At 46.4% G+C, this 57,671-nt stretch carries 55 protein-coding genes; 26 read left to right on the top strand and 29 right to left on the bottom strand.

What is annotated here, in order from left to right; all coding sequences use genetic code 11:
• Positions 1-1,180: 1,180 nt before the first annotated feature.
• Positions 1,181-5,062, bottom strand: a complete 3,882-nt coding sequence (gene purL, locus COW15_RS10495) for a phosphoribosylformylglycinamidine synthase (RefSeq protein WP_293632567.1) — start codon at positions 5,060-5,062, stop codon at positions 1,181-1,183.
• A 270-nt stretch (positions 5,063-5,332) separates the two neighbouring features.
• Here purL and mltF point away from each other — a divergent pair, with 270 nt between their 5' ends.
• On the top strand, positions 5,333-6,775 hold the full coding sequence (gene mltF / locus COW15_RS10490; RefSeq protein WP_293632529.1) for a membrane-bound lytic murein transglycosylase MltF: 1,443 nt from the start codon (positions 5,333-5,335) through the stop codon (positions 6,773-6,775).
• Positions 6,776-7,194: 419 nt separating this feature from the next.
• Here mltF and tadA read toward each other — a convergent pair whose 3' ends face one another.
• The 6 genes from tadA to guaB all read right to left on the bottom strand — a co-directional run bounded on the left by tadA (position 7,195) and on the right by guaB (position 15,043).
• Entirely contained in the window at positions 7,195-7,707 is a 513-nt protein-coding gene (gene tadA, locus COW15_RS10485; protein WP_293632528.1) for a tRNA adenosine(34) deaminase TadA, read from the bottom strand.
• Between the two features lie 261 nt (positions 7,708-7,968).
• Positions 7,969-9,093 (bottom strand): DUF1214 domain-containing protein, encoded by a 1,125-nt coding sequence (locus tag COW15_RS10480; RefSeq protein WP_293632527.1) that lies wholly within the window; start codon positions 9,091-9,093, stop codon positions 7,969-7,971.
• Positions 9,094-9,117: 24 nt separating this feature from the next.
• A complete protein-coding gene (locus COW15_RS10475) occupies positions 9,118-10,587 on the bottom strand; it encodes a DUF1254 domain-containing protein (protein WP_293632526.1) in 1,470 nt (489 codons plus the stop codon).
• Positions 10,588-10,617: 30 nt separating this feature from the next.
• Positions 10,618-11,439 (bottom strand): hypothetical protein, encoded by an 822-nt coding sequence (locus COW15_RS10470; protein WP_293632525.1) that lies wholly within the window; start codon positions 11,437-11,439, stop codon positions 10,618-10,620.
• Between the two features lie 443 nt (positions 11,440-11,882).
• On the bottom strand, positions 11,883-13,460 hold the full coding sequence (gene guaA, locus COW15_RS10465) for a glutamine-hydrolyzing GMP synthase (protein WP_293632524.1): 1,578 nt from the start codon (positions 13,458-13,460) through the stop codon (positions 11,883-11,885).
• Between the two features lie 116 nt (positions 13,461-13,576).
• Positions 13,577-15,043: an IMP dehydrogenase gene (gene guaB, locus COW15_RS10460; protein WP_293632523.1), complete on the bottom strand. Its 1,467-nt coding sequence runs from the start codon at positions 15,041-15,043 to the stop codon at positions 13,577-13,579.
• Between the two features lie 121 nt (positions 15,044-15,164).
• Here guaB and xseA point away from each other — a divergent pair, with 121 nt between their 5' ends.
• On the top strand, positions 15,165-16,502 hold the full coding sequence (xseA, locus tag COW15_RS10455) for an exodeoxyribonuclease VII large subunit (protein ID WP_293632522.1): 1,338 nt from the start codon (positions 15,165-15,167) through the stop codon (positions 16,500-16,502).
• Between the two features lie 100 nt (positions 16,503-16,602).
• A complete protein-coding gene (locus tag COW15_RS10450; RefSeq protein WP_293632521.1) occupies positions 16,603-17,028 on the top strand; it encodes a globin domain-containing protein in 426 nt (141 codons plus the stop codon).
• A gap of 93 nt (positions 17,029-17,121) precedes the next feature.
• On the opposite strand, the gene der is transcribed toward COW15_RS10450, so the two are convergent.
• The 8 genes from der to COW15_RS10410 all read right to left on the bottom strand — a co-directional run bounded on the left by der (position 17,122) and on the right by COW15_RS10410 (position 26,127).
• Positions 17,122-18,585, bottom strand: coding sequence for a ribosome biogenesis GTPase Der (gene der / locus COW15_RS10445; RefSeq protein ID WP_293632520.1), 1,464 nt, complete (start codon positions 18,583-18,585; stop codon positions 17,122-17,124).
• Between the two features lie 78 nt (positions 18,586-18,663).
• Complete coding sequence (gene bamB, locus COW15_RS10440; RefSeq protein WP_293632519.1) at positions 18,664-19,851, bottom strand: outer membrane protein assembly factor BamB; 1,188 nt, start codon at positions 19,849-19,851, stop codon at positions 18,664-18,666.
• Between the two features lie 11 nt (positions 19,852-19,862).
• Complete coding sequence (locus COW15_RS10435) at positions 19,863-20,483, bottom strand: tetratricopeptide repeat protein (RefSeq protein WP_293632518.1); 621 nt, start codon at positions 20,481-20,483, stop codon at positions 19,863-19,865.
• 25 nt (positions 20,484-20,508) lie between these two features.
• On the bottom strand, positions 20,509-21,789 hold the full coding sequence (hisS, locus tag COW15_RS10430; protein ID WP_293632517.1) for a histidine--tRNA ligase: 1,281 nt from the start codon (positions 21,787-21,789) through the stop codon (positions 20,509-20,511).
• A gap of 142 nt (positions 21,790-21,931) precedes the next feature.
• Complete coding sequence (gene ispG, locus COW15_RS10425; protein WP_293632516.1) at positions 21,932-23,047, bottom strand: flavodoxin-dependent (E)-4-hydroxy-3-methylbut-2-enyl-diphosphate synthase; 1,116 nt, start codon at positions 23,045-23,047, stop codon at positions 21,932-21,934.
• Positions 23,048-23,102: 55 nt separating this feature from the next.
• On the bottom strand, positions 23,103-24,188 hold the full coding sequence (locus COW15_RS10420; RefSeq protein WP_293632515.1) for a RodZ domain-containing protein: 1,086 nt from the start codon (positions 24,186-24,188) through the stop codon (positions 23,103-23,105).
• On the bottom strand, positions 24,185-24,973 hold the full coding sequence (gene pilW, locus COW15_RS10415) for a type IV pilus biogenesis/stability protein PilW (RefSeq protein ID WP_293632514.1): 789 nt from the start codon (positions 24,971-24,973) through the stop codon (positions 24,185-24,187). Before pilW ends, COW15_RS10420 begins: the two co-directional genes overlap by 4 nt.
• Before the next feature lie 32 nt (positions 24,974-25,005).
• On the bottom strand, positions 25,006-26,127 hold the full coding sequence (locus tag COW15_RS10410; protein ID WP_293632513.1) for a bifunctional tRNA (adenosine(37)-C2)-methyltransferase TrmG/ribosomal RNA large subunit methyltransferase RlmN: 1,122 nt from the start codon (positions 26,125-26,127) through the stop codon (positions 25,006-25,008).
• Between the two features lie 144 nt (positions 26,128-26,271).
• Between COW15_RS10410 and COW15_RS10405 the strand changes: the two genes are divergently transcribed.
• Both COW15_RS10405 and COW15_RS10400 read left to right on the top strand, forming a co-directional pair.
• The gene (locus COW15_RS10405; RefSeq protein ID WP_293632512.1) at positions 26,272-27,363 is read left to right on the top strand and encodes a hemolysin family protein; all 1,092 of its coding nucleotides are present in this window, start codon (positions 26,272-26,274) and stop codon (positions 27,361-27,363) included.
• A gap of 144 nt (positions 27,364-27,507) precedes the next feature.
• Positions 27,508-29,253 carry a bifunctional metallophosphatase/5'-nucleotidase gene (locus COW15_RS10400; protein WP_293632511.1) on the top strand — a complete coding sequence of 582 codons (1,746 nt, stop codon included), beginning with the start codon at positions 27,508-27,510 and terminating at the stop codon, positions 29,251-29,253.
• Positions 29,254-29,324: 71 nt separating this feature from the next.
• Here the strand turns inward: COW15_RS10400 and COW15_RS10395 are convergent, their stop codons facing one another.
• Entirely contained in the window at positions 29,325-30,218 is an 894-nt protein-coding gene (locus COW15_RS10395) for a LysR substrate-binding domain-containing protein (protein ID WP_293632510.1), read from the bottom strand.
• Positions 30,219-30,405: 187 nt separating this feature from the next.
• On the opposite strand from COW15_RS10395, the gene COW15_RS10390 reads away from it, so the two are divergent.
• Positions 30,406-30,849, top strand: coding sequence for a DoxX family protein (locus COW15_RS10390; protein ID WP_293632509.1), 444 nt, complete (start codon positions 30,406-30,408; stop codon positions 30,847-30,849).
• A gap of 10 nt (positions 30,850-30,859) precedes the next feature.
• The gene (locus COW15_RS10385; RefSeq protein ID WP_293632508.1) at positions 30,860-31,570 is read left to right on the top strand and encodes a pirin family protein; all 711 of its coding nucleotides are present in this window, start codon (positions 30,860-30,862) and stop codon (positions 31,568-31,570) included.
• 78 nt (positions 31,571-31,648) lie between these two features.
• Here COW15_RS10385 and COW15_RS10380 read toward each other — a convergent pair whose 3' ends face one another.
• The 5 genes from COW15_RS10380 to COW15_RS10360 all read right to left on the bottom strand — a co-directional run bounded on the left by COW15_RS10380 (position 31,649) and on the right by COW15_RS10360 (position 34,283).
• Positions 31,649-32,173 (bottom strand): GNAT family N-acetyltransferase, encoded by a 525-nt coding sequence (locus COW15_RS10380; protein WP_293632507.1) that lies wholly within the window; start codon positions 32,171-32,173, stop codon positions 31,649-31,651.
• Between the two features lie 165 nt (positions 32,174-32,338).
• Entirely contained in the window at positions 32,339-32,860 is a 522-nt protein-coding gene (locus COW15_RS10375; RefSeq protein WP_293632566.1) for a GNAT family N-acetyltransferase, read from the bottom strand.
• Between the two features lie 180 nt (positions 32,861-33,040).
• Entirely contained in the window at positions 33,041-33,343 is a 303-nt protein-coding gene (locus COW15_RS10370) for an NrfJ (RefSeq protein WP_198780598.1), read from the bottom strand.
• Between the two features lie 126 nt (positions 33,344-33,469).
• On the bottom strand, positions 33,470-33,679 hold the full coding sequence (locus tag COW15_RS10365) for a DUF3820 family protein (protein ID WP_253990556.1): 210 nt from the start codon (positions 33,677-33,679) through the stop codon (positions 33,470-33,472).
• A 145-nt stretch (positions 33,680-33,824) separates the two neighbouring features.
• Positions 33,825-34,283 carry a GNAT family N-acetyltransferase gene (locus COW15_RS10360; protein WP_293632506.1) on the bottom strand — a complete coding sequence of 153 codons (459 nt, stop codon included), beginning with the start codon at positions 34,281-34,283 and terminating at the stop codon, positions 33,825-33,827.
• A gap of 529 nt (positions 34,284-34,812) precedes the next feature.
• Here COW15_RS10360 and COW15_RS10355 point away from each other — a divergent pair.
• From COW15_RS10355 to COW15_RS10330, 6 genes are all read left to right on the top strand, one after another.
• Positions 34,813-35,586, top strand: coding sequence for an AAA family ATPase (locus tag COW15_RS10355; RefSeq protein WP_293632505.1), 774 nt, complete (start codon positions 34,813-34,815; stop codon positions 35,584-35,586).
• Positions 35,546-35,998: a CopG family transcriptional regulator gene (locus COW15_RS10350; protein ID WP_293632504.1), complete on the top strand. Its 453-nt coding sequence runs from the start codon at positions 35,546-35,548 to the stop codon at positions 35,996-35,998. The genes COW15_RS10355 and COW15_RS10350 overlap by 41 nt, the downstream gene beginning before the upstream one ends.
• 246 nt (positions 35,999-36,244) lie before the next feature.
• Positions 36,245-37,642, top strand: a complete 1,398-nt coding sequence (locus COW15_RS10345) for an extracellular solute-binding protein (protein WP_293632565.1) — start codon at positions 36,245-36,247, stop codon at positions 37,640-37,642.
• Positions 37,639-39,375 carry a GGDEF domain-containing protein gene (locus COW15_RS10340; RefSeq protein WP_293632503.1) on the top strand — a complete coding sequence of 579 codons (1,737 nt, stop codon included), beginning with the start codon at positions 37,639-37,641 and terminating at the stop codon, positions 39,373-39,375. Before COW15_RS10345 ends, COW15_RS10340 begins: the two co-directional genes overlap by 4 nt.
• 127 nt (positions 39,376-39,502) lie before the next feature.
• On the top strand, positions 39,503-40,327 hold the full coding sequence (locus COW15_RS10335; RefSeq protein ID WP_293632502.1) for a M90 family metallopeptidase: 825 nt from the start codon (positions 39,503-39,505) through the stop codon (positions 40,325-40,327).
• Positions 40,328-40,374: 47 nt separating this feature from the next.
• A complete protein-coding gene (locus COW15_RS10330; protein ID WP_293632501.1) occupies positions 40,375-40,908 on the top strand; it encodes a nuclear transport factor 2 family protein in 534 nt (177 codons plus the stop codon).
• A gap of 15 nt (positions 40,909-40,923) precedes the next feature.
• On the opposite strand, the gene COW15_RS10325 is transcribed toward COW15_RS10330, so the two are convergent.
• Together COW15_RS10325 and ltaE are read right to left on the bottom strand one after the other, a co-directional pair.
• Positions 40,924-42,393: an HDOD domain-containing protein gene (locus COW15_RS10325; protein ID WP_293632500.1), complete on the bottom strand. Its 1,470-nt coding sequence runs from the start codon at positions 42,391-42,393 to the stop codon at positions 40,924-40,926.
• 184 nt (positions 42,394-42,577) lie between these two features.
• A complete protein-coding gene (gene ltaE / locus COW15_RS10320; RefSeq protein ID WP_293632499.1) occupies positions 42,578-43,591 on the bottom strand; it encodes a low-specificity L-threonine aldolase in 1,014 nt (337 codons plus the stop codon).
• 250 nt (positions 43,592-43,841) lie between these two features.
• On the opposite strand from ltaE, the gene COW15_RS10315 reads away from it, so the two are divergent.
• The 3 genes from COW15_RS10315 to tpx all read left to right on the top strand — a co-directional run bounded on the left by COW15_RS10315 (position 43,842) and on the right by tpx (position 46,013).
• Positions 43,842-44,435, top strand: a complete 594-nt coding sequence (locus COW15_RS10315; protein WP_293632498.1) for an OmpA family protein — start codon at positions 43,842-43,844, stop codon at positions 44,433-44,435.
• Between the two features lie 32 nt (positions 44,436-44,467).
• A complete protein-coding gene (locus COW15_RS10310; RefSeq protein ID WP_293632497.1) occupies positions 44,468-45,295 on the top strand; it encodes a mechanosensitive ion channel domain-containing protein in 828 nt (275 codons plus the stop codon).
• Between the two features lie 124 nt (positions 45,296-45,419).
• On the top strand, positions 45,420-46,013 hold the full coding sequence (gene tpx / locus COW15_RS10305; protein ID WP_293632496.1) for a thiol peroxidase: 594 nt from the start codon (positions 45,420-45,422) through the stop codon (positions 46,011-46,013).
• A gap of 128 nt (positions 46,014-46,141) precedes the next feature.
• Here the strand turns inward: tpx and COW15_RS10300 are convergent, their stop codons facing one another.
• Together COW15_RS10300 and COW15_RS10295 are read right to left on the bottom strand one after the other, a co-directional pair.
• Complete coding sequence (locus tag COW15_RS10300) at positions 46,142-46,783, bottom strand: trimeric intracellular cation channel family protein (RefSeq protein WP_293632495.1); 642 nt, start codon at positions 46,781-46,783, stop codon at positions 46,142-46,144.
• A gap of 264 nt (positions 46,784-47,047) precedes the next feature.
• Positions 47,048-47,608 carry a DUF4136 domain-containing protein gene (locus COW15_RS10295; RefSeq protein WP_293632494.1) on the bottom strand — a complete coding sequence of 187 codons (561 nt, stop codon included), beginning with the start codon at positions 47,606-47,608 and terminating at the stop codon, positions 47,048-47,050.
• Positions 47,609-47,787: 179 nt separating this feature from the next.
• Here COW15_RS10295 and COW15_RS10290 point away from each other — a divergent pair, with 179 nt between their 5' ends.
• From COW15_RS10290 to ruvX, 4 genes are all read left to right on the top strand, one after another.
• Positions 47,788-48,102 (top strand): hypothetical protein, encoded by a 315-nt coding sequence (locus tag COW15_RS10290; RefSeq protein WP_293632493.1) that lies wholly within the window; start codon positions 47,788-47,790, stop codon positions 48,100-48,102.
• 155 nt (positions 48,103-48,257) lie between these two features.
• Positions 48,258-48,587, top strand: coding sequence for a stress response translation initiation inhibitor YciH (gene yciH, locus COW15_RS10285; RefSeq protein ID WP_293632492.1), 330 nt, complete (start codon positions 48,258-48,260; stop codon positions 48,585-48,587).
• Between the two features lie 93 nt (positions 48,588-48,680).
• Positions 48,681-49,244 carry a YqgE/AlgH family protein gene (locus tag COW15_RS10280; RefSeq protein WP_293632491.1) on the top strand — a complete coding sequence of 188 codons (564 nt, stop codon included), beginning with the start codon at positions 48,681-48,683 and terminating at the stop codon, positions 49,242-49,244.
• Between the two features lie 30 nt (positions 49,245-49,274).
• Entirely contained in the window at positions 49,275-49,700 is a 426-nt protein-coding gene (gene ruvX, locus COW15_RS10275; protein ID WP_253990540.1) for a Holliday junction resolvase RuvX, read from the top strand.
• Between the two features lie 73 nt (positions 49,701-49,773).
• On the opposite strand, the gene hemH is transcribed toward ruvX, so the two are convergent.
• The 4 genes from hemH to COW15_RS10255 form a co-directional block, all read right to left on the bottom strand.
• Entirely contained in the window at positions 49,774-50,787 is a 1,014-nt protein-coding gene (gene hemH / locus COW15_RS10270) for a ferrochelatase (protein ID WP_293632490.1), read from the bottom strand.
• Between the two features lie 49 nt (positions 50,788-50,836).
• The gene (locus COW15_RS10265; protein ID WP_293632489.1) at positions 50,837-51,376 is read right to left on the bottom strand and encodes a glutathione peroxidase; all 540 of its coding nucleotides are present in this window, start codon (positions 51,374-51,376) and stop codon (positions 50,837-50,839) included.
• Positions 51,377-51,558: 182 nt separating this feature from the next.
• Positions 51,559-52,671 carry a PilT/PilU family type 4a pilus ATPase gene (locus tag COW15_RS10260; RefSeq protein ID WP_198783580.1) on the bottom strand — a complete coding sequence of 371 codons (1,113 nt, stop codon included), beginning with the start codon at positions 52,669-52,671 and terminating at the stop codon, positions 51,559-51,561.
• 9 nt (positions 52,672-52,680) lie between these two features.
• Positions 52,681-53,718 (bottom strand): type IV pilus twitching motility protein PilT, encoded by a 1,038-nt coding sequence (locus COW15_RS10255; protein WP_011716282.1) that lies wholly within the window; start codon positions 53,716-53,718, stop codon positions 52,681-52,683.
• A gap of 35 nt (positions 53,719-53,753) precedes the next feature.
• Here COW15_RS10255 and COW15_RS10250 point away from each other — a divergent pair, with 35 nt between their 5' ends.
• The 6 genes from COW15_RS10250 to rdgB all read left to right on the top strand — a co-directional run.
• Positions 53,754-54,452: a YggS family pyridoxal phosphate-dependent enzyme gene (locus COW15_RS10250; RefSeq protein ID WP_293632488.1), complete on the top strand. Its 699-nt coding sequence runs from the start codon at positions 53,754-53,756 to the stop codon at positions 54,450-54,452.
• 164 nt (positions 54,453-54,616) lie between these two features.
• Positions 54,617-55,435, top strand: coding sequence for a pyrroline-5-carboxylate reductase (gene proC, locus COW15_RS10245; protein ID WP_293632487.1), 819 nt, complete (start codon positions 54,617-54,619; stop codon positions 55,433-55,435).
• Between the two features lie 43 nt (positions 55,436-55,478).
• A complete protein-coding gene (locus COW15_RS10240) occupies positions 55,479-56,027 on the top strand; it encodes a YggT family protein (RefSeq protein WP_293632486.1) in 549 nt (182 codons plus the stop codon).
• Entirely contained in the window at positions 56,027-56,317 is a 291-nt protein-coding gene (gene yggU / locus COW15_RS10235) for a DUF167 family protein YggU (RefSeq protein WP_293632485.1), read from the top strand. Before COW15_RS10240 ends, yggU begins: the two co-directional genes overlap by 1 nt.
• A 191-nt stretch (positions 56,318-56,508) precedes the next feature.
• Positions 56,509-56,943, top strand: a complete 435-nt coding sequence (locus COW15_RS10230; protein ID WP_293632484.1) for a DUF4426 domain-containing protein — start codon at positions 56,509-56,511, stop codon at positions 56,941-56,943.
• A 121-nt stretch (positions 56,944-57,064) separates the two neighbouring features.
• Positions 57,065-57,671, top strand: a 607-nt coding sequence (rdgB, locus tag COW15_RS10225) for an RdgB/HAM1 family non-canonical purine NTP pyrophosphatase (protein ID WP_293632483.1), incomplete at its 3' end; no start/stop codon positions are given.

Genomic DNA, 57,671 nt, shown 5'->3' with positions numbered 1-57,671 from the left:
CTTTGTAGGATAGTGAGTTTTCATTCTGTGTTTATAGCTGAGGTCAGTATAAACCGTTAAATTTTATCTTTTGCATTACATCGAGGCAGCAAGTCCTAAAAGTCCCTATTTCCATCACATACTGAGACATGAGTCACACTATTATTCGGCATTGAGACAAACACCCACCACCCAATCAATCAAATGATCCCATCGATATAAATATCAGATAGTTAAGATATTTATTCGCTTTCATTTGTAAGTATTTTATACCACCCGCCTTTGATTCAAATCAATCAAACTCAAGGGTTTAGATGGGTTTTGCGGCGGGGCACACACTTCACATCAACTGACGATTGACAGATCGCCAAAAACGGAGTAGAGAGACAAATTTTTTGCACAAAAAACCATACTTTTAATCACTTCAATCAATAATGTGTATCTAACCAACAAAATTAACAGCTTATAATTTTTAAATAACAAATTTACTAAACAATAAAATCAGTTAGAATAATTACAAATAAAATTAAATCAAATAAATACAAAGAATTACATATTTATAAAACCAAAAAACATAAAAGATAAATTTCTTTGGATTAGTTTTTTTAATTTAAAAACGTATTTTTTCTCGTTTGATAACATTCGTCGAACTGCCTAATATATGTCCTGTGTTAAGGAGACGGTTTGACGGTACTGGTGAAGCGCCCCAGGCAAGCCCCACTTCGCGCACATTGGTATTAACTTTGGTGTGGAGATAGAGATATGACAAACTTATTTGAACGTCTGGTTAACAGCTATAAGCGTGTTTTCGTTGAACTTTATACAGCTCGCGAACTATAAGATTTTACCGCTTACTCGGCATAGATTTTGATTCGACTTGAAGTTTTGTTAGCGCAAAACGGGCCTCCATCTCCTAGAGATGGAGGCCTTTTCTTTTACAACTCGACTTTATTTAACCCAATCATTCCTCTCACATTTAATGCATTTCAATAGCACAATTGCGCATTCTACCTATTAAGAGGTAATTACTGTGTTGAATGAACATTTTGACAAATATGTTCATTAGATTATTTGCAATATAGGTAAAGAGATTGAAATATAAATGTTTTCGTAAAAGTGCATTTTAAATATAAAAAAAGGAGCGAAATTTTCGCTCCTTTTTTTATCGTCTTATCGAGCTAACTCACTACATTTTAACAAGTTAGCCTAAGGTCACTCGAGCGTTGCGGAACATACGCATCCAAGGGCTATCTTCACCCCAAGCATCCGGATGCCAAGAGTTAGCGACGGTTCTGAACACACGTTCAGGGTGTGGCATCATCAGCGTCACGCGGCCATCGGTCGTACAAATCCCAGTCAAGCCATTGGGCGAGCCGTTCGGGTTTTGTGGATACTGAGTCGCGATATCCCCCTTGCCGTTAACAAAACGCAGGGCAATAGTGCCTGACGCTTCGGCAATCGCCAGCGCTTCAGGGCTGGCAAACTCAGTCAAACCTTCACCGTGGGATACGGCGATGGGCATACGTGAACCTGCCATGCCTTGGAAGAATAACGACGGGCTCTGTTGCACTTCAACTAAGCTGAAACGCGCTTCGAAACGCTCTGAGCGGTTACGCACAAAACGTGGCCAATGCTCGCTGCCTGGAATGATTTCTTTCAGGTTCGACAGCATTTGACAACCGTTACACACGCCAAGGGCAAAACTTGAGTCACGTTCGAAGAAACGTGAAAACTCATTGCGGGCACGCTCGTTAAACAGAATCGACTTAGCCCAACCTTCACCCGCGCCTAATACGTCACCATAAGAGAAGCCACCACAGGCCACTAGACCTTGGAAATCCTCTAGGCTGATACGGCCAGATAAAATATCCGACATGTGTACGTCGCGGCTTTCAAATCCAGCGCGGTCAAAGGCCGCTGCCATTTCTACGTGGGAGTTAACGCCCTGCTCACGCAAAATCGCCATCTTAGGCGCAGCGCCCTTAAGAATATAAGGCGCGGCAACATCAGCACTTGGATCGAAGCTTAAATTAACGGTTAAGCCTAAATCGGTTTCATCTTGCTTAAGTTTGAACTCTTCAAGCGCGCACGCTGGGTTATCACGCAAAGCTTGCATACGATAGGTGGTTTCTGACCACAGAGTACGCAGCGTCACACGGCTATCACTGAAGATTTCACGCACGCCATCGTTAATGGTGATGCGTTGATCGTCGGCTAGTGTGCCGATCACATGACAAGGTACGCCTGCGATAGCAAACTGAGCGGCAATTTTCGCCGCATTGTCACGGCTCACTTGCAGCACAGCGCCGAGCTCTTCATTAAAGAGTCGCTCTAAATCAGTGCCCTGCAGATCCTCTAAATCGATATTCAGACCTGTATTACCGGCAAAGGCCATTTCTACTAAGGTAGTGAATAAACCACCGTCGCTACGGTCGTGGTAAGCGATAACCGATTTCTTAGCCACTAGATTTTGCATGGTTTCGAAGAAACCGCGCAGCAGTGCAGCATCATCAAGATCCGGCGCAACATCACCCAGCTCACCAAACACTTGGGCTAAACAAGAACCGCCTAAACGATTTTTGCCCGCGCCTAAATCCACTAACAGTAAAGACGTTTCGCCTTTATCGGTACGTAGCTCTGGCGTCACTGTATTGCGAATATCTTGCACCACACCAAAGGCGGTGATGACCAGCGACATAGGTGACGTCACGGTTTTATCCGCGCCATCTTGCTGCCATGCGGTCTTCATCGACATAGAGTCTTTACCGACCGGAATGGTCAGGCTCAGCTCTGGACACAGTTCCTCACCCACGGCTTTCACCGCTTCATAAAGACCCGCATCTTCACCGGGGTGACCCGCGGCCGACATCCAGTTGGCAGAAAGCTTGATACGCTTAAATGAACCGATATCGGCACCGGCGATGTTCATGATGGACTCGGCCACTGCCATACGGGCAGAGGCGCCAAAGTCAAGCAGTGCCAGCGGCGTACGCTCACCCAATGACATAGCTTCACCGGCGTAGGTATCAAAACTTGCCGCTGTGACCGCGCAATCGGCCACTGGCACTTGCCATGGACCCACCATTTGGTCACGGTTCACTAAGCCCGTGACTGTGCGGTCGCCAATGGTAATAAGGAAGGTTTTATCTGCGACCGTTGGCAAGCTCAGTACGCGTTTAACCGCTTCTTTAACATCAATATTATTTTGCGCTAGCGCTGGTGATACCGCTTTGGCAGAAACCACATCGCGGCTCATCTTAGGCGCTTTGCCTAATAGGACTTCGAGGGGTAAATCGATAGGATTATTATCGAAATGGCTGTCACTAAGCGTTAAATGCTTCTCCGCAGTCGCTTCACCCACCACCGCAAACGGTGCGCGCTCACGCTCACAGATGGCGGTAAATAGCGCGAGGTTTTCTGGGGCAACCGACAGCACATAACGTTCCTGTGACTCGTTACACCAGATTTCCAGCGGGCTCATGCCGGGCTCATCCGAAGGCACATTACGCAGATTAAACAAACCGCCGCGCTCGCCGTCATTCACCAGTTCTGGGAAGGCGTTCGACAAACCGCCCGCGCCCACATCGTGGATAAATTGGATAGGGTTTTTATCGCCAAGCTGCCAGCAGCGGTCGATCACTTCCTGACAACGACGCTCCATTTCTGGGTTTTCACGTTGCACAGAAGCAAAGTCGAGATCTTCACTCGATTGACCCGATGCCATAGATGAAGCGGCGCCGCCACCCAGACCAATGTTCATCGCAGGGCCACCGAGCACAATCAGCTTAGCACCAACGGTGATTTCGCCCTTCTGCACATGCTCAGCGCGAATATTACCTAAACCACCGGCTAACATAATTGGCTTGTGATAACCGCGGACTTCAACACCGTTATGACTGCAGACTTCCTGCTCATAGGTACGGAAATAACCGACCAGCGCAGGACGACCAAACTCGTTGTTAAACGCCGCGCCGCCGAGAGGGCCTTCGGTCATGATATCCAGCGCGCTCACGATACGATCTGGCTTGCCGTAATTACCTTCCCATGGTTGAACAAAACCCGGGATGTTTAAATTTGATACGCTAAAGCCCGTTAAACCCGCTTTAGGTTTAGAACCGCGGCCCGTTGCGCCTTCATCACGGATTTCGCCACCTGAACCGGTTGCAGCGCCAGGATAGGGGCTAATCGCGGTTGGATGGTTGTGGGTTTCCACCTTCATCAAGACATGCATAGCTTCAGTGTGATAGCTATACACCCCGTTTGGATCGGGGAAGAAACGACCGGCAACCGAGCCTTCCATCACAGCGGCGTTATCTTTATAGGCTGATAACACGTGATCTGGCGTGGTTTCAAAGGTGTTCTTAATCATTTTGAACAGAGACTTAGGTTGAACTTCGCCGTCAATGGTCCAATCTGCGTTAAAAATCTTATGACGGCAATGCTCAGAGTTAGCCTGAGCAAACATCATCAATTCGATATCGTGGGGATTACGGCCTAAACGTACAAAGTTCTCGACTAAATAGTCGATTTCATCTTCGGCTAAGGCAAGCCCCAATGCTGTGTTAGCCACTTCAAGTGCGCGGCGACCTTCCCCAAGAATATTGACGCTCTTAAACGGCGCAGGCTCAGTGCGTTTGAACAGCACATCGGCTTTGGCAAAGTCATCGAGGATAATTTCCACCATACGATCGTGCAACAGCGCATTTAAGGCTTGTTGCTGAGGCGCTGTCAGTGCATCTGACTCGACATAATACGCAACGCCTCGCTCCAAACGCTTCACTTTTCCAAGGCCACAATTGTGTGCGATGTCAGTGGCTTTTGAAGACCAAGGAGAAATAGTACCGGGGCGAGGAGTGACAAACAGGAGTGAACCTTGGGGGATATGAGCTTCTATCGCAGGTCCATAGGTGAGAATTTTTTCAAGTTGCTGGCGTTCATTTGTGTCGAGCAACTCGCTCAAATCCGCTAAATGAACATACTCAGCATAGATTTGGCGTACCGGAAGCGCAGCGTTTTCGCAGGCCTCCATCAGCTTTTGCACCCTAAACGTCGAGAGTGCAGGGGCTCCGCGGATGATCTCCATCACGTCTATTCACCTTATTATTTATTATTGCAGGGGTCAGAGGTGGCGCTATTATAAGGAAATGTCTGTCACAAATCACCTGTGACCTTACGCAAAACAGTGTTTCCTATGATATAAAAAGTGCTGGTTTGTCGGGTCTCTTCCTTTCCCCTAGTGCGATTTTTTTACGCTATCCCAGACAAACGGATATAATCACAGCAACGTCGGCCATTTTATCTTTGCGACCTCACTGACCACTCGCTATTTATCAAATTGATTTTATTTAACAAAATGTATTTAAAGACACGATTTCTGCTCGCTATCATCTTTGGTTTCTTACTGACAGCCTGTCAGCAAGTTACCGTGGACGAAACAGAATTCGCCCCCAAAAAGCTCACCGAATTGCGAGTTGGGACCCTTTACGGACCGCAAATTTATATGACATCGGGTCAAGGAAATAGCGGTTTCGATTATGATATGGCGGTGCTTTTTGCCGAATACCTCAATGTTCCCTTAAAAATGCGGCCCTTCACCAATCGTGCTGAGCTATATGAAGCCCTCAAAAAGAATGAAATTGATATCATTGCCGCCGGTATGACGGAAACGCCCGCCCGCCGAGAGCAATTTCGCTTCGGCCCACCTTTGTATCGAGTCAATCAAGTATTAGTTTACCGTGAAGGTATGCCAACACCCAAAGATATCAGTGAGTTAAAAGGTAAGATCACTGTCATTGCCGACTCGGCATTTGTGGAGACCTTAACCCAATTGCAGAAACACAACCCATCACTCGTATGGGATCAAGTGACAGACAAAGACAGTGAAGAGTTGCTGGCGATGATCGCCAATAAAGAAATTGACTACACAATCGCCGACTCCAGCAGTGTCCAAATCAACCGTCGCTATCTGCCCGATTTGCGCTCGGGCCTGATGCTAGAAGAGAAACTCGATGTGGTCTGGTTATTACCGCCCACCCACAGTGATGAACTTATGAGTCAATTACTGGCATTTTGGCATCAAGAAAAACTCGCTGGTACTCTCGATCATTTAAACGAGAAATACTTTGGCCACGTTAAGCGTTTCGATTATATCGATACCCGCGCCTTCCTACGCGCCATCGGAACCGTTCTCCCCCGTTATCGCCAACTATTTGAGGCACATGCAGGTGATTTAGACTGGCGTAAACTGGCCGCCACCAGCTACCAAGAATCCCATTGGAACCCTAATGCCCGTTCCCCCACGGGAGTACGCGGCATGATGATGCTTACTGAACCCACAGCAAAAGAAATCGGTATCACTAATCGCCTCGACGCCGAAGAAAGTATCCGTGGTGGTGCAGCTTATTTACGTGACATGATTAACCGTTTACCCGAATCCATCCCCGAAAGTCAGCGCATGTGGTTTGCCCTCGCCTCCTACAATATTGGTTACGCCCATGTCGAGGATGCACGAAAACTGGCTGAGTCTATGGAGCTAAACCCAAATGCGTGGCGGGATTTAAAGAAGGTACTGCCACTGCTGCAAAAGCGTAAACACTACCAAAAGACCCGCTATGGCTACGCCAGAGGCAGTGAAGCGGTCCATTACGTTGACAGCATTCGCCGATATTACGACACCTTAGTCTGGGTGGATAATCAGTCGAAACCACAAAATCCAGAGGAAGAACCTAGCGACCTCACCGCAGAAGAAACCCTCAGCTTACCTAAAGGATCATTGAGTCCAGATAACCCCAAGTAAGCACGAAATCTGAAAAACTTGCGCTAGCGCCCAAGGCTCACTTTCTCAGTATACTTTTGGTCTATTTTCATCTTAGATTAAGCAAGAAAGCGTTAAAGTGCTTAAGCGATTAACATGCTGGTTTATAAAGCAGATACACCGAAAGGGGATTGCCGCCCCCCTATCTCAACTGTTACTGTCATAGCGTCAGTAATGTCACAGCAGTAAGCGGTTTCAGGCTGGCAGTTGAAATAATAACAGTATTGAGTAACACAGATAAAAATAATCAAAAATGGGGTCAATATGAGAAAAAAAACAATCCATAATAATGCGTTGCGTCGCAGGGCCTTACTCAAGGTCCGTCATCGCCGAGTGTTAAATCGTCAAAAACTGTTCTTTACCTTTATCCAGAATCAGGATTAATACGCCTGTCTTAGCGTCTACGACTCCGCTCCCTGCTGCGCTTTTTGAGCTTGTTTCAAGGCTTTTTTCTCTTCCCTACGCCGTTTAAAAAAACAGCTCAATTGGGCGCTACAGGCGTCGGCTAACACACCCGATGTGACTTCCACTCGATGATTAAATGCCGGATGTTGCAACAGATTGAGCACGGTTCCCGCCGCTCCGGTTTTTTCATCACGGGCGCCAAACACCACCCGCGCGATACGGCTGTGAACCATAGCACCGGCACACATAGCGCAAGGCTCGAGGGTGACATATAAAGTCGCATCAAGGAGTCGATAATTTTCGACCAACCGCCCCGCTTCCCGCAAACATAACATTTCCGCATGGGCGCTGGGATCGTGTCGGCTAATGGATAAGTTGTAACCCGTCGCGATCTGCTGGCCATCTTTGACCAGAACCGCGCCCACCGGCACTTCGCCCTCGGCCTCGGCTTTCTCGGCCATATTTATGGCCACTTGCATCCAATATTTATCCTGTTCCGCTTGCTCCACTCACGCCTCTATCCACTAGCCCCAAAATAATGCCGAATTATATCAGTCAAGCACAAATATTTCACGGTTGAGTCATGCTTACTAAGTTAATCCTTCAGGCAACAAAAAAGGCACACTAGGCGCCTTTTAATCATTAATTTATATAACTACTCCCACTTGAGTATCCACGAGGAAGAAATACCCATTATCTATACCATACTTAGAAATTTCTTAAAAATATCCCTAAATGTTTCACTAAAGTCTGGATCGCGCAGCAGATGGCTAGTTGAGCGGCTCAGCGAGGGGGAACGACCAACTACCGTCCAGAATCTTCGACTGTGGACGATACAGGCGAACCATATAGTTCCAGCCGTCGGTCACTGGCAGGCAGTTCTGCACCTTCGATGTGCAGCCGCCGAACTGTATCCTGATCGAACCGTCATCGCCCTTACTGCCAGTGATGCTATTGATCGAATAGGCATTGAGATCATTGGGCGCAAAATACCCTTCGGCAGTGTAAGCGGTGACCGACCAAAATCCATCGACGGGGACATCTTTTACCTTAAGCTGGTACGGGACCTTTCCGTCATTCTTTTGCGGAAACACATTCAGGTAGATGGCATCCTTGTCAGGATTCAGCCCCCAGCCAGAGGCTGCAGCGGCAATGCGCCGAACCGGATCCACAGAGTCTTTGTCCACTCCGGCAGCGTAGCGCAGATCCGGAATAGTATTGGACAGGGCGATCAACGCGTCACGGACTTTCTTCTGGCTAACCGAATCCCAAGCGGGGATGTCGAAAGTGCCAGGCCCTCCAGGCTGGGTAACACTGATGGCATCTTGCAGTGCGTTCGCAGCTCTCATGTCCTTCGGATCATTAGGATCAGCCAAGATGCGTACTGCCACCATGACATAACGGGTACCCACTGCTTCTTTTGTTAGCGTATGGGTGCCGGCCCCATAGAAAACCTGTGGATTGTAGTGGTCTTGATTAATAAGCAGTACCGACAAAAAACGCTCTCCCGGATCAGGTAGGTTTATCGTAACCGGGCCAGCTTCGAGGTCGAATATTCCTGATGAATAGATAGTATCGCGGTTGAGGCGCACAATGAGTTGCTTATCCACAGGGGCGGGTGAACGGGTGTGTTTGAGCTGACCAAACGCCCCATCCTTGACTTGGCCAGCCATATAGAGATCGGACTCGGCTCGGATAAAATTATCAGGCGTGACAATGATTTTACCGTCAGCACTTTTTGCCCAGCGTTCCGAACTCGCCAAGTCTGGGACCACCGAAGGTACCGTGGCGACGGTGGGAGCCGTCGCAGCTACTGCTTGGCCAAGACCGCCCCCCGCCACAACTGCCAGCTGAGCGACGATATAGAGATTGAAGGCAATGCACATATTCTTCATAAATACCTCGATTGGGATAAAGGTTTAGGGTTGTATGGATATCGCTGTACCGACTAATTTCGGAGTCTTCCAGCTGCCATCGAGTGCTTCGGGCTTGGGCCAGTACTCACGCAAAACGAGGAAGAATGGGCCCTTGGGTGCAGGCAACCAGTTAGCTTCCTTTTCCTTGCCAGGCGATTCGTTCTGGATATATAGCGTGATACCGCCATCAGGATCTCGGTCGAGATCCGGCACCATGGGGGAGTTGATCAGATAACGGTTGAGCGAATTCTCCGTCAAAAGGCTGGATGGAAGCTCATACATGGTCAGCGACCAGAACGAGTTCACCGGGGGCAACTGGTCAGCTTTAAAGTAGAGCGTATAACGGTTGGATGCACCATCCAGCAACTTGCCTTCAGAATCGGTGAAGTAGACTGGGTAGTTCGCCTCCTCCTTGGAGTTACCATAGATCCCGAGTACCGCCGACGACATGCGCAACAGGTAGTCGTTGCCGAGGAACTCGCGCGTACCGAATCCATCGGCACTGCTCTTCTTGCCTGTATCGATAATCTCGGCCTTATACTGTGTAAAAGCCTTCCATGCGTCAGCCATTCCCTCCGTTACCGCTTGGCGCTCCGCTGGTGAAAGTGAAGCAACATCAAATGACTTTCCTGCCCCTATGCCAACTTTAGCGAAGCGAGCCAGCAATGCCGTCTCACTAGGATGAGGCGGAGTGAACTGAAGCAAAAAACTGAGGATATCAAAAAACTCCGGTGCGTTTTTTTGATCCTCAACCGATAGCGGCTTAACGAACGTGAGTGTCGGTGTCGGGGGGGGGGTCGTACCCAAAAAACGTGACAGGGGCTGGACTCTGTATTGCGTTTGGACCTTCTGAACCGCCACCAGATCATCATCGTTAAATAGCTGGGTACGGAAAAGTACGAACGCCAGTTCCGTCTCCGAACGGATCACGGATTTCACTCCTTCGGGAACGTCTCCCTGCCAACGGGGGCCAGCTAGCAGGTAACTGCCCGCTTCAGTGCCAGTCGCTCGACTGCCTACGTAGGCAAAATTGTGGGTGTACATATCAATGAATTGCAGTGAGTAATAGCGATCCTTAATTGCTGGCACACTGATCACCAGCGGCTCGGCTCGCAGGTCCGCGCCGAGAAAACTGTAGGGCGTATCGGAGTTTGGCGTTTGAATAGCCTTATCCTGCGGCGAGAACACACGCGCCATGTTGTGCACCTCGTTCCACGCCCCCTTGTATTCCGGGTTATTCTGGTCGACAAAATACGAATACTGAATGCGGTAGCTATCCATCATGGGGAAACCATAGATGTAAGCCTCTTTAATAAGCTCACGTAGCTCGGCCGGCGTGGCCTTGACGGCTACAGTCTGAGATGTTGAATCCTCAGTTGGCTCCGGTACACCACAAGCTGACAACGTCATTACTACAGTGAGAAACATAAGTAACTCGGCAAAGTGTTTTAACTTTTCTCTTATCGAAATCATACGCCAGTGACTCCCTTAAATGTAGAAAGACTAGAACAAATAACTGACGCCAAATAGAACGCCTGTCATTTTGAAATCATACAACTGCCCATCAGCTTGGCGATCAATATCAAGATGTCGATAACCGCCACGCATTAGCCAGCTGTCTGTAAGTTGATAAGCAATCAATGCGGCTGCCTGCCAGGTTGAATCAGAAGCGCTGCCTGCACCAAAACCACCTGTATCCATAACGAAGGAAGCGCTCCATTTTTCACTTAGCTGACCAAAGAGCCGAATTGCCAATAAAGGATCGATCCAATCGTCACTGATATTCTCGTTATGTGATGGCAGCAGGCCAGGCATTAACACTATTTCAACTTCTGAATTCACCACCCGAGCCCCAGCACCGAGACCAATACTAAAGTTTGAGTGATGATAAACTTGGTAAAAGGCATAAGTGCTGAGAATAGATAAAGTACTCTCAGATTCAAGTTTGCTATAGAATGTCCCGAAAGGTGCGGTTTCTTCGGTCTCTAAATTCAGATAAACAAAGTCACCTACTAGGCTCCATTTGTCACGCTGAACAACCCCAGTCAGCATGATCCCAAGATCTAACTGTTCCAAGGCATCACTGACGCCCAGTACGCTATTTATTGTTCCAGCATCAGTTTTTATACCTGTGGTTGACTCAGGGAGCCAGATATAGGAAGAAGCTTCAAAGTTCCAGGGGGTTGACTGTGCTAATACAGAAAAGGAAGAAATAAGGGAAAATAAAGAAAAAACAACAGCAATTTTTTTGATTGGAATTGAAATTAACTGGTCACATACAACAAATGAAAAAAACTTTGCATAACGGCATAGTATAAAATCCATTTCGCCACCATATTATCCAATAAAAGACTACAACATATTTTACTTACAAGCCGCTTATTAATGACAATTAAACATTAGCCTACAGCAATTTGTTTATTGAGACTAGGTATAACATTCAACTAAATAAAACGGTGTTTACATATATCGGCCACCTATGAGGGCAATTATGCTTAATTGATGGCTTCAATGACAACAGAATCACCTTGATTAAGGGATGCAATACCGAACAAAAAAATAGGTACGCCCACCATAATCTCAGGAATAACAACTGCGGTCGACACCATATAATCGAGTCCTTATTTTTTAGCTCAAAACCGTTTTATATGCAATAAAAAATCAAGCTAAACAAAAAATGTCATAACCTTCATTCGAAGGGCAACAAAAAAGGCGCCGAAGCGCCTTTTACCCGATTGAAGTTCAACCACTTCAACCTGTGTGGAAGATTACTCCCATTCAATCGTCGCTGGTGGCTTGCCAGAGATATCGTAAACCACGCGGGAAATACCATCGACTTCGTTGATAATACGGTTCGACACGCGGCCTAAGAAATCATAGGGCAGATGTGCCCAATGTGCTGTCATAAAATCGATGGTTTCTACCGCGCGCAGTGACACCACCCAATCGTATTTACGGCCATCACCCATCACGCCGACAGAGCGGACGGGTAAGAACACGGTAAAGGCTTGGCTAACTTTGTTGTACAGATCGGCTTTATGCAGCTCTTCGATGAAGATAGCATCGGCGCGGCGCAGTAAATCGCAATATTCCTTCTTCACTTCACCGAGTACACGTACACCTAAGCCTGGGCCAGGGAATGGGTGACGGTAGAGCATGTTGTACGGCAGGCCTAGCTCTAGACCAATTTTGCGCACTTCATCTTTAAAGAGTTCACGCAGTGGCTCAACTAAACCGAGCGCCATATCGTCCGGCAAACCGCCGACGTTATGGTGGGACTTGATCACATGGGCTTTACCCGTGGCACTGCCAGCGGATTCAATCACATCGGGATAAATCGTGCCTTGGGCTAGCCACTTAGCATTAACGCACTTCTTCGATTCTTCATCGAAAATTTCTACGAATACGCGGCCGATGATCTTACGCTTAGCTTCAGGATCGGCTTCGCCCTTCATCGCATCGAGGAAACGGTTTTCCGCATCCACATGGATAATATTCAGGCCGAAATGATCGCCGAACATTTCCATCACTTGTTCGGCTTCATTCAAACGTAATAGACCGTTATCAACGAATACGCAGGTCAGTTTTTTGCCGATAGCGCGGTGCAGCAGCATGGCCACAACCGAAGAATCCACGCCGCCAGATAAGCCGAGAATGACTTCATCATCGCCGATTTGCTTCTTCAAGCGCGCAATCGCATCTTCGATGATAGAAGAGGGTTTCCAGTTAGCGGCACAGCCACAGATGTCTAAGGCAAAATGCGATAACATGCGCTGACCTTGACGAGTGTGGGTCACTTCAGGGTGGAATTGTACGCCATAGAAACGTTTTCCTTCGTGGGCCATAGCCGCAAAGGGGCAAGTGTCGGTTTTAGCAACCGCCACAAAACCTTCAGGGATCGCCGACACTTTATCGCCGTGGCTCATCCACACATCGAGCAGCGGTTTGCCTTCGCTATTGACAGCGTCTTCGATATCTTTAAACAGTGCCGATTGCGCCAACATTTCGATCTGCGCGTAACCGAATTCACCTTCGCCCACACCTTGGATCACTTTACCGCCAAGCTGCTCAGACATGGTTTGCATGCCGTAACAGATACCTAACACGGGCACGCCAGCGTTAAAGACATATCCAGGTGCACGGGGAGAATTTTCAGCCGTCACACTTTCAGGGCCGCCCGCTAGGATAATACCATTAGGGGCAAACTCACGGATTTGGGCTTCGGTCACATCCCACGCCCATAATTCACAGTAAACGCCAATTTCACGGATACGACGGGCAATCAGTTGAGTGTACTGGGATCCAAAATCGAGGATCAGTATCTTGTGCTCATGAATATCGCTCATGGATAACCTTTTCTCATCTATTGTTTAACTTGGCTCAAAATCGATATGGTCAATCTTGAGGGCATTACACAGATTACTAGCGGGGCGGCTTATCGCCGCCCCGTTATGTCAAACGCTTAAGAACCTGAACGGTAGTTCGGTGCTTCTTTAGTGATAGTCACATCGTGCACATGGGACTCGCCCATACCCGCAGAGGTCACTTTCACAAACTGCGCTTTTTCATTCAGTTCTTGGATAGTTGCACAGCCCGTTAAGCCCATGCATGAACGTAGGCCACCCATATGTTGGTGGATGATTTCCTTCAGCTTGCCTTTGTAGGGCACGCGACCCTCAATCCCTTCTGGCACGAGTTTGTCGGCGGCATTGTCAGATTGGAAATAACGGTCGGAAGATCCTTGAGACATAGCCCCTAAGGAACCCATGCCGCGGTAAGACTTGTACGCACGGCCTTGATATAACTCGGTTTCACCCGGCGCTTCATCGGTACCCGCAAACATTGAGCCCGCCATGATGCAAGAGGCACCGGCCGCTAATGCTTTGGCTAAGTCGCCGGAGAAGCGCACGCCGCCGTCGGCAATCACAGGAATACCTAAGCCTTTTACGGCTGCGGCAGCATCTGAAACCGCGGTAATTTGTGGCACGCCCACACCGGTTACGATACGAGTCGTACAAATAGAACCAGGGCCAATACCGACTTTAACGGCGTTAACACCCGCTTCAACCAGCGCTAATGCGCCTTCAGCCGTGGCGACGTTACCGCCAACTATTTGTAAATCAGGGTATTTGGCACGGGTTTCACGAATACGTTGTAAAACGCCTTCAGAATGGCCATGGGAAGAGTCGATAAGTAATACGTCAACGCCAGCTTTAACGAGTGCGTCTACGCGCTCTTCGTTGCCCGCACCCGCACCGACGGCGGCGCCTACGCGTAAACGGCCTAACTCATCCTTACAGGCGTTAGGTTTACGCTCGGCTTTCTCGAAGTCTTTAACGGTGATCAAACCTTTCAATTTGAAGTTATCGTCGACAACCAGCACTTTTTCGATACGGTTAGAATGCATTAATTTTTGCACTTCATCTAACTTAGTGCCTTCGGCAACTGTGACTAACCGCGACTTAGGCGTCATCACTTCTTCTACCGTTTTGCTCCAGTCAGTCACGAAACGCACGTCACGGCCGGTGATGATACCGACCAGCTCATTCGCTTCGTTAACCACAGGGTAACCGGCAAAACCGTTTTTCAGGGTCAACACTTTCAGATCGGCGAGTGTCGTTGAGGGAGTCACAGTCACAGGTTGTTGAACCACGCCAGCTTCGTAAATTTTTACTTTACGCACTTCTTCGGCTTGATTCTCAATGCTCATGTTTTTATGAATAAAACCTAAGCCACCTTCCTGCGCCATCGCGATAGCAAGACGAGCATCGGTCACTGTGTCCATAGCAGCAGACACCAGCGGGATATTCAATTCAATGGTTTTAGTCAGGCGAGTTTTAAGAACGGCGGTATTTGGGAGTACAGTAGAATGCGCAGGAACAAGTAACACATCGTCAAAAGTAAGCGCTTCTTTAATTAAACGTAGCATTAGCAACATCTCCCCAGTTGAGTAGGATTTAGAGGTGAAATATTGCGGCGGGATTATACCTTGCATATGGGGCGCGGTAAATGGAAAATAGTGAAAAATTCCCATTTGCGCGAGAAAAACCATGCAAGTCGCCAAAAATAATGTTTATACCGTCTCACGCCTCAATGGTGAAGTCAGGCAAATTCTCGAGGGGCAACTCGGCAAAATCTGGCTCAATGGCGAAATTTCTAATTTTTCATCCCCCAGTTCAGGTCATTGGTATTTAACTCTAAAAGATCATTATTCCCAGATCCGCTGTGCCATGTTTAAGGGGCGTAACCAAAGCGTCAGCTTTAAACCCGTCAATGGTCAGCAAGTGTTGGTCAAAGGCGCGATCAGTGTTTACGAACCTAGAGGTGACTATCAATTATTAATTGAGTCCATGTTACCCGCGGGTGATGGTCTACTGGCGCAGCAATTTGAGGCACTCAAGATGAAGCTCGCCGCCGAGGGATTATTCGCCGCCGACACTAAAAGGCCGCTGCCGAAAAATATCCAACGCATTGGCGTTATCACCTCACCGACTGGTGCGGCAATTCGCGACGTGTTGCATGTTCTGGCAAGGCGCGATCCCTCCATCGAAGTCATTATTTATCCAACCCAAGTGCAAGGTGAAACCGCAGATAGCAACATTTGCCAAGCGATCAATATTGCCAACCAACGTTTAGAAGTCGATGTGTTACTGCTCACCCGTGGCGGCGGTTCACTTGAGGATTTATGGTGTTTTAACAGCGAGGCGCTCGCCCATACGATATACAACAGCGCCCTGCCCATCGTCAGCGCCGTCGGCCACGAAGTCGATACCACCATCAGTGACTATGTTGCCGATGTGCGCGCCCCAACGCCATCCGCTGGTGCAGAATTACTCTCACAGGACAGCGATAATAAAGCCCAAAGACTAGTGACCGTATTATCGCGCCTACAGCAAAGTGCACGACATTATCAACTTAAACAAGAAAGACGTTTAACTGTGTTAGATCACAGGCTACAGCGCTTAGATCCGAAACGTACACTGCAACAATTTGAGCAAAGATTCGATGAAATGCAATTAAGGCTAGAGTCAGCGCTTTCCAGTCGGCTGCACCTTTGCAGTCGTCGCCAACAATTACTGATAAGCCGCCTTGAGCAGCAATCCCCTAAGCATAAACTTGCTCTTGAGGGTAACCGCCTAAGTTATCTGGCGAGTCGCTTACAGGATGCATTGCAGGACAAACTCAGTCAAAGTGAACAAAGGATAAAGTATGCCGCCCATCAACTTGAGATGGTCAGCCCACTGGCCACATTAAGTCGCGGTTATAGCATTACTACAGATGCAAGCGGTACCGTTATCACATCGGCAGCCCAAGTCCACATAGGTGACACTATCACCACCCAACTGCCCCATGAACGGTTGGTATCTACCATTACACTCATTTCCTAAAATTATGTTATTGCTTCACTTTTAAGGATAAATCGGTAGAGCATTAAAATTAGCTATAATACAGATTAGTCATCAGCACGCATTGATGGATAGGTTTAATATGGGGCTAACTGAAATAGAAAGAGAGGCAATTACCTCGTCATTTTCCTTGATAAACAATCAAGAACAACGCTTTACAAGCTTCTTCTATGATTGCCTATTTGACATGGCGCCGCTGATCAAACCTATGTTTAAACGCGATCGTAAGCTAATAGAAGAGCATTTCTATATGATCTTTTGTGCCGCCGTCGATAATATTCATCACCTCGATACTATTAGATCGACCCTACTCGAATTAGGTGCAAGACATCGAGATTATGGTGTCAAGGTCTCACACTTCCCCATAGTCAAATCGGCCCTAATATTGGCCATTCAACATGAATTAAAGGGCCAATCCAATGCCAGCATAGAAAACGCATGGTCAAACTACTATGACGAACTCGCCGCTATCATTCTCGAAGGTATGCTGGCGGATAAGATAGCCTAATACTAAGCCAGTCGACCCAAGCACAAGTCAATCGCCTAAAAAATCAAAAAGGAACCCTAAGGTTCCCTTTATTACGATCCAATCACGGCTAGATTATTTTTTTCTATCTTTAATATGGCTCAGGGCGCGTTTACGGCGACGCTCTTGGCTCATAGTCAACTTTTCAGTCTTGTTTTCAAATGGGTTATCACCCTCTTGGAAACGCAACTGGATTGGCGTACCCACCACTTTCAATGAACGACGGAAGTAGTTCATCATGTAGCGTTTGTAAGAATCTGGCAGCTTACTCACTTGGTTACCGTGAATGACCACGATTGGCGGGTTGTAGCCCCCGGCGTGAGCGTATTTAAGCTTCACACGGCGACCATTTACTAATGGCGGCTGGTGATCGTCCTGGGACATTTGCATAATACGTGTCAGCATAGAAGTACTGACGCGGCGCGTAGCACTGTCGTAGGCTTCTTCAATCGATTCAAATAAATGGCCAACACCAGTACCGTGCAGCGCCGAAATAAAGTGAATACGGGCAAAGTCGATAAAGCCAAGACGACGGTCAAGCTCGCTCTTCACGCGATCTTTAATACCTTGGTCGATACCATCCCACTTGTTGACGGCAATCACCAAAGCGCGACCCGCATTGAGTGCGAAACCTAACAGACCTAAATCTTGCTCGGCGATACCTTCACGGGCATCGATGATAAGTAACACCACGTTAGCATCTTCAACCGCTTTCAAGGTTTTGATCACTGAGAATTTCTCAATGACTTGATGTACTTTACTGCGGCGGCGAACCCCCGCGGTATCGATAATCACGTACTCGCGACCTTCACGTTCCATTGGAATGTAAATACTGTCACGGGTCGTGCCGGGTTCATCAAATACCACGACACGCTCTTCACCTAAAATACGGTTAGTCAGGGTAGACTTACCGACGTTAGGTTTACCGATAATCGCCAGCTTGATAGGCAACTCTTGCAGACGCTTTTGCTCAGCTTCGGCTTCTTCTTCGGTATATTCACGCTCTTCGGTCACTTCGTCTTCGCCTTGACGCACTATGCCCATCGCTTCGGCATAGGGTGTCAACGCGTATTCGATCATGTTGGTCACGCCGCGTCCTTGGGACGCCGCCATCTGGTAAACTTCACCTAGACCTAAAGACCAAAACTCGGCGCAGGCCGAATCGGCATCGATACCATCCACTTTGTTAGCAACCACGAAGGTGGTTTTTTGACGGCTACGTAAGTGCTGTGCAATCGACAGATCCGCAGCGGTTAAACCCGCGCGCGCATCTGTCATAAATAGAACGACATCGGCTTCTTCAATGGCGGCAAGGGATTGCTCTGCCATTTTCGTCTCGATCCCTTCTTCAGTGCCATCGATACCGCCGGTATCGACCACAATGAACTCATAGCCGGATAAGAATGCTCGACCATATTTACGGTCACGTGTTAGGCCAGGAAAGTCAGCAACCAGCGCATCACGCGTACGCGTAAGGCGATTAAATAGGGTGGATTTACCGACGTTCGGCCGACCAACAAGGGCCACTACAGGGATCATATTTTGCCTCTAAAAAACTTTTCAATAAAAAGCCCCCGGAACACACTTCCAGGGGCTCTACAAGGATAACACTTTTAACTAGGGAAGTGTTACAACAGCTAACTTTCCACTGCGACCTTGAACATAGATTTTATCGTCAACCACTAACGGCTGGCCGTATAATCCAGAGCTGTCCACTTGGACACGACCCACAATCGACCCTGTACTGCGATCGATGAAGTGTAAATAACCTTCGAAATCACCCACAACTAAATAGTCTTTATATACTGCAGGTGACGTCAGAGTGCGGTTAGCTAACTCAGAGTTGCTCCACAGTTCTAGACCGTTACGTTTATCAACTGAGTAGATACGGCTGTGGTCGTCAACTAAGAACAAGCTTAAGCCAGCCGAAGCTAACTCGTTAAAGCTAGAATACTTACGCGTCCACACGACTCGGCCCGTGCGCAGTTCCATCGACACTAAGTTACCGTTATAGCTCACCGCATATAAATTCTCGCCAAGGATCAGCGGCGTCATATCCACGTCGGCCATACGGGTAAACTCGTTACCGCCAGTGGGATTATAAATCGCCTGCTCCCATGCTGCTTGACCATTGTTTTTAATCACAACAGCCACTTTGCCATCGGCAGTACCGATAAAGAAACCGCCCGCTTCATAAGCTGCAGAACCTGTACCGCGCAGGGTCAGATTTGGCAATTGCATTTCGTACACCCACAGCTTAGCGCCTGTATCGACGTTAAAGGCTTCGAGTGAACCCGTGCTGGTGCTCACTACCACCACATTGTCAGCAACGGTTGGTGCAGACAGTAATTCACCGCCCGCAACCACATGCCATAACACTTGACCATCTTCGGCATTGAGAGCGGCTAACAGGCCGCTTTCTCCACCCACAAAGACTTTATTACGGGCAGCGGTGACGCCAGCAGCCAGACGCGCGCCTTTGTTTTTGGCTAAAGCATTATCACGAAACTCTTCACTGAAATCTTTAGTCCAAACACGCTCGCCTGTGGCCTCATCAAACGCCATCACTTCGCCATAACGATCGGCGGCAAAGATTTTTCCATAACGAACGGCGGGAGCGAGGCGCGAGTAGTAATCGCCAACACCGTCACCGACAGAAGCGCTCCAACTGACTTCAGGGAACACAGTCGCCTGAATGGCAGTTAACTCACTCACAGGTTCGTCTTCAACATCGCTCGACGAACAAGCGGATAACATGGCTAGACTGAGTCCAGCGGCTAGCAGGTTTTTGCACCAAGACTTCATCAAGGGATCCCTTATGCCTGATTTAGGTTATCAAGTTTGATTTTAAGTGCTGGGCTCGTCACCACACCACCATTGTCCATGGCAGCTTGATAAGCGGTTTTCGCTTTCTCAACTTCACCTTGACGTACTAAGAAATCACCTTTTAATTCATCGCGCTGGGCGAAGAAGGCTTTATCTGTAACTTGCTCTAAGGTCGTCAGAGCAACGTCAATTTGACCTTGCTCAGCCTGCACTCGGGCTAAACGTAGCGTCGCAATCATATCTAAACCCGCACCAGGCTTAGCGGCGATGACTTTCTTGAGGGCTTCTTCGGCCTTCGCATAATCCTTAGCTTCTACCGCCGTTTTTGCCACGATCAAATCTAACAGTGCAAGATAACCCTTTTGATCATGGTTTTTAGAAAACTCGGCCACACCCGCCAGCATAGCGGCTTCGTCGCTTGATTTAGTGGTCAAGGTTTGGAAAGCCTGCGATGCTTCTTCCGCTTGGGCGACTTTCATGTCGGAGTAATAATTCCAACTGTATAGGCCGCCTAAACCAACGACAGCACCAATTAAAATTGACGTCCCATAGTCTTTCCAAAATTGCTTGATAGCATCTACTTGTTGTTCTTCTGTGCTATAAATTTCCACGCGCACGTCCCCTTTTAAGATCAGTTCACTTAAGTGCCAGTTCAGCTAAAAATGCACTTAATGCATTTCGCTCTACCCGTTGTTGTTCGTTGTCATTGCGTAAATATTTAACTGTCACCATACCTTCGGCCAGTTCATCTTCACCGATCAGTAAGGCCACTTGAGCACCGCTTTTATCGGCACGCTTCATTTGTTTTTTCACGTTGCCGCCACCGCAGTGACTCATCACTCTAAGCGTCGGCAATGCGCTGCGTAGTTCCTGCGCCACTTTAATCGCTTCAACCAGACAGCTATCACCCATGGCGGTGACATACACATCCACTTCTGGCGGAATATCTTTGGTCAGTTCTAAGGTTTCGAGCAGCAAGACAATGCGCTCTAAGCCCATGGCAAAACCGACCGCTGGGGTATCTTTGCCGCCTAATTGGGCGACTAAACCATCGTAGCGACCACCCGCAAGCACAGTGCCTTGCGAGCCTAAACTAGATGTAACCCATTCAAATACCGTGCGATTATAGTAATCTAAACCACGTACTAGGCGCGGATTAATGGTGTATTTGATACCAACGGCATCAAGTAGTTCACGCAATTGTGAAAAATGTGCCTTCGATTCTTCACCGAGAAAATCCATTAACTCAGGTGCATCCACCAATATGGCTTGGACATGTTGATCTTTTGAATCCAATACCCGCAGCGGATTGCTGTACATGCGACGCTTGCTGTCTTCATCGAGCGCATCTTTATGCTGCTCTAAAAACGCAATCAGGGCATCACGGTAAACCGCGCGCTCGGCGGGATCACCTAAGGTATTTAGCTCTAATGACACATGCTCGCTAATACCGAGTTTTTCCCACAGGCGGGCAGATAGCATCAAGACTTCAGCATCAATATCCGCCGTGCCTATGCCGTAGACTTCCACACCAAACTGGTTAAATTGGCGATAGCGGCCTTTTTGTGGGCGCTCGTGGCGGAACATAGGGCCCATATACCAAAGACGTTGTTCTTGGTTATATAGCAGACCATTTTCGTTACCCGCACGCACTGTCGATGCCGTACCTTCTGGGCGCAGCGTTAAGCTGTCACCGTTATTATCTGCGAAGGTATACATTTCTTTTTCAACGATATCAGTAACTTCACCGATAGAGCGTTTGAAAAGCTCGGTATTTTCCACTATTGGAGTGCGGATTTCGCTGTAACCGTAAGCACTGACGCTCGAACGCAGTACCGCTTCCACTTTTTGCCATAGAGGACTTTGAGTTGGCAGAATGTCGTTCATTCCGCGAATCGCTTGGATCTGTTTTGCCACTGTGTCGACTCGTCCGATTTCGCTAAATTAATAAAAAATGTCAGGCATTATAGGCTTTTCAATACTAAACGTAAAATGACCCCGTCGGTTTCGGGGTCTAGCTCAAGCCTTGAGGGTTTTCATAACCTTTAACCGATGGATTTTACTCGGTTGTATCCTTTACCTGGATGCGGTTTGCCATCTGGCTCGCCTTAGCGCGAATTTTCGCCTCGAGGGAATCGACTAAATTGTCGTTATCGAAACGCTCTTTTTGGCGCTCGCCTTCATCGTAGTAGCCACTCTTATTGTGTCCGCCGGTTAAACCGATATGTGACACTAAAGCTTCACCTGGGCCGTTCACTACGCAACCGATAATGGAGACATCCATGGCGGTAGTGACGTCTTCGAGGCGACGCTCTAATTCATTCACTGTGCTAATCACATCAAACTCTTGGCGTGAGCATGATGGACAGGCGATAAAATTAATCCCACGGCTACGAATGCGCAGGGATTTTAAGATATCAAAACCGACTTTGATTTCTTCGACGGGATCGGCGGCAAGGGAAATGCGTAGAGTGTCACCTATGCCTTCGGCCAATAACATGCCTAAACCGACGGCCGATTTTACTGAACCTGCCCGTGCACCACCCGCCTCGGTAATGCCCAAATGCAGCGGCTGACGGATTTGTTTGGCCAATAAACGATAGGATTCAACCGCCAAGAACACATCCGACGCCTTAACACTGACCTTAAATTGGTCGAAGTTCATGCGGTCTAAAATATCCACATGGCGCATGGCTGATTCGAGTAAGGCTTCTGGCGTTGGCTCTTTGTATTTGTCCATCAGATCTTTTTCTAATGAACCGCCATTGACGCCAATACGAATGGGGATGTTTTTATCCCGAGCGCACTCAACCACGCTGCGAATGCGTTCTTCATTACCTATGTTGCCGGGGTTGATCCGCAGACAATCGACACCGTACTCGGCCACTTTTAAGGCGATACGATAATCGAAATGAATGTCGGCCACTAAGGGCACGTTAACCGCTTGCTTAATGAGTTTAAAGGCTTCGGCGGCATCCATAGTCGGTACTGACACGCGCACTATGTCTGCCCCCACTTTCTCTAAGGCGCGAATTTGGGCAACGGTTGCCTCTACATCGGTCGTCTTAGTATTGGTCATAGACTGAACGGCAATCGGCGCCCCATCACCAATCGGTACATTCCCCACATAAATGCGGGTGGAAGGACGTCTTTTTATGGGAGTTTCATTATACATGCTAAATACACTCTATTTCGGTACGTTCTGCTGCAGCGAATCGCCTAACACTTCACTAAATTTTAGGTAGGGTCAAACGTGCAACACGGCCTTTGGGGAAATCCGCTAAGCTAACCATTTGACCATCTAAACTTAAGGTCGCCACATGGGGCGCACCTAAAATAATTTTAAACGGTGGCACACCGCTCACTTGCACTGTAGCGCCAGCACCTTTAACACCGTCGACTAAGGCTTGGCCTTTAGCATCGACAATGTTGATCCAGCAATCACCCGTCAACTGAACATCAATAATCGATTGACCAGCAATAGCGCCCTGAGTGTTTACGGAGGTGGCGGGTGATGTTGAGGCGGGTGAAGGTGTTGCTGTTGCGACAGACTGTTGAACTACTGGCTGCGGAATCTGAGCTACGGGTGCGGTCGTTTGCGGCGCTGTGGCGGTAGCTGAGCCACCATCTTCATTGCTGGTATCAACCGTTTGAGAATAATGATCGTCCGTAGGTCCTGTGCTGATATCGGCAGAGCGGGCATCGACAGTGCTCATATCGGTATCTTTTATCGGACCATCGATTGACATAGAGCCGTTAGCGGCTATTTCAGTCAATTGTTGACTCGCATCGGTTTCGGTCAGCAACACATCACCAGGTAGGGTTTGATTGGCGGCGGCCACTTCTTCTGCGGTCGGTTGAGATACGTCGACATGGGTTAACAAGGTCGATTTTTGCATCCACCACACCACGAGCAATCCGAGTAACACGATAACAATAAAAAAGCTCAGCCACTTTAATTTAGTGTCACGAGCTTGATAGGTTGTCTTGCGTGAAAAACTCTGCATGGCAGGCTCAGTCACAGTGGGCACCTGCCTTGCTAGGCAGGCCTCGATGAGCTGGGTATCGGCGCCAACCATTCGCGCATAGTTTTTGACATAGCCACGGACATAAGTGGAAGAAGCAATATTGATGAAGTTGTTTGCTTCAATGTCTTCCACGATACGGGGACGCAGATGCAGTTTCACCGCCGCGTCTGCGATGCTAAGCCCCATTTTTTCACGGGCGGATTTTAATACACTTCCAAGCGTTACATCAGGCGCCGTCGACTCGATTTCACTAGGTTCAACAGGCGCATTTATTTCTTGATCTTTCATTGATGCAAATTAACTCTGTATTGCTTGGCCTGAGGTGATGCTGGAAATTTGGCAAGCAATAAAATACCAAATTTCTTAACAGCAGCATCATCATTCATTGCCTGCTCTATTTTTATTCCGAGCGCTAAACTCTCTGGAGTCTGGGCCGCCACTTGGTGATATTGCGCTAATTGGTTACGCGCCTTGATAAAATCACCCTGTTCAACTTCAAGCTCGGCCAACTCCAGCAATGACACCGAGCGTCTCGGGTCATACTTTAACGCCATCTGAAAATACTGTCGTGCCTTTTCTGCTTGTCCCGATTGCCGACTACAAAGACCTAAGTTCTCATAACTCGACGCGGTTCGCGTATATTTGGGCATTTCTATTGCGGCCAAAAACATTTTTTCAGCTTTGTCGTATTGCTTTTGTTGACACAAAAACACCCCAAAATTATTCATGGAATCACCGGAGACATCCTTAGTACTGATCGCGTCTTGATAAGACTGTTCTGTGCGAACAAGATCGCCTACGGTTTGGTAGTAATAGGCCATCGCGATATGGACATCTTCCAGCTCTGGCGCATATTCTATTGCTTTATCAAGATTATATTTAGCCTGTTCCGAGTTACCTCGATTCAAATAGGTTAAACCGAGTTGCATACGCTCCCGGGCAGCGGCGACCCTATCTAATTTCCGTTCCGAAACTGGAATATCTGTTCCCGTATAGGTACGCTCAGTCACACACCCAGTCATTAACAATGACAGCGCAAGTGCTAATGAAAACCCTGACAATCCATGCTTCATGGGCAAGCCTATAAATCTGTGCAAACAAAGAGTTAATTCATTGTGACTGAAATCTGATTTTCTTGCATGCGTTTTTTTGCCAAACGCTTAGTTCTGTCGCGAATATCACCCGCTAACTGGCCACAGGCAGCATCGATATCATCACCGCGGGTCTTACGCACTATCACGGTTAAACCGTATTCCATCAGTACCTTTGAAAAACGATCGATTCGTGAATTTGATGAGCGGCCGTAGGGGGAACCTGGATACGGATTAAATGGAATAAGGTTAACCTTACAAGGGGTATCCTGCATTAATTTCGCAAGTTCGTGGGCTTGCTCAGTACTGTCGTTGATATGATCGAGCATCACATATTCAACGGTCACGCGGCCACGGTTAGCATTCGATTTAGCAATATAGCGACGGATCCCCGCAAGAAACTCCTGCAACGGATATTTTTTATTCACAGGCACAAGGATGTCACGTAGCTCATCGTTAGGAGCGTGAATACTCACGGCAAGAGCCACATCTAAGGCGTCGCCGAGTTTATCAAGCGCAGGCACAACCCCCGAAGTAGATAGAGTCACGCGGCGTTTTGATAAACTAAAACCAAAATCATCGAGCATGATATCCATCGCAGGGATGACGTTGGCTAAGTTGAGCAGAGGCTCGCCCATGCCCATCATGACTACGTTTGTAATAGGCCGATCGCCAGTGTCCTTTGCAAAACCTAAAAAGTGCGACACGCGCCAGATTTGGCCAACGATCTCAGACACGGTCAAGTTACGGTTAAAACCCTGCTGGGCAGTGGAGCAGAAAGTGCATTCAAGGGCGCAGCCTACCTGTGATGACACACATAAAGTGGCGCGGTCATCTTCGGGAATGTAGACAGTTTCGACTTCTTGGCCTTCACCGACATGAATGGCGAACTTAATAGTGCCATCGGTGGATTTTTGGAAACTGGAAATTTCAGGAGCGACGATCTCGCAGCGCGCCGCCAGTTTTTGGCGTAGCACTTTATTGATGTTGGTCATTTCTTCGAAGTCACTGACGCCGAAATGATAGATCCATTTCATGAGCTGATCGGCACGGAAAGGTTTCTCTCCGAGATCGGCAAACAAGGCACGCATCGCCTTACGATCAAGGTCTAATAAATTGATCTTCTTTTCACTCATACCACTCACCTCAACACCAAAACCTGCAACAGGGCGGCGAATTATACAGACGCAAAAATTTTTTAGCCAGCAACACGACTCGACTATGATAGAATCTCGCTGGGCTAACGTTGGCCTAAAATACGGAGTTGTAATACCACCTATATGTTAACCCTCATCATTATAGTGCTTGTCGCTGTCGCGGTTTCTTTTCTGTGCAGTGTATTCGAAGCTGTTTTGCTCTCGGTTACCCCTAGTTATATCGCCTCGCTCGACCAAACTGACAGTGCTGCGGCCGCAAGATTACGTAAACTCAAAGATAACGTCGAAGCACCATTAGTGTCGATTCTCACCTTAAATACTATTGCCCATACTGTAGGTGCCGCCGTTGCGGGTGCCCAAGCGGCGAAAGTATTTGGGGATGACATGCTGGGCGTTTTCTCTGGGGTATTGACCTTTATTATTTTGTTCTTCTCGGAGATTATTCCTAAATCTGTGGGAGCTAACCATTGGCGTCGCCTTGCACCGAGTGTTTCAATTGCGATTACTTGGATGAAGCGAGTCACTCAGCCCTTGATTTGGCTGTCACATAAGGTCACTCACTTTTTAGGGAAAGGCGAAGAAGGCCAATATATTCGTCAAGAAATGAGTGCCATGGCGAAAATCGGCCATGAGTCGGGCGAACTCGATGAGCAAGAGTCTAAGATTTTGACGCAAATGCTCAAGGTGCGCGATATGCCCGTCACCGCCATCATGACGCCGCGCACAGTGATGTTCTCGCTACCTGTGGATTTAACGCAAAATGAGTTCGTGCGCCAATATCGTGATAAGCCCTTTACCCGTATTCCAGTGTACGATCAGGATCATGACGATATTATCGGTTATATCACCCGAACCGATGTATTACTGGCCGAGCGCTACACGCCGGATAGTCCAATAGGCGAATTGAAACGCAGTTTATTTGTCGTGCCTGAGACCGCAAAAATTTTGCCATTATTTGAGCGTATGATTAAACGTAACACTCAAATTGCTATGGTGGTCGACGAGTACGGCAGTAGCCAAGGTATTGTGACCCAAGAAGATATTATCGAATCCATGTTGGGATTAGAGATTGTCGATTTAAACGACCCCGCGACCGACATGCAGCAATTGGCCCGTAAACTCTGGACCAAACGCATGAAACAAAAGGGAATTCGCCTCTCCGATGACGGCGACTTTGAAGCCGCAGCCGATGATGACGAAGCCAAATCCGGCTGAAGGCTAAGCAAGTTTAGTACTTGTTAATATAAAGGGAGCCTAGCTCCCTTTATTCTTTTAGAATGCAAATGACTCAGAACCGTCTGAGCCTCGCATTTTGAGGTCGCTTGGGTATATACTCACCCGCCGTAATAGAGGTAAGTTATGATACAGAGCTACAAACTCTCACTCGCGCATATCAACGATACACATTCAAACTTTGAACCGAGCCGCGTGCAATTTAGCCTTAATATAGGCCAGCATCAGTTTGATGTGACTAGCCATAGCGGTGGTTATGCCCGTATCGGCCACCACATCACTCAGGCACGTCAAGCCGCAGCACAAATCGATACCCCTTTTATTTTCCTGCACGGCGGCGACAGTTTCCAAGGCACACTCTATTTTAGCCATTTTAAAGGTAAAGCTAACGCCCATCTGCTAAATTTGCTCGCCCCCGATGCCATGGTCATAGGCAACCACGATATTGATGAAGGCAATGCTCGCCTCGCCGACTTTGCCAGACAAATCGATTTTCCTTTATTGGCGGGCAATATGGATTTAAGCCAAGAGGATGTGAATAAACTCGGCTGTCTGCGTACAGTTCCCAATATTTTGGCCTTTGATGAGAAGTCACAATTAGCGACTTATCTCCTCAAACCCTTCTACGATACAAAGATAGCGATAATAGGCATTACGCTAGATCAGATGAAGGAGATTGCCCGCCCCGATCCCGATACTCATTTTGTCGATGCCATCAGTACAACGGCGCGAACCGTGGCACATCTGCATGCCGAGGGGATTAAGCACATCATAGTGCTCAGCCACTTAGGTTTAGATCAGGATAAACGCCTTGCGGCCGAAGTCGATGGCATTAGCCTGATTGTCGGTGGGCACACCCATACCCTACAGGGGGATTTTCGCGCCCTAGGTTTGAGCAACCTGCCCTATGGTGAAGTCATCAACGGTACACCAATAGTCCATGCGGGGAAATATGCCGAAGTCGTTGGCTTAGCCGAGATAGAGTTTGATGCCGACGGAAAAATGCTAACGCTAAATGGCGGCAATTATTTCATGCTCGATCAGCAGTTTATCTTAAGTGCCAACACAGCCGTCGATGACCAAGATTATCAAGCTGTGCGTCAACAGCTCCGCCAACATCCGAATATTTTTTGGGATGATGCCGATGCCGATATCACAGGTGTTATTCGAGACATTTACAAACCCGCCATCGCAGAAATGGAAAACAAAGTGCTGGCTCTGGTGCCGAAAAATTTAGTCCATACACGCCTGCCGTCCAAGGCTTTGCCCCACGGCAGTGAAATTGCGCCATGGGTGAGCCGCAGCATGTTTCAAGAAGCTAAACTGGTCGATCCTCGGGTTCACTTTGCTCTGCATAATGCGGGCGGTGTACGCCAGTCGGTTGCCCAAGGCCAGTTGACGCTGGCGGATGTGATGGGGCAATTACTGCCCTTCGAATTACCGCTGGTTAAATATGAAATCCAAGGCCAATTCCTCTACCAAGCACTGGAATCGGCGATTAACGCCGCCACTAACAATAGTGTACGAGGCACGGGGGCTGGCAGTTTCCCCTACACCTACGGTTTACGCTATTACTACGATGGCAGGCGTCCCCTAGGTGAACGTCTTTTTAAATTAGAAATGATGCAACAAGATGGGCCGTCACTTTGGTATCCCGTCGAGCCCGAGTCTTTATACATTGGTGTTTCAACCTCTTATACCGCCGCAGGCAAAGAAGGTTATCACCCGCTATTACAGGCACGTTGGCAGGAGTCGATAGAGTCACTCACCCTTCCACAGGCATTTATCCGCTTCTTAAATCGGGCCCCTAACCTTGCGGATTTTTTGTCCCCCCATGTACATTACACCAGCCATTTAAAGCGTTCCGGCTAAAATAGTTCCGGCAAAAAATAGTTGAGCAAGCCCTGATATTCAGGGCGTTGTTTAGTGTTATAAGAAAATAGCTAAAATAGCCAATCACAGTGGGGTAAACGCTCGGCAAACCAGGTCAGCGCCTTACCTTGGCTTCCCTTGCGCCAGGCTAAAAATACCGCCTGGGCGGGCCTAGGGATTTCTACCTCACAGGCAACTAATGCCCCCGATGCCAACGCATCTAAGATCAAGTGTTTTGGAATATAGCCAACACCTAAACCTAACTGCTGCGCTTTAATCTTGGTCTGCATATTGGGTACCCGAATGACCTGACGACTATCAAATAATCCGCTCGAGCGTTGCGCTAAAGCTGTCGAACTGTCCGCCACCACAATGGATGGAAACTGCAATAGTGCCTCGGTTGGGATGGGCTGCCCATATTGCGCCAGTGGATGGGATGGATTTAGTGCAAATACAAACTCCAACTGACCAATTTCCACTAAATGGTATTGTCCCTTGGGTAATTCTCCCGTCACCCCAATGGCAATGTCGGCCCGACCCGAATAGAGCGCGTCCCAGCCGCCACCTAATGATTCTTCGCTGAGGTTGATGGTGACTTGCTTACCTAACTCGGTAAATTCACCGACCAGTTGTAACAGGGGCAGATCCGGTATGACGGTATCGATAGCTAAGGTTAACGAGGACTCCCAGCCAGTTTCAAGCTGGCGCACCGCTTCTTCAAGTCTCGATGTTGCGGCAAGGATCTCCCGCCCTTGGCGCAAGACCAACTGACCGACTAGAGTCAACTCCGCCCTTTGCCCCTTACGTTCAAATAATTTTACCCCCAAATCGCTTTCGAGTTTCTGCACTGTATAGGTCAGCGCCGATGGCACCCGAAATAACGATTCGGCCGCAGCCGAAAAACTACCTTTCTTATCAATAGCATCAAGCACAATTAAACCATCTAAACTCATTATAGGTAACATAGAAAACTCATATTCAAATTATTTGAAACAGATATTGAAAATGTTCCGATTTTCTTTATCAAAGGTCAAGTCTACACTGCTTAGCAATGGAGCAGCTCTCCTGAAATTGCAAAGAAAACTGGATTAAACAACTTAGTTAAGATACGCATTAAACATTCGTTAAATAATTTGAAATAAGGAATATCCCATGAAAGCACTTATCACTAAAACACTGACGTCGGCTCCAAGCTTGGCCCCGCTGGCACTGCGCATTCCTATCGGCATCATCTTGTTTGCCCATGGTTCACAAAAACTGTTTGGCTGGTTTGGTGGTTACGGCTTAGAAGGCACAGGACAATGGATGGCATCCATTGGGCTAACGCCTGGTTACTTAATGGCACTGATGGCGGGTTCAAGCGAATTCTTCGGCGGCCTATTCCTGTTGCTGGGCCTGCTGACCCGCCCAACCGCCCTAGTGTTATCCTTCACTATGCTAGTGGCAATTTTCTCGGTCCATATAGGTAATGGCTTGTTCCTTACCAATAATGGCTATGAATTTGGGCTAGCTCTGTTAGCGGCAACGGTATCACTAACGTTTTCTGGCGCCGGCAAATTTGCACTAGATAACCTATTCGCTAGCCGTATCAAATAAGGAGAAGAAGATGATCACAATCAGAAAAGCGCAGGACCGTGGTCAAGCTGACTTAGGCTGGCTAAAGAGTCAACATAGCTTCTCTTTTGCTAGCTACTATGATCCTGAGCATATGGGGATCTCATCCCTTAGAGTTATCAATGATGACAGAGTTGCACCGGGTGCGGGTTTCGATACCCATGGGCATAAAGACATGGAGATCATCAGTTACGTGATCTCTGGCACTATCGCCCACAAAGATAGTTTCGGAAATATCAAAACCTTACCCGCAGGTGAGTTTCAGTTGATGTCGGCGGGTAAAGGTATTTACCACAGCGAGTTTAATGCCTCAAACACTGAGCCGCTGCATTTTTTACAGATTTGGATCCGTCCAGATACCTTAGGCATTGATGCGGGTTATCAGCAAAAGGCATTCGAGCAGAGTTCACCACTGACGGCTGTGGTGACCCCAAATGGTGAAAATGGCACACTCAAAGTGCAACAAGATGCGATTCTATATCGCTTAGTGCTGGGCGAAGGCAAGAAAGTGACGCTGGACAGAACCACCGCTCAAGCGAGTCGTCATCTGTATGTGCAATTGATTGAAGGTACGCTGGATATCAATGGCACTCCACTCACGGCTGGGGACGGCGCGCATTTGACTCAAGTGGCGAGTGTCGACTTCACTGCCACCCGTGGCCAAGTCACTGCATTAGTATTCGACTTGTCGGCTAACGCTTGATCAGTGTGAACAGCTTAACGCGCAATGCAATACCGCCAGCTCGTTTAACTGACGAGAGCGGTATTGCAGTAAACAGCATTAGAGCGCGAGTGTCATGCTGAAGTTAACTAACACTTGGGGCTGACCCTGCGCTTTATCCGCGGCATTCAAAAAGCGCTTATGCTCATTGCGGCGAATACTGTGAAATCCCTGTTTTTCAAAAAAAGGCCGGGCGAGATAAGATGCCTCAACCGTTAATCGTTTCAGCGCGAGTAATTTAACCTGTTCAAATAACGCAAAATACAAAGAGGTCGCCACACCAGAACGCGCATATTCAGGATGAACAAACAAACATTCCACTTCGGCAGCAGCTTCAATCTCACTGTCGGAGCCGACCTTCAGATTAATAAACCCCACCAGCATATTATCTGCTTCGGCGACCCAAATAGTGGTTCCCTTTAAACGTTCGAGCCAATATGTCTCACTGCGGATCTCCCCCTCGATATAAGCCCATGCAGAACGCTCGGCAAATGAGTAAAATTCGCCGGAGCCTTGCATCACACTCGCCTCGAAGATTGTCGCCAGTTGTGAGACATCCGATGGCGTAAATAATCGAATCTTCACTTTCAGCCCCTATCTTGAGTGGTTAACCACTTTAGATTAACCGCATTCTAATTTAAGTTAAATAGCGATGATTTAAGTTAAATTATGCTATTCAACGGCGTTAGGCTAATGGTTTACAGAAAAGACCTTACATCAGTTTTTAGGTGGGACCATAGTCAACAAATGTTAAATATTCTTTTCCATATTCTTTTCCATATAGAAGCCTGGGATCATTTGCCCCAGTTTCTGCTGATAACTGCGCTGTATTTGAATAAATCCCATACGGGTAAACAATCCTTTAGAGAGATAGGATGCGTCTAAACTCAAGCGCATGAATCCCTTGGCCTTAGCCCAAGCTTCTAAGACAAGATAAGCACGTTCACCTAACCCCTGGCCTTGATAATCTGGGTGGATATATAAGCTATCTAAGTAACCTTGACGGGCAAAATGAGTCTCGACATTGATAAAACCGCAGCAGATTGAAGCAGATGTCACTTCATCTTTGGCTAATACTACCCACGCCTTGGAGCGGCTTAAGCGTAAATTCCAATGTTTAGCCGATCTTGGCGCCGCAGACCATGCCGCAAGTTGTGCCTGTGAGTAACGAGTATGGCTGATACTACGCACACAAAGATGAAATAACGCACTCACCTCACGGGCATAGCATGACTGATAAGGCTGGATATCGAACTGTGCAAACGCCGCCACTAGAGTGTTCTCTGTTAAGTTATCATCGATAGCAATAACGCTATTTTGCCGCCTTTCGCCCCATTGATAAATGGTAACGCATTGCACGCTAGATACAAAAACGGCCTCGAGGGTATCGAAGCCGTTAATCTTGAAGGCGCACAGCGTAGTGCACTCGATATTACTGATTATTTCTTTCGATTATTTCTTTTCGATTTGGCCGACAAAAAGCAACTTATCAAAGGTGCGATTTAAGGTCTTGCTGGTGAACTCATTCATCCACATTTGTTCAACCACAGCCACTTTGTCGCCCTTGCTCACTTCAGTTTGCGGACCTGCAGCCCAAAATGTAGTGTCTGCTTCTTTAATCTGTACATAGGTGTAACCACCACCATTCATAGTATCAACAACAGTACCTTCATGAGTCACGCCCTGCGCCCAAGCACTTGATATGCCTAAGGCTAAGGTTGCTACTGCTGCTAATTTTACCCATTTTGCCATCATGCCTGCGTTCCTTTTGTTTTGCTAATATGCTCCATTAAAGCATGCTAAAAGTAATAAATCGCTAATCTCTATCACGAAATACAACACCTATCGCAAAAGTGTGATTTTTCTTCACGCTACGGGAACTCATTTCAACAGGGGTTTCAACATTCCCTCTAAGCCATTGAGCTTGATTTCATATATTAGGGCTAGCTGCTCGCCCAACTTTCCCTGTGGGAAACCCTGCTTATGGAACCAGACTAGATAAGGCTCTGGTAATTCAAGTAATTTTCGTCCGGTATATTTACCGAAGGGCATAATTTGATTAACAGCATCGATAAGCTGTTGCTGATCCATCTCGATATCCTTGGGGAATGGCCAATATTTTGCTAAAGCATGCTACAGCAGAAGGGGAATATACCCAAGCGACCTGAAGATACGAGTTTCAGAGCGCCTAGGGTGCATCAATTCAAGGCATCAATGAACTGAGTGTCGGCCACATTTAAGAATAAACTTTCAACAAATTCGGCCCCAGATTGGCACAATGAGAATGAACAAAACCATGCTCAGTACACAGACGTTCATCTTCACCATAGGCATTAATACTGACGCAAGTGCCAGTATTAACATGTTCATCAACAAAGGCCATAACACGCTCTAAAATGATCTTGGCCAGTCCATAATGTTGGTATTCGGGTAGCACAATAAAATCTTCAATCGCTAAATGCCTTGGCCTGTCGCCATAAACACAGGCTGTCGCCACAACATTCACACGCTCATTTTCAGTCTTATCTTTAAGCCTCACCGTCACCCAATAAAGAGCTTGAGTCTGCCGCTGATCCGCTTGCTCAACCCCTATGGCAGGGTGCCCTGCAGCTCCACGTAAATTGAGCAACTCATGGAACAATGGGGCTGTTTCAACTAATTCAAATTCAATTGACATAATAGTTTTGATATCCATTTTTGCATCCCTTCACTAATGGTAAAAAAATCAAGGTGATTAGACGGCATATTATAGAAATCATAGCGGTATTATTTGGCAATTTGATGACAAGCCCCAAAGTGACAAGACAACTTTCGACTGAAAAATTTAGTATCCCATCAAAAATTAATAATTTTTTGAAATATAAAAATACATTTACAGCAATAAAAGGAATAAGTGAAGAGCGAGCACAGGCAGAGTAGGCACAGCCGTAAGTCTCCAGTAGGATTAACACCTAACAGAAAAAACATTAAAAACTATAAAATCAAAAACTTAAAAAGATTCGTATACCATTCCTCAACAAATGAACAAACAGTCAAATAAACGGCATATGACAGCATAATGACAAATTGAACTCCCGTGACATTTTATAAAAAACCGTCAAAAATCAGCCAATTGACCATCATTAACATAGGGTTTACATTCATTTCAGAGAGCAAGGTACGGTAACGACTTAAAACCTATTAACGACCTGCCAAGTGTCATCCCAAGTATTGAGGAATACGTCATGATAGTGTTAATCGGCGGCGAAAAAGGCGGCAGCGGTAAGAGTTGCCTCGCGCAAAACATTGCAGTATTTCTAACCACTGAATGTGGGGCTTCTGTCATTATGGTGGATTGCGATCCCCAGCGAACCACATCCGACTGGATCCATGCAAGGAACAACAACCCTAAGCTTGCGACCATTAACTGCGTGCAACTGTATGGCAAAATTCGTAATGATCTCCTCAGCCTAGAACAACACTATGACTTTGTCTTAGTCGACTGTGGTGGCCAAGATAACCTCGCACTGCGAGCCACTATGTCGGTGGCATCCCACATTTTGATGCCGCTTAGACCAAAACGTCGAGATTTGAAAACCGTCAGCCATATGGATGACATCGTCGCCACCTGTAGGATGATTAACCCTAAATTACGTGCATCATTTGTGATCACTCAATGCCCCAATTTGCCAAATCAAGCAAACCGAATATTAGAGGCCAAAGAAGTCTGCAAAACCTACGATATCAATGTGCTCGATGCTATTACCTACAGCCGTAATATCTACGATGACAGTGAAGAGTCGGGATTATCCGTGGTAGAAATCGAACCCAAGGGCAAAGCTGCCACAGAGATCCGCGCCATTGCCTGTGAGCTCTTTCAAGTCGGCTGCGCAGCTTCCTTAATTGCACTACTGCGCCCAAGTACACCAATCCAGGCTTACAGCACTCAAGTGGATCAACATCATCTGGGAGGACAATATGGGACTCAGCGATCTCAAGAAAAACGCTATGCCATCTAGGGGATCTGCACTCCCACTCTCTTTGGATGAATTTATCGATGCTGCAACACGCTATGCCATGGGCGAAAATCTCAGTTCGGAGGTGTTGCCGTTAAAGAGCTGCGCAGATGTCGTCAATGAAGCACAACTTAAGGTCACGTTGGACTCATCCAACGTGGTGAGTTTACATCGACAAGCTATACCATCGGCGCAATTGCAGCCAGAAACGGCAGCAGATCAAAGCCCACATGAACGTCCACACTATCGCAAGGCAACATTTTCCTTGAGTGAAACGGCAATTACACACTTAGCCAAACTGTCTGAAGAAAGTGAAATATCAAAGTCCAAGTTAATTCGATTTTTAATTGAGCAACATTATGCTTTGCCAAACGCCCTAAGGCAGATGCGCGAGCAGCAGATTAAAAAATCTTAGTACCGCGCAATCTCCCACCCTTTTCCGGTGACCTAGCATGTTTAGGTTTGCCGGTTTTTTTTGCTTAAAAAACTCCCTAAAAAATTAAGTGATAATTGTTTATCAAGCCTATCCTTAATATACAAGCAAATGAATTAGTGCTATTTATTGGCATGTTAATACTTAATCTCGAAGGTGGGATTGGAGGTGGGATTTTTGTTAAAAAGCATTCATATCCTGTTAATTGGGTTTGGATTAACGCTAGCGATGCCCACTCGGGCAGAATTTTCATTAGCACAAATCCCGCCCCTTAGTAACCAAACCCCTATCACCTTAGTGGCCGAAAAAGGATTTTGGACGGATTACCTCACCCAGGAAATGCTCCCTAAATTTACCGAAAAAACGGGGGTGAAAGTCAAGGTGGTCAGCACAGATCTTGGTACTATGTTTGACCTGCAAACCCAAGCATTACAGCTTGGTGAAGGTCGATACGATCTGCTCAGCATGGAGGCTGGGTGGGCAAAAGAGTGGGCGGCCAATGGCTATACAGCTCCCCTCGTTGAACTCGCCAAACTCTATGATCCCGATGGGGAGAAGGCAATGGAAAGCTACCTTGAACCCTATTACCCTTCCCTGCTTAATATCCTGTCTTACCACGGAGAAATCCACGCGATTCCCTACAATAACTATGTAATGGGGAGTCATTACCGCGCCGATCTGTTTGAAAATAAAACGGAACAAATCAACTTTCAACAGCGTTTTGGCTATCAACTCGCCCCCGCCAAAAATCTTGGAGAGCTGCAGGATCAAGCGGTGTTCTTTACTCGAAAAGCAGGCACGCAGCTTGCCGATAAAGTATTAGCGCAGGACTTTTATGGCTTAGCGCTGATGTCGGGGAATAAACCCCACATTAATGATGAATTTTCGAGCATTATCTGGAGCTTAGGTGGCGCCTGGATGTGGCCTAAATACAATCAACAAAAACAACTGACCCATTTTGAAATCCCCACAATTAACCATGAAGCGATAAAAGCCACCGACATTTACCGCCAGCTGATGCCCTATGCACTACCCGCCGATGATCAGTTTGCCTTCAACGAGGCCGCGAACGCCTTAGCCACTGGCAGAGTCGCCATATGGCCGTTTGCCTATAATAATCTTTGGTCGGCCTCGTTTCAGGTTGAGAAAAATATTCCCGGTGCTCGCCTTGGGGTCGCGCAGGTCCCGGGTGGCCACCCATACAATGGCGCCTATGCCTTTGCCGTCAGTTACGATAGTAAAAACCCTCAAGCAGCTTATTGGTTACTAAAATACATGGGAACCTTTGAGGCACAACGTGCCTATGCGCTTGGCGGTGGTAACCCCTGCCGAATGGACGTAGTCACAGCACCGGAATTTAAGCAGGACTCCTTAAGGGAAGTGGCAGGGGCCTTTGAAGTGAGCCATGCAGCTAACTTATTTTGGTCAACTAAGGTATTAGAACTCGGACACTTTACGTCAACAGCTATGGGGCAAATCTATCCAGAGCTGAGCCATGCTTGCTACGCCGCTAGCCATAAACAAACCGACAGTACCAATATTTTCATCGAATTAAGTGCTAGGATTAAAAATCTACAGAACACCTATGGGGAAGTGCCGGCAATTGACAAGAATAATGCCAAATGAATGCTAAACGATTGACGAGTCTCAAGCACAAGATCACCCTTGCCTTCTACATTATCCTCGGCATGGCGCTCTTTAATGGCATCATCGCCATACTCTTGTCACAACAATTGAGATCGGAAATAGAACATTTGGTCAGTAAAGACGTAGTGAAAGTGACCACTGCACTGCAACTAGCTAAAAACAGTGAAAAACTACAAATTATCACCACTCGGCTCAATCACTATGATACGGAGCAACAGCGACTCGCGCTGCTTAGCGAATTGACTACCCAGTGGGAACTGCTGATCCATGATTCGCGCACATTGACCAATCTTGAAACTTCCAACAAAGTGCAACATGCACTCAATCGCACTATCGATACCCAGCTGTATTCCCTACAACAGCTATCGTTACTAAATGATTTGACCGATAGTGCGCTGCAAGCCAAATTGCAGGCCGAGAATATTCAAGCCAATTTGACCGGCATGGCATCGGCCTTTGCCGATGAAATGCAAATTCAACTACAGCAAATCAATAGCCATTACGCTCCGCTGATCGCACAAAAAAAACTCGATGCCATTTCGATTAATATTCAAGAAAATCAAAAACTCTCAACATACCTGCAATGGGGAGAACACCTTTTTGTTCTGCTTTCACAAGTTAAAAATGTCAGCAGTATCACAGAGTTAAATCAACTCCAGCGAGATGCCATGCGCCTACTTATCAAGATGGAAGAGATCGCTATCTCGTTCGCTCAAAACCAGACTATCTACCTCGATTGGTTATCGCAAATTAAGCAAAATATGGTGGGAGATGACAATCTCTTCCAATTGTCTCGCAATGCATTAAAGAGCACTCAAATCGCTAATGCCCATCTCTCCTATCAAGCCGATGCGGCTCAAGTTGTGGCCACCTTTACCCAAGATCTTGTCAATCAAGTCGAAGGCGAAATTCAATTGGCGGGGGGTGAACTTAAAAACGACAGTATCGCATTTGTGGTACTGATCTTTTTTAGCGGGGCCTTATATTGCTTTTTTATCTGGCTTACTAGCTGGCATTTCATTGCCAAAGGCATCATCAAACCCGTCATCGCAACCCGTGACGCCATGAATGCTATCGCGAACGAAAAACTCGATACTCAAATGCCAGTAACGGATAACCTTGAACTTCAGCAAATGGTGTGTTCACTTGAAACGCTGAAAACCTATGCCGCACAAGTCAAAGCCATGTCTGAGACCGATGGTTTAACGGGTTGTTATAACCGCCGCTATTTAGATGCCCAAATTCAAAGGGAACTCATTTATGCGCAAGAACATCGTATGCCACTCGGAATTGTGATGTTTGATATTGATAACTTTAAGCAATTTAATGATAGATACGGCCATGTACTAGGTGATCAGTGTCTAAAACAAATCGTCAATGCCGCTAAATCCATACTGCAACGCCCCACGGATATACTCGCCCGTTATGGGGGAGAAGAATTTATGCTTTTATTACCCTCAAGCCACCTCGAAGATGCCTACAAAATTGCGGAACGCTTGCGGGAGAAAATCATCTCACTTGAAATCCCCCACGAAGATTCTCCCCACTCAGGCATAGTCACTATCAGTGCCGGTATTACCTGTTGGCAAGAGCCGCAGTTACTCGATGCCAACGCTCTGATAAACCAAGCAGATGAAGCTCTCTATCATGCCAAATTAACCGGGCGCAACCGTACTGAAACACTACTGAATATACCCGCTCGCTATTCGTGATCGTTAAGCCAACATTTCTACCCAGATCAACAGGGTAAATGGCTTTCTTTTTAGCCCAAGGATTGACTTCCCTCCGATCTATCCCCATTAGCTAATATATCGAACACACATAGCACGAAGGAGCCCTATGCTCGCTATCTTACTCACATTGATCCTAGGCATTGGCGCTATCGCTTGGTTAAGTTCGAGTCGTTGGCGTAAAACCTTACATCGACGCCACATCAGGGCAAAACCTTTCCCCAAAGCGTGGCGCTCTATTCTTAAACAGAGGCTACCCTATTTTCATGCATTACCTACGGATCTTCAGCTCCAACTCAAACGGCATATTCAAGTCTTCATCGATGAAAAAGACTTCGTTGGATGCAATGGTTTAGCTATTACCGATGAAATTCGAGTCACTATTGCCGCCCAAGCCTGCCTACTATTATTGAATAGAAAGACAGATTTCTACCCTAAACTGAGGCAAATATTGGTCTACCCGGACGCTTTTATTGTGAACAATCAAAGCCAAGATGCCTCGGGTGTTGTGTGGGAGCGCCGCAATGTGCTCGCAGGAGAGTCATGGGAACAGGGAAAAGTCATTCTCTCATGGAAGAACACCTTAGAAGGCGCTGCCGACCCCCACGATGGTAACAATGTGGTGATCCACGAATTTGCCCACCAATTAGATCAAGAGAATGGACATGCCAATGGTGCGCCCATTCTGCAGCACTTAGAGGATTATCGCACTTGGTCAAGCGTGCTTAGCCGCGCCTTTGCCGAGTTGGAAGTAGCGTCATCATTCGGACACCCTTCACTCTTTAGTTACTACGGTGCTACCAACCCAGCTGAGTTTTTTGCGGTCGTAACCGAAGTTTTTTTTGAAAAACCTGAGGCACTATACCAGCAGCATCCCGAACTTTATCGAGAATTAAGCCAATTTTATCAACTCGATCCGATAAACTGGCACTAAACACTTAATAAATCCTAAACAAGTAGAAATAAAACAAGGAATACCCTATGCCGACTGTGACAAGCGCGAAACGCCGAGTACTATCCATCACTTGGCTCTGTGCCACATTATTTGTGATAGCGGCCCCGATATTAAGTGCACAAAACGCAAAAGCCAGCGAAAACCCAACCATGCAAACGTTGACAATCGATGAACAAGCTGCGGCTCAAGTACTCGATAAATTGAATCAATATTCCAGCAGTGCCGATTGGGATAAGTATTTTGCCCTGTATCGGCAGGATGGCATTTTTATTGGTACCGATGCGAGTGAGCGTTGGGGTATGGTCGAATTTGAGGGTTATTCCCGCCCAACTAAAGGTTGGCGTTATGATTTAGTCGAGCGGCATTTGGTCCAACACGGCAATATTATCCTCTTCGATGAGCTGCTTAATAGCCCAGCCTACGGCATTAGCCGAGGAACAGGCACCTTAATGAAAACCGACGGTGTATGGAAAATTGCCCAATACCATTTAAGTTTTCCTATCCCTAACACGCTGGCTAAACAGATCACCACAGAAATTAAAAATGCCCTTAAGCAATAAATCGCTGTGGGGTCATTACTTTAATGACACGGTAAAACACACATTCGCCAACTGGGAGAAGTGGATAAAACTTTGAAAATCCGCTTCTTCAAAATCTCTTTCCGAAGGCCCCCTATCGGCGTAATAAAATCCAATGACTTTATTATCGACTAACAGTGGCGCCAACAGAAATCCCCTTTGAGAGACATGCTGAGAGAGTAATTCTTGGCTCTGTTCCCGCCATTTTTTCGAGGTGGGATCGTCTACCCAAATGGGCTCTTTATGTTCCATCGCCTGACGGAAAAGCCCTTTTTTATCACTTAAATCGATAATAAACTCCCGCTTCATCTCCTCGGCGTCCGAACCTAGCATCACCCGCGGCTGGAGCTGTTTACGGCTCGGTGACAATAACAGCACACCACAACGGTCGACCCCAACCCCTTCCAAAATGCCCTCGAGGACAGTCTGCATTATCAAGTTAAAATCAGCCTTATTGATGGCATATCCAGTTAATTCCCGCAGCTTTGCAAGTTGAATAGTTAAATTAGCTTGATAAACTGGTATTTCCAATGGGATCGGCTCAGGTTCAACGTTGAGAATACGTTTAGGATCGGGCAAATACTCCAGCAGCACCTTAGCACCGTAGACCTCGGCCAGCTTGTGGGTTGCGTTAGCACAGCGCTGCAAACGGATCTTAAATTCCCCTTCCTCTAACCCTGTAAAATTGACCGCTTGGGTTATGCGTTTTTCGAGTTCCACATTATCGATGACGGGTTGGGATAAAATATCGCAAAGCTTGTCCGCTAGAAATATGGAGCGGATCTCAGGACGTCGATCATCGGGGTAATTAACCGCTTGGATCAATAAATCCCCAAGCCCCCAGTGGCGGGCAATACTCTGGGTTAACTGTGAAAAAGAAGTGCCAAGGTTTTCACGGATCACGCTTCGTTCGTCCGCTGGCGTTTCACACTCTTTCAATTTTTGATCTAATTCCTCGGTAAATTCACCACCAATACTCCAAAATGCGCTTTCACCTATGTGATAAAGTAAAGAAGCAATAAAGGCCTCTTCCTGCAATTCTTCATCATAATCACTCAGCATCATCCTCGCTAACATGGCCGCCTGGAATGCCTTTGCCATCAGCTTAATCAATCTTTGGTACACTGAGGGAGCGAGATTTTTACTTTCCAGCAGGCTGGAGAGTAACTTGGCGGTAATACAAATATTTCGCACCGCATCAAACCCCAGCACAATGGCGGCTCGACTCACCGTGGATATTTGTGTGCTGCCTTTATGGTATATAGCGCTGTTTGCAACGCGCAGGATGCGAGATGTTAAGGCGTTATCATGCATCACGCTACGCCCGAGTAGAGCGAGAGAGGAGACATCATCCTTGGCAAGTTTCTCTAACGATTTTACCGTCGAACACAGTGCTGGCATTTCTAGCTCACTGATCCGATTTGTCCAGTAATCGACCCCTTTATTAATATTGTTATTAGGTTTCAACCTAGATTTGCCTCAATGAATTGATATTATTGTTTTTAGTATAGATAGGCATAAAAAATTCGCCTAGGTTCGCATCTTAATTCCCATCGTCAGCTTAAATAATGTTCAAGTCAGTTATTGCCCTCGATAAAAATACCCAAGCCAGAGCTTGGGTATTCTCCATAAACGTTTAAGCGATAGGCGCTTAAGCCTGTAGATGCAATTTAAATACCCGCAGCACTTTATCAATATCTTGGCGGCTCACATCCTTATGGGTCACTAGACGCAGCGTTTTTCCTGGGCTAATGAGAATACCTTCCGAACGACATCGTTTTGCCAGTGACTCGGCATCGACGTGGGGAGCGAGGGTGGCAAATAACATATTGGTCTGCACTGTGGCTAAATCGACTTCAAACTCATCAAACTCGGTCAGTTTCCGCGCAAAATAAGCTGCATTTTCATGGTCTTCAGTCAATCTTTCGACCTGCTCAGTTAACGCCAGTTTACCTGCAGCGGCCAAGATCCCCGCTTGACGCATGCCGCCACCGAGCATTTTACGCCAACGAATGGCTTTTTTTATTAATCGCTCATCCCCTAAGAGTAATGAGCCAACAGGTGCACAGAGCCCCTTAGACAAGCAAATAGACACTGAGTCGAAATGTGCGGTGATATCACTGATGGCAAGATTTTGCGCAGCGGCAGCATTAGCGACCCTAGCACCATCTAAATGAATTTTTAATCCCCGATGAAAGGCCAGAGCCTGGGCCTCTGCAAGGTAATTTTGTGGTAACACTTTGCCACCAATAGTATTTTCAAGACTCAGTAAACGTGTGCGAGCGAAGTGAATATCATCGGGTTTTATCGCGGCCTCGATCTCTGCCAAGGCGATAGTGCCATCCAATTGATTCATCAGTGGCTGTGGCTGAATACTCCCTAAAACAGCAGCACCGCCCCCCTCAAACTTGTAATTATGGGCTTGTTGTCCACACAAATATTCATCACCGCGCTCACAATGCGCCATCAGGGCGAGTAAATTTGCCTGAGTCCCGGAGGCGGTAAAGAGGGCACTCTCAAATCCAAACATGTCGGCGGCCATATCCTGCAAACTATTCACAGTAGGATCATCACCATACACATCGTCACCCACTTCGGCTCTGGACATGGCTAATCGCATCGCGGCTGTTGGCTGAGTAACAGTATCACTGCGTAAATCTATCATCTTATCCTCGACTTCTTCTACGGGATCCCCTAAGGGCTTAGGCTTGTGTGCTACAGCGACTCTAGCGCCAAAGAGATATTTTGTATAGTTTGCCTAGATGCATGCCGGTAAAATCAATACGCCATCTCTGCGTTAAACTTGGCGTAGCGCTTGTAAAACGATAGAATATGTCACTAAGGATCTCGTACTGCAAAAATGTAAATTTATTAGTGATTTTGACTAACACTTTTCCTACCTAAGGTGATTTGTGGTGAATATATCCCCAACACAATGCATTAAGTTTATGCTGCTAATATTAGGTTTGTGCCTAACCCCACAGGTACATGCTTGGCAGGATACAGATCAAGATGGTGTACCGGACATTAAAGATGCTTGTCCAAACACCCCTGCAAATACTTTAGTCATGGCCAATGGCTGTGTTTATGAAATAGAAACCAAGACAAAGACAGAAAATATTCAATGTGATATCAACAATCCAAGCACTTATTCCGGCGCTGATTGTCATAATATCACCACGGCAATAGTCTACTTTGAGTTTGCCATTGCAGAGGTTGACTTATCCCAATGGAAAACTTTAGCCTTAGTTAAAGCATTTTTAGAAGCGAATGACATTAAATTAACCTTAGTGGGTCACACCGATATTGTCGGAACACCCGAGTTTAATTATCAACTGTCGCTACAGCGGGCTCAAAATGTAAAACGTATTTTGGTCGAAGATTACGGCTTCGATCCAAATCGATTTACCGTGATAGGTAAAGGCATATCTGAACCCGTCGCTGATAATCATTCCAGCGAAGGGCGCAGATTAAATCGACGAGTACAGTTTATCGTCAATAATAAGTAATTTTTGTTAGCGTATATTTAGGGAGCTATTCAATGGAAAACCTAGAGGGTTTATTAAAGCAGGCACCGGATCTGGTCATGACCTATGGCTTAAAGATCTTATTTGCCATTATCATTTTCTTTGTTGGTAAATACTTTTCAGGCGTCGCACAAAAGTTAGTGCGCAAATTACTTAATAGCCGAAAAATCGATCCGACAGTCGTATCTTTTGTAGCGAATCTGACATGGGCCGTGGTGTTTGTATTCACAGTCATCGCGACTTTAGGGCAAATTGGGGTACAAACCGCATCATTGGTTGCCGTTATCGGTGCCGCGGGTTTAGCCGTAGGTTTAGCGCTACAAGGCTCACTGTCTAACTTCGCCTCTGGCGTGTTAATGGTATTATTCCGCCCTTGCCGCGTGGGTGATTACATTGAAGCTGCTGGTATTGCAGGGACTGTCGATGAAATTACCATTTTCTCCACTAAGCTGCGCACACCAGATAACAAAGTTATAGTTGCACCCAACTCTGCCATCATGAATGGCACTATCACTAACTACTCTGCCTCCGAAAATCGCCGTATCGATCTGGTGATTGGTGTTTCATATTCGGCAGATATAGCATTAACCAAAAAAGTATTGACCGATATCTTAGATAACAACCAATATGTGCTAAAAGACCCATCGTACACGGTTGGCCTATCTGAGTTAGCCAATTCATCTATCAATTTTGTTGTGCGCCCTTGGGTAAAAACCGCCGATTACTGGACGGCTCGTTTTGAGATCCTTGAACAAATTAAGAATGCACTCGATGCTGCAAATATTGAAATTCCATTCCCGCAAATGGATATCCATGTGAAGCAATTGCCAGAGAGCAAATAATGTACGATTAATACAAATGGCCAGTTAATACTGGCCATTTTTTATGGTTATAAAAGGTGTTTTGGCGTAGCTTAGTGGTTAATTGTTAAATGCGCACAGAGAGACTCTTGTGCAAGGAGATAAAATGCAAAAATACATTTCATTTTTAGCCGCGGGCTGCTTTTGTAGCTTAATGCTAATCAGCACCAACGCCATTGCCAATGAAAAGACGCAGGTGTTGATGGGCGAAAAAACCGTCACCTTAGAGGGCAAATTGCCCAAACTGACCCAAATGGCGCCGGGGTTTAAAGTGGTGGATGAGCACTTTACACCTGTTACCCTAAGTGACTTTAAAGGTAAAACTGTGCTTATCAGTGCAGTGCCAAGCTTAGATACAGGCGTATGCGCATTGCAAACAAAACGCTTTAACAGTGAAGTCAGCCATTTTTCAGATGATGTAATAATGCTAACAATTAGCGCCGATCTTCCCTTCGCACAGAAGCGTTTTTGTAAAGTTGAAAATGTAGACAAAATTAAAGTGCTATCAGACTCTGTCTGGCGTGACTTTGGTGAAAAATATGGCTTATTAATTCAAGATTACGGCTTACTGGCCCGCGCTATTTTTATTATCGACGCCGAAGGTAAATTACAATACCAAGAATTAGTGCCAAATATTACCGAGCATCCAAACTACGATGCGGCACTGGCAGCATTAAAAACCATTCAAACTCTCCAATAATTCACAGATAAAAATAGGGCTACGAAGTGCAGCCCTATTTTTATCCTACTGTTCGGAACAAACCAGCCAATAAGCTTTGAATAGATATGGGTTTACCCGAGTCTGATTTCAGCTATTCTAGCCGTTATTTAGTGCGTATGTGGGTCACTACTGGTTTGATAATCAAACGTCGGCATTGACCAATGATAACGTAACGCCAACATTCTCAAACTGAAACCCAGACTTAAACAAATGACTAGATTGATCCATTCGGTTAAGTGGTAGGTTTCTAAGGTGATATACAATCCTGCCGTTAACAATGAAATAACAGCATAGAGTTCCTTCTTAAAAATCAACGGCACTTGATTACATAGAATATCGCGGATCACACCGCCAAATACGCCTGTGACTAGCCCCATCACTACCGCGATTGTCGGACTAAATCCGAGCAATAGGGTTTTCTGCGCGCCTACTATTGAAAACACCGCAAGACCTAAGGCGTCGATGGCTAAAAATAACGTGGATAAATAACGCATAACTGGGGCAATCGCCACAGTCAATAGAGAAGCAAAAGCAATGGCTATCAGGTAATGGACATTCTCCACCCATATCAAGGGGTAGTTACCTAATAACATATCCCTTAATGTACCGCCGCCAATTGCGGTCGCACAACCAATGATCACCACACCGAACAGATCCATCTGCTTACGACCCGCAGCTAAGGCCCCAGTCATTGCCTCGGCAAGGATCCCTATCAACCATAACCATCCGATAAACTGTGCTTCTTGCATTACGACTTACTGCTCACATTAAAAGACGCTGATTTTGCCTGATAAATACGAGCTTAGATAATGATATTATTTCAAATTAATCATTAGAAAAAATAATGAATATAACATTTATGATAAGTAAGAATAGCGAAAACTCAGCTAAGCTGAAAATGGCGACAAAATGACGACAAATAGTGCATCGATGTGAATCGGCTGGCTAAAATCTAGCCACAAAAAAGCGGCCTATTGGCCGCTCTTAAGTTTTAGCCCCGATAGAGGAAAGGATTATTTATTCTCAGGCTTAGGAGGATAATTCATCATGACACTACCCACGGCCTCATTAATGATCTCTACTCTTTCTTCCGGGGTATTTTTATCGCGGATCGTATCGGCAACAGAGCCACGCCAAATCAATTTAGCAGTTTTATTATCAATTAAATCAATTATTAATGTACCAACCTCATACTCTCGCACTGTTGTTTGGGTATGCATATTGCCGCCCCAACCCCAGCCTGGGCCATAGTATGGGCTGTAGCCAAAGTTAGAATTAAAGGTATCTACATTGATTTTCTTATCGACTTTAGTCAGGTAGTTAACCAGCACATCGGCGTCTTTCGCATCGACTAATGCCATACCTTTACTCGCTAGCTGGCTATTAACCGCTTCCCTCACTCTTTGATCCATCAAGCCATCGAGATGATATCCGGTAGAGTCGGCTTTTTGGGTCACCCAAGCATAGGTTTTATATTGGCTGAAATTGGCGCTAGGATCATAATCCCAGCCCGATTTAAGCGAGCTGCAAGCACTTAAGGCGAGTACGGCTAAGCCAACAATGATACTTTTCATTTTAATTTCCTCAGATGTCCACACTGAACAAAGATAAGCCTATAGGGCTAAATTTAGCTTACATAGCAATTGACTGATCTACAACTTTATTCATGAAAAAGCGATATGCTATTCAGCTTGACTTCAGTTACAAACCAAATGATAATGATTATCAATTGGCATCAAAAGGGGTGAAAGATATGTATTGGTTTATTAGTGCATTTATTGTTGCATCGGCAATTTTTTTCCTCATGCCACAGAAAACCGCCGTCGAAGTGAACAATACAAAACTTAAATCTCCTTTACCGTTGAGTTTGTTGATTTTGCCTTTAGCCGTACTCAGTTGGTTAGTTTTCGATACTCTGTTAAATGGTGGTAACTATGCCACAGTGGCGGCATTTGGTTTTGTCTCTACCGCCTGTTTAATTGCCCTACCTAAGTTACATCGCTATATCATGCCCAGCGCATTACTCACAGCACTTGCCCTGATAGCCATGGTGACAGAACGCTTTTAAGTTTTCGGTTTTAAAAATATGCTTACTTCCCTGCAAAGAGTTAGCATTTTCTCCAGACCACTTACAGTCTATCTCTAAGTGGTCTTTTTTTACCTCCCAGAACCCCATTGAATTTGGTAAACTTAAGTCGCGTACATTCCAATGAAAGATGACTTATGAAAGCAGATCCCAATGTATCCTTAGTATACAGTACTGATAAAGGGCGTATTAGTGCCGAACTAACCCCAAGAGCGATACCCACATCAGATGGCATAGTACGGATCCATAGAGATAGTAAAGGCCGTAAAGGCAAAGGGGTGTCGATTATTTCGGGCCTAGGGCTCGATGAATCCGCCTTGAAGGCTCTTGCACAAACCCTTAAAAAACAATGTGGCTGTGGTGGAACAGTCAAAGACTTCACCATTGAAGTACAAACAGATAATCGCGAACAGCTGAAGCTGTTACTCGAGAAGCAAAATTATAAAGTGAAATTGGCTGGCGGCTGATAAGAGAACCTAGATACCATTCACCCGTGGGTCAGTTTGCCGCTACACATTTTGCGATTCAGGTTAATGCCTATCGGCTTGAACGGAGTTTTAATGGAGAGTTTGCAAAACTATTTTTTAATCGCCATGCCTTCACTCGATGGCACCTATTTTGAGCGCACTGTCATCTATCTCTGCGAACATGATGCTAAGGGCGCTATGGGGCTAGTGATTAACAAACCACTGGGTATTGAGGTCAATTCACTGTTAGAACAGATGGATTTACCCGCAGAACAGACCTCAGTCGATCTTGCCCAGAATTCACAGGTCCTCATGGGCGGCCCTGTCTCACAGGACCGTGGTTTTGTGTTACATAGTGCCCAACCCTATTGGGCAAATAGTACAGAACTAAGCTCAGGGCTGATGCTCACCACTTCACGGGATGTGTTAACTGCCATTGGCAGCGACAGATCACCCAAGAAGTTTCTCGTTGCATTAGGTTATGCTGGATGGAGTAAAAATCAGCTAGAGCAAGAACTTGCAGATAATTCTTGGCTTACAATCCCCGCAGACCATACACTTCTGTTTGATGTTAAACATGAAGACCGTTGGCCACAGGCGAGCCGCTCACTCGGGTTTGACGCTTGGCAACTATCATCTCAGGCTGGTCATGCTTAAACCGCTTTAATTACAATAAGTTTGTATTCTATGAATTCTAGAACTGTTTTAGGCTTTGACTTTGGCACTAAGAGTATCGGTGTCGCCATTGGACAAGAGATCACCGCCAGTGCCACACCACTCCTGTCGCTCAAGGCAGTAGATGGCATTCCCAATTGGGATCAAATTGGCGAGCTGATTAAAGAGTGGCAGCCGGATTTAGTCGTTGTGGGATTACCCCTTAATATGGATGGAACTGAGCAGGAAATGACCCACAGGGCGCGTAAATTTGCCAATCGGATCAATGCTAAGTTTGGGGTAAAAATAGTCACTCAGGATGAGAGGCTCACCACCACAGATGCTAAAGCAAGATTATTTGAATTAGGTGGTTTTAAAGCCTTAACTAAAGGTCAAGTCGATGCGGTGTCTGCCGTACTGATTATTGAAAGCTACTTTGAAAATCACTTCAGTAAATAAAATTACATCAAAAAGAAAAGGATAAGTTACCTTATCCTTTCTAGTTTGATGCTTAACGCGATGAATCACCGGATCAAAAATGTGGCTTCACTAAGTTTGCCATCATAGTAATATGCGCATCACTGTCATTCAATGCAGGAATGTAGCGGAACTTCTCTCCCCCTGCATTAGCAAAAATATGGCCATTCTCGCCAACTATTTCTTCTAAGGTCTCTAAGCAATCGGCACTAAATGCGGGGCAGACAATCGCCACATCCCGTACTCCCTCACCTGGCAGCGTTTTGATTGTGGCATCCGTATAGGGCTGCAACCATTTTGCCTTGCCGAAGCGGGATTGAAATGTCATCACAAATTCGTCTTGGCTTAAACCCAGTTGTTCTATCACTAAGCGTGTGGTTTTCACGCAAAAACAATAATAGGGATCGCCTAAATGCAGATTTCGCTCTGGCATTCCATGGTAAGACAACACTAATTTCTGCGGTTTGCCATGGGCATCGAAATCGGCCCGAATGCTATCGGCAAGTGCATTAATAAAATCAGGATTGTCATGGTAGGTATTAATAAAATGCAGTGATGGAATATAACGCCACTGGGATAATTCGGTTGCTATGGCATCGAAGGCCGATCCCGTTGTGGGTGCCGCATATTGGGGATACAGAGGTAACACCACGATCTTATCAATGCCATTTTGATGCATAGTTTGCAATGTACTGGCGACAGATGGACTGCCATAACGCATTGCTAAATGTACAGAAACATCATGGTGATCAGCTTTAAGTTTATCCGCTAACTTTGCCGTTTGACGCAAACTAATGTCCATTAACGGTGATCCCGCCGCTGTCCATACCTTTTGGTATAACGCCGCCGATTTTGCAGGGCGTACCCGCAAAATGATCCCGTGTAAAATCATCATCCACACTAATTTAGGGATTTCGACTACGCGGGGATCTGACAAAAACTCAGCAAGGTAACGTCTTACAGCAGATGCCGTTGGCGCATCAGGTGTCCCTAAGTTTAATAACAGCACGCCAACCTTAGCCCGCTTAGCATGGCCACTCTCTTTTAAAAGTCCTGAAAATCTAGCCAAAACAACCCCTTAAATTTACACAAGTGATTAATTTATAATGGTAATGTTATTATAAAACCGATTCGATCGCCTGCTTAAGCTCAGCGCTATCGGGCTTCACTTTAGAATTAAATTGCTGCACAACTGTACCATCACCGCTGACAACATATTTATAGAAATTCCACTTTGGCGATCCGGTTTTTTCGGCTAAATATTTGAACACACTATTCACATCGCTTCCCCGAACGGCTGAGGTCGCTAACATAGTGAAGGTCACACCATAGTTGATATAACACACTTTAGCCGTGTCTTTTTCGTCATTTTCCTCTTGGAAAAAATCATCGGACGGGAAACCAATCACGACTAAGCCTTTGTCTTTATATTCTTTATGGAGCGCTTCTAGGGCTTTAAACTGCGGGGTATAACCACAGTTACTGGCGGTATTAACAATAAGCACAGGCTTACCTTGAGTTAATTCACACAGATTAATCTGCTCTTCTGAGTGTAATTTACGCACGCTCAGATCAAGATAACTTGGACAAGTTACCGCCATGGCATTGACACTCAATAAGCTTGTCGCTGCCGTTAGTGCTAGGGTGAATTTACGCATTACTCTCTCCTTTACCTGTGCATTACGCATAACCGCTAAGTAAAGATCATATTAAATTAAAAAATAAAAGCTATGGTTAACGACAACATAGCGATGAAGTAGAAGCGATTGAGCCGAGCGATAATCTGAAAACATAAACAAAAAGCAGCCCATAAAGAGCTGCTTAACGGATTAAACTCTGATTAATCCATGTCTAGGGTGACGCCCTCCATAAAGCTTGAACTGTTAGGTTCTTTATTTTGAAGCTTAATCATCAAGCGTAAATCGTTAGGAGAATCGGCATGGTGCAGGGCATCGGCATAACTAATCTCACCATCGACATAGAGTTTTAACAGGGCTTGGTCGAATGTCTGCATACCTTGCTCATTCGATTTGGCCATGGTTTCTTTGAGCAAATGTAGCTCATTTTTAGCAATTAAACTCGCCACCCTAGGGGTATTAATAAGCACCTCAATGGCGGCTCGTCGCCCAGTTCCATCCACCTTAGGGATCAGTTGCTGCGCCACAATGCCACGCAAATTTAACGATAAATCGAACAGTAACTGCTGATGTTTACTCTCGGGCACTAAATGCATGATCCGATCGAGCGCTTGGTTAGCGTTGTTCGCATGCAAGGTCGCCATACAAAGGTGCCCTGTCTCGGCAAATGAGAGGGCAAACTCCATGGTTTCTTGAGTACGGATCTCACCAATCAAGATCACATCAGGCGCCTGACGAAGCGAGCTTTTTAGTGCCGCATCAAAGGATTCTGTATCAATCCCGACTTCACGCTGGGTAATGATACTTTTTCTATGATCGTGAACAAATTCAACAGGATCCTCAATGGTTAAAATATGGCCACGGGCATGGGCATTACGGTAACCGACTAAAGCGGCTAAGGAGGTTGATTTACCCGTACCTGTACCGCCCACCATGATGATCAACCCACGCTTACTCATGACTAGATCTTTAAGAATGGGCGGGAGTTTTAAATCATCTACATCAGGGATTTTCGTCTCGATTCGGCGCATCACGCAGCCAGGGGATTCACGTTGCCAAAAAGCACTCACCCGGAAACGTCCTAACTCCTTTGCGGCAAAGGCAAAGTTACATTCACGACTCGTATGAAACTCTTTTTTTTGCGCTTCAGTCATCAGGGACTCAACAAAGTCCAAGGACTGCGCAGGCGTAAATGCACTCTCAGCGAGGGGGCGTAACTCACCATCTATTTTCGCACTCGGCGGAAAGCCTGCGGTAATAAACAAATCCGAGGCTTTTCGCTCAACGATGACTTTTAAAAACGGACGAACATCCATCATAAATCCTTAAAACGTCGCTTGTTTGTTTGAACTCTTAGACATAGCGTCCTCACGGGTGATAAGGCCGCGGTTGACTAGATTTTGTAAACATTGTTCCAATGTTTGCATCCCGTGGGCCATACCCGTTTGAATTGCCGAGTACATTTGCGCCACTTTATCTTCGCGAATTAAGTTACGAATCGCAGGTGTGCCCATCATAATTTCGTGGGCTGCTACTCGCCCGCCACCAATTTTTTTAATCAGCGTTTGTGAAATAACCGCCTGTAATGACTCGGATAGCATAGTGCGCACCATGTCTTTCTCACCGGCGGGGAATACGTCGACCACACGGTCGATGGTTTTGGCAGCAGAGGTGGTATGCAAAGTACCAAACACTAAGTGACCGGTTTCAGCCGCCGTCATTGCCAGGCGAATCGTTTCAAGATCTCGCATCTCACCGACGAGGATCACGTCTGGGTCCTCACGCAGTGCGCTGCGCAGTGCGGCATTAAAACTGTGGGTATGACGGTGTACTTCCCGCTGGTTGATCAGGCATTGCTTATTTTGGTGGACGAATTCGATTGGATCTTCGATCGTTAAGATATGGTCATGGCGGTTTTCATTGATGTAATCCACCATGGCCGCAAGTGTGGTACTCTTACCCGAACCTGTTGGTCCAGTGACTAGGACTAACCCCCTGGGAAAACTAGATATTTTTTTAAAAATCTCAGGAGCGCCTAACTGTTCGAGCGACAAAATCTCACTGGGAATGGTACGAAATACCGCCGCTGCACCACGGGATTGGTTAAATGCGTTCACCCGGAAACGGGCTAAATTAGGGACCTCGAAGGAAAAGTCGATTTCTAAATGCTCTTCAAAGTCCTTGCGCTGTTTATCATTCATAATATCGTACACTAAACTGTGTACGCCCTGATGATCGAGCGCGGGCAGGTTAATTTTTCTCACTTCTCCGTCGACACGGATCATGGGAGATATCCCTGCAGAGAGGTGTAGATCCGAGGCTTTGTGTTTTACACTAAAGGCTAATAACTCAGTGATTTCCATAGTTTGGGATATCCTAGCAACCAGATAATTACATCATGACAACAATAGCAGACAGACTCGCAATCGCCCAGCATAGGATAGCGCAAGCGGCGCAAAAATGTGCACGCCTACCTAACAGTATTCGCTTACTTGCGGTCAGCAAGACCAAACCCATTGAAGACATTATAGCAGCCTATCATGCCGGACAACGTTACTTTGGTGAAAACTATGTCCAAGAAGGTATGGCAAAAATTATCGAGTTGCAGGGAAATTATCCCGATATTGAGTGGCATTTTATTGGACCACTACAATCGAATAAAACCAACATTGTCGCCCAATATTTTGACTGGATGCACACGGTATCGCGGGACAAAATTGCCATACGCCTCAATGAGCAACGTCCTATCTCAATGGCACCTCTTAATATATGTATTCAGATCAACATCAGTGGGGAAGAGAGTAAGTCTGGCATAGATGTCGAACAAATGTTGCCGCTCGCACAATTAATCGCCCAGCTCCCTAACTTAACCCTCAGAGGATTGATGGCCATTCCCACAGCAACAGAGAACTCCGCGCTGCAAGAGCAAGAATTCACTAAATTAAAAGCATTATTTGAAGAGCTAAAGCATCATTATCCCGATGTAGATACTCTCTCAATGGGCATGAGTAATGACCTTGATACTGCGATAGCCTGCGGCTCGACTATGGTACGTATTGGTAGTGCCATCTTTGGTGAGCGCGATTATTCAGTGTGATGCAGTAGACACCTTAGGACAATCAACTCGGCTGCTAGCCTTGTTTTTACCACTCAGCGCCCAAATACTGTAGTAAAATCCACTTACATATACTCCCATTTGGGCTCTATCGTTTAATGCAAACAGAAACAACATTATGCGATTAATCAACTAGCGAGAATCACATGGTTCAACAGAAAATCTGCTTTATCGGCGCAGGTAATATGACCCGCAGCATCATCAGTGGTTTAATCCGCAGTGGCTATCCCGCAAAGCTTGTTCAAGCCACAAATCCAAGCAAGGGTAAACTAGATGCGCTCGAGGCCGATTTTGGGGTTTTAGTTTCTCAAGATAATTTAATCGCCGCAAAAAATGCCGATGTCATAGTGCTATCGGTGAAACCGCAGTTGATGCAGCAAGTATGTGAAGCCCTGCAGACTGTGGATATGTCTAAGAAGTTAGTCATCACCATTGCGGCAGGTATTAAAGCGAGCCGTTACAGCGAATACCTAGCGCAGCCCGTTACAATTGTCCGTGCGATGCCAAATACCCCCATGCAAATCGGTGTTGGTATGACCGGACTCTTTACACCTCAATCTCTGTCTGCAGAGCAACAAGCCATCTGTGAGCGTCTCATGTCAAGCGGTGGCGACATCGTTTGGGTGAATGAAGAAGCGGACATTAATAAAGTGATCGCACTTGCGGGCAGTTCGCCAGCGTATTTCTTCCTACTGATGGAGTCTATGATAGATGCGGGTAAACAAATGGGGATGGATGAAGCAAAAGCCAGAAGTTTAGTGCAGCAAGCAGCCCTCGGCGCTGCTATGATGGCAAAGCAAAACCCAGATCTTACCCTTGGTAATCTCAGGGAAAATGTCACATCAAAGGGCGGAACCACTGCCCAAGCCATTGCGACATTTGAAGCCGCCGATATGCGGGGATTAGTGAAAAAAGCCATGGAAAATTGCATTAACCGTGCAGAAGAAATGGCTGCAACATTTTAGCTTTAACGCTTTTTTTATCGAACTCACATAGGCAGAAACCTCGATGAATGCATTAACCTTTTTGATCAACACATTCTTTGATTTGTATTTAATGGTGGTGATATTACGGATCTGGCTACAACTAGCTAGAGCCGACTTTTACAATCCTTTCAGTCAGTTTATCGTAAAGGCCACCCATCCCCTTATCGCCCCGATGCGCCGAGTGCTCCCTTCTATGGGGCGATTCGATACCGCCTCCTTCGTGCTCGCCCTGCTCGTGGTTATCGCTAAATTATTGCTAATAAGCCTTATTGCTGGCGGTGGATTCGATATTCTGCTGTTTCTCGTATTTGCCATAGTATCTGTGGTAAAAAAAGCAGGAGTATTGCTCTTTTGGATGTTGATTATTCGCGCTATTTTAAGCTGGTTTAATCAGGGCTATAACCCCATAGTGATGATTATGGGTCAACTAACAGAGCCTGTTTTGGCCCCCTTTAGACGTATTATCCCCCCCATCGGTGGTTTAGATTTGTCTGTAATGGTTGTCATTATTGGCATGAACTTCCTCAACATGCTGCTCGCTCAATATGTTCCTTACTGGGCAATCATTTAATGAGTGCCATTGTTTTGCAGCAGGGCGACCTGCTGCTTAATCTATATATTCAACCTAAGGCGAGTCGAGATCAGATAGTGGGGCTGCACGGCGATGAACTCAAAGTCGCCATTACAGCACCGCCCATCGATGGCAAGGCCAATGCGCACTTGAGCAAATATTTAGCGAAAGCGTTTAAAGTTCCTAAAAGCGATGTTCAAATCCTAAAGGGCGAACTTGGCCGCCACAAACAAGTCCGCATTATCGCTCCAAAACTTATTCCACCCGAAGTCAATGCCTTGATCGAATAAGCACACGAATATGCATTAGTAAAAAATTCCTTTGGAAGCCATAGGTCCTGTATACCCATCAATTCAAAAAGTGACCGACATTCTTTCATTGATGCGCCTTGAATTGAAGCACCCTAGACGCTCTGAAACTCGTATCTTGAGGTAGCTTGGGTATATACTCAAAGAACCCCCTAATATGAAGGTATCCAATCATGTTTCGTCACCTCCTCGTACTGCTTGCATTAACCGCGAGCCTATGCGGCGTAGCAAACGCCGAGCAAAAAGAAACCGTCGGTAATTTTGATATTCATTACATGGCATTAGGCAGCACATTCTTAACTCCTAGCATAGCGAAGTCCTACGGCATCGAACGCAGCAGTTATACGGGGATCATCAACATCGCCGTATTAGATATGAGTACAACGGGCTCGCCAGCGGTTCCCGTTGACATTACAGGCGTAGCTAATAACCTGTTAGATGCACGTATTGATTTGAAATTTAGAGAAATCCGTGAAGGTAATGCCATTTATTACATTGCAGAAGTGCCTTACCGAGACGATCAAGAGATCAACTTCAATATCGCCATCAAACACGGTAATCAATTAAATACCAACCTCCAGTTTAAACAAAAGTTTTACGTCGAATAACCTTTCAATAATCTCTATTCGGACGATGTAAAACCGCATCGTCCGGCCCTTTTGCTGTCCTTTAGCACTGAGCTTGGGTATCATTGCCGCAGTAATTGTCGCTCAATGTTATAGGTATTCCATGCAACAAATTGTCCTCGCCAGTGGTAACAAAGGTAAACTCGCCGAATTCGATCAAATGCTCGCCGCTTATGGCGTAAAAGTGCTGCCGCAGAATCAATTCAACGTCAGTGAAGTGGCCGAAACTGGCACTACCTTTGTGGAAAACGCCATTATCAAGGCGAGGCACGCAGCCGAAATCACTGACCTTGCCGCCATTGCCGATGATTCAGGTTTAGAAGTGGATTTACTCCAAGGCGCTCCAGGTATTTATTCGGCTCGTTACGCGGGCGAGAACGCCAAAGATCAAGATAATGTATTGAAACTACTTGAGACATTAAAAGACCAGCCTGCACCTCGCAGTGCGAGATTCCAATGTGTGCTGGTATATATGCGCCACGCCAAAGATCCAACCCCGATTATTTGCCAAGCCTCATGGGAAGGCCAAATCGACTTTAACCAACGCGGCGCCAATGGCCATGGTTACGACCCGATTTTTATCCCCGAACATTATCAATGTAGCGCGGCGGAGCTGAACAGCAACGAGAAAAATGCCTTAAGCCATCGCGGTAAAGCCCTAGTGCAACTTATCGCCGCCATGCAAGCCCAAGGCGTGTTCACTGGCGGGA

This window comes from Shewanella sp. CG12_big_fil_rev_8_21_14_0_65_47_15 (genome assembly GCF_002783505.1).
Classification (GTDB): Bacteria; Pseudomonadota; Gammaproteobacteria; order Enterobacterales; family Shewanellaceae; genus Shewanella.
Note: the sequence above shows the minus strand (reverse complement) of the source record. Positions and strands in the feature narration are given on the sequence as shown.

What these genes read in the sequence shown, in the direction of transcription:
- purL (WP_293632567.1), bottom strand. Translation starts at nt 5,062, where the DNA reads ATGGAGATCATCCGCGGAGCCCCTGCACTCTCGACGTTTAGGGTGCAA.
- mltF (WP_293632529.1), top strand. Translation starts at nt 5,333, where the DNA reads ATGTATTTAAAGACACGATTTCTGCTCGCTATCATCTTTGGTTTCTTA.
- COW15_RS10480 (WP_293632527.1), bottom strand. Translation starts at nt 9,093, where the DNA reads ATGAAGAATATGTGCATTGCCTTCAATCTCTATATCGTCGCTCAGCTG.
- COW15_RS10475 (WP_293632526.1), bottom strand. Translation starts at nt 10,587, where the DNA reads ATGATTTCGATAAGAGAAAAGTTAAAACACTTTGCCGAGTTACTTATG.
- COW15_RS10470 (WP_293632525.1), bottom strand. Translation starts at nt 11,439, where the DNA reads ATGGATTTTATACTATGCCGTTATGCAAAGTTTTTTTCATTTGTTGTA.
- guaA (WP_293632524.1), bottom strand. Translation starts at nt 13,460, where the DNA reads ATGAGCGATATTCATGAGCACAAGATACTGATCCTCGATTTTGGATCC.
- guaB (WP_293632523.1), bottom strand. Translation starts at nt 15,043, where the DNA reads ATGCTACGTTTAATTAAAGAAGCGCTTACTTTTGACGATGTGTTACTT.
- xseA (WP_293632522.1), top strand. Translation starts at nt 15,165, where the DNA reads ATGCAAGTCGCCAAAAATAATGTTTATACCGTCTCACGCCTCAATGGT.
- COW15_RS10450 (WP_293632521.1), top strand. Translation starts at nt 16,603, where the DNA reads ATGGGGCTAACTGAAATAGAAAGAGAGGCAATTACCTCGTCATTTTCC.
- der (WP_293632520.1), bottom strand. Translation starts at nt 18,585, where the DNA reads ATGATCCCTGTAGTGGCCCTTGTTGGTCGGCCGAACGTCGGTAAATCC.
- bamB (WP_293632519.1), bottom strand. Translation starts at nt 19,851, where the DNA reads ATGAAGTCTTGGTGCAAAAACCTGCTAGCCGCTGGACTCAGTCTAGCC.
- ispG (WP_293632516.1), bottom strand. Translation starts at nt 23,047, where the DNA reads ATGTATAATGAAACTCCCATAAAAAGACGTCCTTCCACCCGCATTTAT.
- COW15_RS10420 (WP_293632515.1), bottom strand. Translation starts at nt 24,188, where the DNA reads ATGAAAGATCAAGAAATAAATGCGCCTGTTGAACCTAGTGAAATCGAG.
- pilW (WP_293632514.1), bottom strand. Translation starts at nt 24,973, where the DNA reads ATGAAGCATGGATTGTCAGGGTTTTCATTAGCACTTGCGCTGTCATTG.
- COW15_RS10410 (WP_293632513.1), bottom strand. Translation starts at nt 26,127, where the DNA reads ATGAGTGAAAAGAAGATCAATTTATTAGACCTTGATCGTAAGGCGATG.
- COW15_RS10405 (WP_293632512.1), top strand. Translation starts at nt 26,272, where the DNA reads ATGTTAACCCTCATCATTATAGTGCTTGTCGCTGTCGCGGTTTCTTTT.
- COW15_RS10400 (WP_293632511.1), top strand. Translation starts at nt 27,508, where the DNA reads ATGATACAGAGCTACAAACTCTCACTCGCGCATATCAACGATACACAT.
- COW15_RS10395 (WP_293632510.1), bottom strand. Translation starts at nt 30,218, where the DNA reads ATGTTACCTATAATGAGTTTAGATGGTTTAATTGTGCTTGATGCTATT.
- COW15_RS10390 (WP_293632509.1), top strand. Translation starts at nt 30,406, where the DNA reads ATGAAAGCACTTATCACTAAAACACTGACGTCGGCTCCAAGCTTGGCC.
- COW15_RS10385 (WP_293632508.1), top strand. Translation starts at nt 30,860, where the DNA reads ATGATCACAATCAGAAAAGCGCAGGACCGTGGTCAAGCTGACTTAGGC.
- COW15_RS10370 (WP_198780598.1), bottom strand. Translation starts at nt 33,343, where the DNA reads ATGATGGCAAAATGGGTAAAATTAGCAGCAGTAGCAACCTTAGCCTTA.
- COW15_RS10365 (WP_253990556.1), bottom strand. Translation starts at nt 33,679, where the DNA reads ATGGATCAGCAACAGCTTATCGATGCTGTTAATCAAATTATGCCCTTC.
- COW15_RS10360 (WP_293632506.1), bottom strand. Translation starts at nt 34,283, where the DNA reads ATGGATATCAAAACTATTATGTCAATTGAATTTGAATTAGTTGAAACA.
- COW15_RS10355 (WP_293632505.1), top strand. Translation starts at nt 34,813, where the DNA reads ATGATAGTGTTAATCGGCGGCGAAAAAGGCGGCAGCGGTAAGAGTTGC.
- COW15_RS10350 (WP_293632504.1), top strand. Translation starts at nt 35,546, where the DNA reads ATGGGACTCAGCGATCTCAAGAAAAACGCTATGCCATCTAGGGGATCT.
- COW15_RS10345 (WP_293632565.1), top strand. Translation starts at nt 36,245, where the DNA reads ATGCCCACTCGGGCAGAATTTTCATTAGCACAAATCCCGCCCCTTAGT.
- COW15_RS10340 (WP_293632503.1), top strand. Translation starts at nt 37,639, where the DNA reads ATGAATGCTAAACGATTGACGAGTCTCAAGCACAAGATCACCCTTGCC.
- COW15_RS10335 (WP_293632502.1), top strand. Translation starts at nt 39,503, where the DNA reads ATGCTCGCTATCTTACTCACATTGATCCTAGGCATTGGCGCTATCGCT.
- COW15_RS10330 (WP_293632501.1), top strand. Translation starts at nt 40,375, where the DNA reads ATGCCGACTGTGACAAGCGCGAAACGCCGAGTACTATCCATCACTTGG.
- ltaE (WP_293632499.1), bottom strand. Translation starts at nt 43,591, where the DNA reads ATGATAGATTTACGCAGTGATACTGTTACTCAGCCAACAGCCGCGATG.
- COW15_RS10310 (WP_293632497.1), top strand. Translation starts at nt 44,468, where the DNA reads ATGGAAAACCTAGAGGGTTTATTAAAGCAGGCACCGGATCTGGTCATG.
- tpx (WP_293632496.1), top strand. Translation starts at nt 45,420, where the DNA reads ATGCAAAAATACATTTCATTTTTAGCCGCGGGCTGCTTTTGTAGCTTA.
- COW15_RS10300 (WP_293632495.1), bottom strand. Translation starts at nt 46,783, where the DNA reads ATGCAAGAAGCACAGTTTATCGGATGGTTATGGTTGATAGGGATCCTT.
- COW15_RS10295 (WP_293632494.1), bottom strand. Translation starts at nt 47,608, where the DNA reads ATGAAAAGTATCATTGTTGGCTTAGCCGTACTCGCCTTAAGTGCTTGC.
- COW15_RS10290 (WP_293632493.1), top strand. Translation starts at nt 47,788, where the DNA reads ATGTATTGGTTTATTAGTGCATTTATTGTTGCATCGGCAATTTTTTTC.
- yciH (WP_293632492.1), top strand. Translation starts at nt 48,258, where the DNA reads ATGAAAGCAGATCCCAATGTATCCTTAGTATACAGTACTGATAAAGGG.
- COW15_RS10280 (WP_293632491.1), top strand. Translation starts at nt 48,681, where the DNA reads ATGGAGAGTTTGCAAAACTATTTTTTAATCGCCATGCCTTCACTCGAT.
- ruvX (WP_253990540.1), top strand. Translation starts at nt 49,275, where the DNA reads ATGAATTCTAGAACTGTTTTAGGCTTTGACTTTGGCACTAAGAGTATC.
- COW15_RS10265 (WP_293632489.1), bottom strand. Translation starts at nt 51,376, where the DNA reads ATGCGTAAATTCACCCTAGCACTAACGGCAGCGACAAGCTTATTGAGT.
- COW15_RS10260 (WP_198783580.1), bottom strand. Translation starts at nt 52,671, where the DNA reads ATGGATGTTCGTCCGTTTTTAAAAGTCATCGTTGAGCGAAAAGCCTCG.
- COW15_RS10255 (WP_011716282.1), bottom strand. Translation starts at nt 53,718, where the DNA reads ATGGAAATCACTGAGTTATTAGCCTTTAGTGTAAAACACAAAGCCTCG.
- COW15_RS10250 (WP_293632488.1), top strand. Translation starts at nt 53,754, where the DNA reads ATGACAACAATAGCAGACAGACTCGCAATCGCCCAGCATAGGATAGCG.
- proC (WP_293632487.1), top strand. Translation starts at nt 54,617, where the DNA reads ATGGTTCAACAGAAAATCTGCTTTATCGGCGCAGGTAATATGACCCGC.
- COW15_RS10240 (WP_293632486.1), top strand. Translation starts at nt 55,479, where the DNA reads ATGAATGCATTAACCTTTTTGATCAACACATTCTTTGATTTGTATTTA.
- yggU (WP_293632485.1), top strand. Translation starts at nt 56,027, where the DNA reads ATGAGTGCCATTGTTTTGCAGCAGGGCGACCTGCTGCTTAATCTATAT.
- COW15_RS10230 (WP_293632484.1), top strand. Translation starts at nt 56,509, where the DNA reads ATGTTTCGTCACCTCCTCGTACTGCTTGCATTAACCGCGAGCCTATGC.